This is a genomic window from Rathayibacter sp. VKM Ac-2754, assembly GCF_009807095.1.
In the GTDB taxonomy this organism is placed as follows: Bacteria; Actinomycetota; Actinomycetes; order Actinomycetales; family Microbacteriaceae; genus Rathayibacter.
The window spans coordinates 1-53974 of the sequence record NZ_WUCC01000001.1 but is presented as its reverse complement, the minus strand read 5'-3'; the positions used below and the strand labels follow the sequence as shown (position 1 = coordinate 53974).

Sequence of the window (53974 nt, the reverse complement as noted above, 5' to 3'; positions counted from 1 at the left end):
GAGGCGGGCCCGGGCAAGCGCGTCGCCGTCGTCGGACTCGGCGGGCTCGGCCACATGGCCGTCAAGTTCGCGCACGCCATGGGCGCCGAGGTCACCGTGCTCTCGCAGTCGCTGAGCAAGCAGGAGGACGGCCTCCGCCTCGGAGCCGACCACTACTACGCGACGAAGGACGAGGAGACGTTCACGACGCTCGCCAACACCTTCGACATCATCATCAACACAGTGAGCGCGGTGCTCGATCTCGACGCGTACCTCGGCCTGCTGCGTCGCAACGGCACGATGGTCAACGTCGGTGCCCCCGCCGAGGCCCTGCCGCTGCACGTGTTCACGCTGTTCGGCGCCCGCCGCTCCTTCGCGGGATCGGGCATCGGAGGCATCAAGGAGACCCAGGAGATGCTCGACTTCTGCGCCGAGAAGGGCATCGCGAGCGAGGTCGAGGTCGTCTCGGCGTCGCAGATCAACGAGGCCTACGAGCGCGTGCTCGCCTCGGACGTGCGCTACCGCTTCGTCATCGACGTCGCGACCCTCAAGGGCTGAGCCCCGCGCTAGCCTCGGCGGCATGAGCGTACGAAGCCACCCCGCCGTCGACCGCGTCCTCGCCGATCTCGCGGAGTCGGGCGTCCACCCGCCCGTCCGCTGGCTCGACGAGGCCGCGTCGACGGCGGCGCTCGCCGCGGCGGCGCTCGGGATCGAGGTCGGCCAGATCGCGAACTCGCTGGTGTTCCTGCTCGACGGTGAGCCGCTGCTCGTCCTCACGAGCGGCGGCCACCGTGTCGACACGGCCTGGCTCGGTCAGGAGCTGGGCGGAGTGATCACCCGCGCATCCGCCTCCCTCGTCAAGGAGGCGACTGGGCAGACCATCGGAGGCGTCGCGCCGGTCGGTCACCCGCAGCGCCTGCGCACGCTGGTCGACGACGAGCTCGCGCAGTACGAGACCGTCTGGGCGGCCGCTGGCCACGCGCACACCGTCTACCCGACGACGTTCGACGAGCTCGTCCGCGTCACCGGAGGCGCCCCCCGCGCGGTCGTGCCGCCCGCGGCCGGTCTGCCGGTCGAGTAGCCCGGCAGGCGAAGGCGCTCCGCGTCGCTGCGGCGGGGGGAGAGGTCGGCGCCGCCGCCCTCCCATGCTGGTCGAGTAGCCCCGCAGGGGCGTATCGAGACCCACCAGCGTCAGCAGATCGCGGCGCAGACCCCGCCTTCTGACGGATGTGGATCTCGATACGCCCGCTGCGCGGGCTACTCGATCAGCGAGCTGGCGCCGGACCGCGGTGCGGACTGCTCGATGAGCGAGCCGGCGCCGGACCGCCGCACGGGCTACTCGATCAGCGCGCTGGCGCCGGACCGTAGTGCGGGTGCTCGATCAACGGGCTGGCCCCGGACCGCACTGCGGCTGCCCGATCAGCGATCCACCGCCCGCCCGCAGCCCCCTTCAGCGCGCGCGTCCCGCGCCGTCCGCCGCGGTGACGAGGAAGAGTGCGGGCTCGCGGAAGCCCTTCTCGGCGAAGGCGGCGAGGACGGCCTCGCGGACCTCCGCCTCCTTCTCGATCGGCGTGAGCGCGATCGCCGAGCCGCCGAAGCCGCCGCCGGTCATGCGCGCGCCGATCGCTCCCGCGCCGCGGGAGGACTCGACGGCCGTGTCGAGCTCGGGGATCGAGATCTCGAAGTCGTCGCGGAGCGACAGGTGGCCCTCGTCGAGCAGCCCGCCGATCGCTCGCGGGCCCTCCTCGCGGAGGGTGCGCACCGTCGAGAGGACGCGGGCGTTCTCGGTGATGATGTGCCGCACGCGGCGGAACGTGACGTCGTCGAGCAGCTCCTCGGCCTGCGGCAGGTCGTCGACCGACAGCTCGCGCAGCGACTCCACTCCCATGACCGAGGCGCCGAGCTCGCAGGAGGCGCGACGCTCGGCGTAGCCGCCGGTGGCGTGCGCGTGCTCGACGCGGGTGTCGATCACGAGCAGGACGAGTCCCGCCTCCTCGAAGCCGAGCGGGATGACCTCGGTGTCGAGGCTCCGGCAGTCGAGGAACACGGCGGCGTCGCGCTTCCCGAAGAGCGACGCCGACTCGTCCATGATCCCGGTCGGCGCACCGACCGCGACGTTCTCGGCCCTGCGGCCGATCCGGGCGAGAGTCGCGCGGTCGAGGCCCAGCCCCCAGAGCTCGTCGAGGGCCACGGCCATCGCGCACATCAGGGCGGCGGAGCTCGAGAGCCCGGCGCCGACCGGCACGTCGGAGTCGACGAAGGCGTCGAAGCCCGAGCGGCCGTCGAGGTCGACTCCGTACTCCGAGAGCGCCCAGACGACGCCGAGCGGATACGCCGACCAGCCCGCGAGCGCGCCGGGGCCGAGGTCGTCGATCGTGGTCTCGACGACCTCGGGGGAGAAGGCGCTCGCGATGCGGATGACGCGGTCCTCCCGGGGAGCGACCGCCATCGCCGTGGCGCGATCGATGGCGAAGGGGAAGACGAAGCCCTCGTTGTAGTCGGTGTGCTCGCCGATCAGGTTCACCCGGCCGGGACCGGCCCACACGCCGGCGGGCTCGCGGTCGTAGGCGCGCTCGAAGTCTCGGACGGCACGCTCGGCGACGGAGTCGAGGGAGGCGCTGGTGTCGGTCATCGGTTCTCCTCGATGCTGCTGGAGTCGGAGACCGTGGCCTCGGGGTTGTCGGCGGCCTCGGCGGCCAGGGTCGCGGCGTCGGCGCGCTCGATGGCGGAGCGCAGAGCGGCGGCGCTCGTCTCGGGGGCGATGTCGCCGATCCAGGCTCCCATCGCGGCCTCGCTGCCCGCGAGGTACTTGAGCTTGCTCTCGGCGCGGCGGGGTGAGGTGATCTGGAGCATCAGCCGCACCTCGTCGCGGCGCTCGCGCACGGGCGCCTGGTGCCAGGCCGAGATGTAGGGGGTCGGCGAGTCGTAGAGCGCGTCGATGCCGCGGAGCAGGCGCTGGTAGACCGTCGCGAGCTCGTCGCGCTCCTCCGGGGTCGTCTCGCTGATGTCGGCGATGTGGCGGTGGGGCAGCAGGTGCACCTCGATGGGCCAGCGCGCCGCGAAGGGAACGAAGGCGGTGAAGTGCTCGCCGCGGATCAGCACGCGCTCGCCGGCCTGCTCGAACGCCAGGATGTCGGCGAAGAGCGTCGGACCGTAGGAGTCGAGCGAGGCGAGGAGGCGGGTCGTCCGGGGGGTCACGTAGGGGTACGAGTAGATCTGCCCGTGCGGGTGGTGCAGGGTGACGCCGATGGCCTCTCCGCGGTTCTCGAACGGGAAGACCTGCTGCACGCCGGGGAGCGCCGAGAGAGCGGCGACGCGGTCGGCCCAGGCCTCGACCACGGTGCGGGCGCGGGAGGCGCTGAGCGTCGCGAACGACCCCTCGTGCTCAGGGCTGAAGCAGACCACCTCGCAGCGGCCGACGCTGGTGAGGGTGCGGCCGAGGCCGAGGGTCCGGAGGTCGTCGAGGGAGGCGGGCGCGTCGGCGTCCTCGAGCAGCGGCCCGAACGATGGCGAGCGGTTCTCGAAGACGGCGACGTCGTAGCGGCTCGGCACCTCCGACGGATTGGTCGGTGAGGCCGGCGCGAGCGGGTCGAGCTCGGCCGGGGGCAGGAACACGCGGTTCTGCCGAGAGGCGGCGATCGACACCCACTCCCCGGTGAGCGGGTCCTGCCGCATGCGCGCGGTGGCGGGGCGCGGATCGAGGACGCGAGCGTCGGCGGCGCGCTCGGGCGGCAGCGTCGTCTCGGCATCGTCGAAGTAGAGGAGCTCGCGGCCGTCGGCGAGGGTGTGCGGGCGCTTGACGACGCCGCCGGTGAGTGTGATCGCTTCGTTCATGACACCGCACACGATAACTCCAGACCTTCGAAAAGGAAAGCCCGTTTTCTCTTTGACAACCGCTCCTCCGGAGGCGACGATGGGCGGATGGCAGAGCCCGAGGCCCAGTCCGCTCTCGAGCGGCGCGTGCGCATGCGCCTGCTCGCCGAGCAGCTCGGGTTCGTCTCGGTCGCCGACCTGTCCGACCGGCTCGGCGTCTCGGTCGTGACCGTGCGCTCCGATCTCGACCAGCTCGCCGGCGAGGGCTCGGTGCAGAGGGTCCGCGGCGGCGCCATCCCCGTCGCCGAGCGCGTCGGCGAGCGCTCGCTCGAGGAGGGCCTGGCCGCCGCCTCCGACGAGAAGGCCGCGATCGGGCGGGAGGCCGCCTCCTCCGTCTCCTCGGGTCAGAGCGTCATCCTCGACGTCGGCACCACCCCGCTCGCCATCGCCCGCGCCCTCGTCGCGCGCGATGATCTGCGAGACGTGACAGTCATCACCAACGGCCTGTCCACCGCTCTCGCCCTCGAGCCCGCGATCCCGCGCTTCACCGTCGTCGTCACCGGGGGCACCCTCCGCCCCCTGCAGCACTCGCTGGTCGAGCCGCTCGCCTCCGAGGTGCTCGAGCGACTGCGCGCCGACGTCGTCTTCATCGGCTGCACCGGCGTGCATCCCGACGCCGGCATCACCAACGTCAACCTCCCGGAGGCGACCCTCAAGCGGCGCATGCTGCACGCGGCGTCGCGCCGCGTCGTCGTCGCCGACTCCCGCAAGCTCGGCGTGGTCGACCTCGGCCGGGTGGCCGCCACCACCGAGTTCGACCGCCTGCTGACCGGGCAGGCGGCGCCCGACGAGATCGTGCGGAGCCTCGAGGGGGCCGGGCTCGCCGTCACCCGCTGCGGAGGGCCGCCTCCGAGGAGCAGTCCGTAGGATTCAGCCATGGCCGACTTCACCCCCGCCCCCGCAACCGGGCGCCAGTTCGCACTCGACCTCACCGCCGAGGGACGCACTCTGCACGCCGTCGTCACGGAGGTCGCCGCAGCGCTGCGCCACCTCTCCGTCGACGGAGTCGAGATCACCGCCTCCTACCCGGACAGCGTCGTTCCGCCGTTCGGCTCGGGAACCGTCCTGATGCCCTGGCCGAACCGCGTCAAGGACGGCAAGTGGCACCACGGCGGCCGCACCCTCCAGCTCGACATCACCGAGCCGAAGTACCACAACGCCCTGCACGGGCTGCTGACCAACACGTCGTACCGGCTCGTCGAGCAGGGCCCGTCCTTCGTCGAGCTGGCCGCCCCCGTCGTCCCGCAGCGCGGCTGGCCGTTCCACCTCGAGACGAGCGTCCGCTACGAGCTCCAGGCCGACGGCCTCAGGGTGGTGCACCGCGTCGTGAACGTCGGGGCCGAGGAGGCGCCGGTCGCGGTCGGCACGCACCCCTTCCTCGCCATCGGCGACGTCCCGACCGACGAGCTCGAGCTCACCGTCGACGCCGCCGTGCACATCGACGTCGACGAGCGGCTCAACCCCACCGGGCAGAGCCCTGTCGACGGCACCGACTGGGATCTCCGCGGCGGACGGCGCATCGGCGACCTCGAGCTCGACGACGCCTGGGCCGACGTCACCGTCGTCGACGGAGAGAGCGTGCACGGCGTGAGCGCGTCCGACGGCCGCCGCGTCCTGATGTGGGCCGACGCCTCGCACAACTACATCCAGGTCTTCATCACCCGCATCTTCCCCGAGGGCGACGATGTCAAGACCGCGATCGCCGTCGAGCCGATGACCGCGCCGGCCGACGCCCTCAACTCCGGTCAGGGACTGCGCTGGCTCGAGCCGGGCGAGGAGTGGGCCGTCGCCTGGGGGATCCGGCACGAGGGGTTCCCCGTCTCGTCATGACGCCGGCGACCACCGCCGCCGGCCGGGACGACGAGGCGAAGCGGGCCGCGCTCGTCCGGATGAAGCGCCTCGCCACCGGCCTGCTCGTGCTGATGGCGATCGTCTTCACCGTCTCCTTCGCCCTGCAGGACCGCTACCCGTGGCTGCAGTGGGTCCGCGCCGCCAGCGAGGGCGGCATGGTCGGTGCGCTCGCCGACTGGTTCGCGGTGACGGCTCTCTTCCGCCGACCGCTCGGCCTGCCCATCCCGCACACGGCGATCATCCCGACCAAGAAGGACGAGATCGGCGCGAGCCTCGCGCAGTTCGTCGAGGAGAACTTCCTCCGCGGCGCGATCGTGCGCGAGAAGCTCGACTCGTTCGGCATCGCGCGCCGGGCCGGCCAGTGGCTCGCGGAGCCGGCCAACGCCCAGCGGGTCGGCGGCGAGAGCGCAGCGGCCGTCCGGGCCGCGATCGCGCTGCTCGACGACTCCGACGTCCAGCGGGTCATCGAGGCGCTCGCGCGGCGCCATCTGCTCGATCCGCAGTGGGGGCCGCCGCTCGGCTCCCTCGTGGGCGGCATCGTCGAGTCGGGGCACCACCGGCGACTGGTCGACACGCTCGTCGAGCAGGCGGAGCAGTGGCTCGCCGCGAATCCGCAGAGCTTCACCCGCATGGTCAGCGGCCGCCTCCCCAGCTGGCTGCCCTCCGCGGTCAGCAGGGCGGTCGACGAGCGTCTCTACCACGAGGCCCTCGTCTTCGTGGGCGCTGTCCGCGACGACCAGGGCCACCCCCTCCGGATCGCGATCGACGGCTACCTCGCGACCCTCGCGCAGGATCTGGGGACCGACCCCGACCTCATCGCCCGCGTCGAGGAGATCAAGAACCGCGCCTTCGACAGCCCCCGGGTGCGCGATCTCGCCGGCGACGTGTGGGAGACCACGAAGGCGTCGCTGCTCGGGGCGATGGACGACCCCGAGAGCCCCCTCCGCGGCAGCATCGAGTCGATCGTCGTCGACCTCGGCCGCCGGCTCTCGTCCGACGACGCGCTCGCCTCGACCGTCGACACCTGGATCGGGACGGTCGCGGCCAATCTCGTGGACCGCTACCGCACCGACATCGCCAGCATCATCGGCGAGACGATCCAGCGCTGGGACCCTCGCGAGACCTCCGAGAAGCTCGAGCTCCAGGTCGGGAAGGACCTGCAGTTCATCCGGATCAACGGCACCGTCGTCGGGTCGCTCGCCGGCCTGGTCATCTTCACGGTGGCGCACGCCCTGCTCGGGTCGTGACCCGGAGAACGGCGCTGAAGGAGCTTCTCCGCAAGCCCTCGTCGGTGTCGGTGGTCGCGCGTAGCGTCGAGTGCATGAGCGATGACAACACCACCGATCCCGACGTCAAGACCGAGGGCGACGTCCTCGGCGCCCGAGCCGACGACAGCAGCGACACCAGCGCCAGCAAGGACCCGTCCGACTGGGTCACCGGCGACGAGCCGATGACCGGCCCGCAGCGCAGCTACCTCGACACCCTCGCCCGCGAGGCGGGCGAGACCCTGCCCGCCGATCTCACCAAGGCCCAGGCCTCGGAGCACATCGACCGCCTGCAGTCGGCCACAGGCCGCGGCGACGGCAGCTCGAGCTGACCCACCCCCGACCAGGGCGCGCGACGGCCGAGCAATGGTTCCGTCGCGCGGCCCCGGGCCGGGGTGAGGCACGGCTCCGGCGGTGTCCCTAGGGTTCGGGGATGGCGATCTCTCGCACCACGCGGACGGCACTCGACCTGATGGCCGCGGTGCGGGTGCCGGGAGACATCGATCGCCGTCTGGCCCGGCAGGTGACCGCCTCACTCCGCCTCCTGATCGAGGCCGGATCGTTCGGACCGAGTGATCGCGTCCTGCGCCGACGCTCCCGGAGGATGAGGGCGGGGATCTCCTCGCACGGCGCCGACCGTCGCCGTACCTTCGGGACCTCGCAGGGGGCAGACACCCGGCGCTCGGCGGTCTAGAGTTCGGGTCATCCGGTCCGCCGGACGCCTGCGGAGCGTCCGATCGGGAGACAATTCTGTCGCCCGTGCTCGCCGATGTCCCGCCGTCGCTCGATCGTGGAGCGCCCCGTCACTGCCGACGCACTGCGCCGACGCCGTCTCGATGAGGAGACCGTCCATGCCGTCCTTCCGTTCCTCCTTCCTCGCTCTCGCCGCCGCCGTCGCCCTCGTGGGCGCCGCCGCGACTCCCGCCCTCGCCGATCACAACGCCGGCGCCAACCTCGACGGCTACGCCTCCACGGACATCTCGTCGAGCGGCTCCTGCTATTACGGCGGCCTCCTGATCGGTGCACCGGACACGGGCCTCTTCACCACCGACTACCGCTTCGTCCGCAGTGGGGCGTCGCTGACGCTCGTCTGCCTGTACACGAGGATCCCCTCGTTCATCGCCGGCACCGACCAGGGCCTCGGCGACTGGTACGCCCCCACGAGGCCCACCCGCTACGTCGCGGAGGACAAGTGCCTCCCACCCGGCGTCGACTCGGCGGGCGAGCTCTACCCGGACGACCCGGACCGCCCGGTCGACATGGTCGATGCCAGGACCGTCTTCTACCGCTCCACGATGACGATGGTCTGCTTCTGGCCCGACGACCCGACCCGGTGACGCTCGCGGGACGGTCGGCGACCCCTTTCCGCCGGCCGTCCCGCCCCGCCGCGATCCCGGTCGAAGTGGCCAGCCCCGTCACGATCCCGGTCGAAGCGGCCAGCCTCAGCCCACGAAGACACGCCGCCCTTCGCATGCTGGTCGAGTAGCTGCCGCAGGCGGCGTATCGAGACCCACCAGCGTCAGACCCTCACCCCCGAGCCGCCGGCTCTCTCGACCGACCTGCACTTCACCCCTCGCCACTCCCGGAAAGGACGACGATGTCCCCTCGCGTCGGCACCCGCAGCGCCGTGACCGTCCGCCTCGTCCACTGGTACCGCACGGACGACGGCTGGGCCTCCGAGATCGTCCAGGGCCGCCTCCTCGAGCACCACGACGGCGTCTGGCGCCTCCTCGTCGGCACGGCCACCCTCGACTACCCCGACAGCGACTGGTCCCTCTGTCACGAGTGACCGCCGCCCGCACTGTCGGACCTCGGGCGTACCGTCGCCGCATGTTCCTTCCTGCCCCTCGTGGCCTTGCCGATCCGGCCGTGGTCGCCGACCGCAAGGCGCTCCTCGCCTCCTCTCCGACCGTTTAGCCCCTGGTCGACTGGAGCCGCGAGCTGGTCGATCGCCGAAGCGCCCTCTCACCCGAGCGAGGAGAGAACGATGTGCGGACGGTCGTGCCCCACTTCGATCCCGCTGAAGCCGGGATCGAGGCGCGGGTGCTGATCCTGATGGAGGCTCCCGGTCTCATGACGAACTCCTCGAACCGTCGGCCGGGCTCCGGCTTCATCTCCGCCGATAACGACGATCAGACCGCCGCCAACTGCTGGAACCTCCGCGACGAGGTCGGGCTGACCGATCACACCCTGCACTGGAACATCGTGCCGTGGTACCTGGGAGTGGCGAGCCGGAAACCCACGTCGCGCGAACTCGAGGACGGCGCCACCGAACTCCGTGGACTTCTACGCCTCCTGACCGAGGTGCGTGTCGTGGTCGCGGCCGGTCTTTACGCGCAGAAGGGCTGGAAGCGTCTTCCCCATGGCGCGGTCTCCTCCGACATGCGTGTGATCGACACGTGGCACCCCTCACCGCTCGCACTCAAGCAGCCCGGCAAGAGGGACGAGCTCCGGCGTGCATTCGCGGAGGCGGCGGACATCGCCGCGGAATGAGCGTGACGCCGCTGCAGCCGGCCCGGGGGAGTGCCTCGCGAGGGTGGGCCCCGTCGGGCTCGAACCGACGACCCGCGGATTAAAAGTCCGCTGCTCTGCCAACTGAGCTAGAGGCCCGCGGCATCCAGGGTAGCGCCCGGCGTGGTCGTCGAAGGCGCGGGGCATACCCCGGGCCGCCCGCGCGTTACCCTCCTCGGACCGATGAAAGCGATCGGCGACGCACCCCCACCGCGGAAGGCGGCTCCATGACAGACGGCTTCCACAAGCCGACCAAGTTCCCCTCCCACGTCTTCGAGGCGTTCCAGGGAGGAGAGGACCCGGCGCAGATCAGCCGCGTCGCGCACGAGACGGCCATCGCGCTGCTCAGCCGCGTGCGGAACGACCCCGACCCGGTGATCATCGATCGCCTCGTCGAGTACACCGACCACAACGGCATCGACGCGCTCGCCGAGCTGTGGGCACGCTCCAGCGCGGCCAGCCTGCCGGGCGCGCTCTGGCGCATCTACCTGCTCCGCCTCGTGATCCGCCAGGATCCCGAGAGCACGAGCTTCCTCTACCAGCGGGGCGTCGAGCTGTCGGCGACGATCGACCCGGTCGTGGCCGGAGCGGTCACTCCGACGGGGCCCGCCGAGATCACCGAGCTCGCCGACCGGATCCTCCGCGGCGTGTTCGACGGCGACTTCGCGGTGGCGCTCGACAGGGCGGCCGCGTTCTGCCGGGTGAGCGCCTCCGGTGCCGCCTCCGTCGCCGACGACGTCGAGTTCACCGACGAGGCGCGCGCCAGCGAGCTGACCACGCGTGCTCTCCGCCTCTCGACGACGGCCGCCGAGCTCGTCAGCTGCGCGCGGCTGTGGCGCAGCGACTCCCTCGAGTAGAGCCCTCCGCAACCCCGCCGCGCCTCCGCAACCCCGCCGCGCCTCCGCAACCCCGCCGCGCCCCGCGTTCTCCGACTGCGAACGCCCCTCGCGGGCACCCGGGGGGCAGCCGGTACACTGGCGGAGGCCGGATCGCAGTAACCCCGGGCTCCACTTATAGCCGCTTCGAGCGGCCTCGCGCCGAGAGGCGTTTCTGCGGTCCGGCCCCCTCATCTCCGCGTCGGAGCGGCCGGGCGAGGGCCCGCGGCGAGCGATCGTCCCGATCCCCGACAGGCAGGCGTGATCCGGAATGAAGAGTCCCAAGGCGCTCCGGATCGCTGCGCGGCTGGTGGCCGGCCTCGGCCTGGTCCTCGCCGCCGTCCTCTACTTCCTCGCCGCCCCCGGTGTCGACTCCGCGGACGGGGCGCTGCTCGGCGGCGGAGTGGTCGTGTCGCAGGGCGCGATCATGCGCACGCTCGCGATCCTCGACCTCGCCGCCGGCGTCTGGGTCCTCGTGCGCCCCCGCAGTTCTCCGGGGCTGACCGCCGCTCTCGTCGCGATCGTCTCGCTGTGGCTGTCCCCCCGACTGTCCGCTCCGGCTCTCGTCGATGCCGGCGCCCTGTCGCTCGATGTCCGTTTCGTGACTCACCCGCTCGAAGTGTCGGTCGTGATCGCGGGCCTGGCCGTGGCAGCCTTCTGGATGACCCGGAACCTCAAGAACCGGGCACGAGCGGGGCAGCACGGATGAGCGACGACACGACGGCGGATGCCGGAGCGCTCCTCGAGCGCATCACGAACGGCGATCAGCGGGCCTTCTCCGAGCTGTACGACCTCTTCGCGTCCCGGGTGCTGGGGCTCGTCATCCGCGTCCTCGTCGATCGTGCGCAGTCCGAGGAGGTCACCCAGGAGGTGTTCCTCGAGATCTGGCAAACCGCTGGACGATTCGCTCCGAATAAAGGGAGCGCGACGACCTGGATCCTCACGATGGCACACCGCAGGGCCATCGATCGAGTACGCGCGGCTCAAGCGGGCCGCGATAGGGACGTCCGCATCGGTATCCGAGATCTCGGTCGTGAGTACGACCAGGTCGCGGAGCAGGCGGAGGTGTCCCTCGAGCATGAGAAGGTCGCAGCCGCACTCGGCAGGCTCACCGAGCTCCAGCGCCAGGCGCTGCAGCTCGCGTACTACGGCGGATACTCGCACAGTGAGATCGCGGGGATCCTGAAGTGCCCCATAGGCACCGTCAAGACACGACTCCGCGACGGAATGATCAGACTTCGAGAAGAGATGGGGGTGGCCCTGTGAACGACACGCACGATTCCGATGGCCCCGCCGATCCGCGAGAGCTCGCTGCCGGCCATGCGCTCGGCATCCTGACGCCGGCGGAGGAGGCCCGGTTCACCCGGTACCTCCTCGAGCACCCGGAGGCGCGGGACGAGGTCGACGACTTCTCGGCCGTCGCCGAGGCTCTCGCCGCCAGTGCGCCCCCGGTCGCGCCGTCACCGGCGCTGAAGGCCGACCTGATGGCTCTCATCGCCACGACACCGCAGCTGCCCTCGTTGCCCGAGGACGACTCCCAGCAGGACGACGCCCGGCAGGACGGGTCCCCGCGTCTGCACGCCGTCGACCCGCTCGACGAGGCGCCCGCCCCCGCGCGTCACAGCGCGGAGGCTAGGAGCCGCAGCCGCTGGTTCGCGCGCCCTGCCGTCTACCTCTCGGCCGCCGCCGCAGCTGCGGTCATCATCGTCGGGGGAGTGACCCTCCCGCCGCTGCTGTCTCCTGACGCCGGTCAGACGCAGCAGCAGACCGCGCTCGAGCAGATCCGCAGCGCCCCCGACGTGCAGGAGACCGTGAGCGCGCTCGCCACCGGCGAGTCGGCGACGCTGGTCTGGTCGAGCTCGCTCGGCCGCTCGGCGCTCGTCGTCGACGACCTCGCGCCGCTGCCCGAGGACAAGACCTACGAGCTCTGGTACATCGGCACCTCGGGCGCCGTCCCCGCCGGCACCTTCGACGGAGGAGACGGCCGCACGGTCGCGCCTCTCGAGGGCACGCTCGCCGAAGGCGCCGTGGTCGCCGTCACGGTCGAGGACGCGGGCGGATCCGACGTCCCGACCACGGATCCGATCCTGGCGATCTCGACCGCCTGAGTCCTCGGCAGCAACGCAGAAGAGCCGCACTCCCGGAGGAGTGCGGCTCTTCTGCGTTCGCGACGGGAACGGATCAGCCGAAGCGGCCCGACACGTAGTCCTCGGTCGCCTGGACCGACGGGCGCGAGAAGATCGTCGCGGTGTCGTCGTACTCGATGAGCTTGCCCGGCTTGCCGGTACCCGCGATGTTGAAGAACGCGGTGCGGTCCGAGACGCGCGAGGCCTGCTGCATGTTGTGGGTCACGATCACGATCGTGTACTCGTTCTTGAGCTCCTCGATGAGGTCCTCGATGGCGAGAGTCGAGATCGGGTCGAGCGCCGAGCAGGGCTCGTCCATCAGCAGGACGTCGGGCGAGACCGCGATCGCGCGGGCGATGCACAGACGCTGCTGCTGTCCACCCGAGAGCCCGGATCCCGGCTTCTCGAGGCGGTCCTTGACCTCGTTCCAGAGGTTCGCACCCTGGAGCGACTTCTCGACGAGCGCGTCGGCGTCGGACTTCGAGATGCGGCGGTTGTTCAGCTTGACGCCCGCGAGGACGTTGTCGCGGATCGACATCGTGGGGAACGGGTTCGGACGCTGGAAGACCATGCCCACCTGACGGCGCACGAGCACCGGGTCGACGCCCTGGCCGTAGAGGTTGTTCCCGTCGATCAGCACCTCGCCGTCGACGTAGGCACCGGGGATGACCTCGTGCATGCGGTTGAGCGTGCGGAGGAAGGTGGACTTGCCGCAGCCCGACGGGCCGATGAAGGCGGTGACGGTGCGGGGCTCGATGGTGAGACCGACTCCCTCGACCGCGAGGAACTTGCTGTAGTAGACGTTGAGGTCGTTGACTTCGATGCGCTTGGACAACGGAGATCCTTAGGGTTAGCGGCCGAGCTTGGGGGCGAAGATGCGCGCGACCAGGCGTGCGAGGAGATTGAGGATCATGACGATCAGGATGAGGACCAGCGCGCCGGTCCAGGCCCGATCGAGGTAGGCGCTCGCGTCGGAGCCCTGATCGGCGTACTGGCGGAAGACGAACACCGGGAGGGTCATCATCCGGTCGTCGAACGGGTTGTAGTTCATCGACTGCGTGAAGCCGGCGACGATCAGGAGCGGCGCGGTCTCGCCGATGACACGGGCGATCGAGAGCATGACTCCCGTGACGATGCCGGCGATCGAGGTCGGGAGGACGATCTTGACGACGGTGAGCCACTTGGGCACGCCGAGGGCGAAGGACGCCTCGCGCAGCTCGTTCGGGACCAGCCGCAGCATCTCCTCCGTCGAGCGGACCACGACGGGGATCATCAGCACCGACAGCGCCAGTGCGCCGCCGAAGCCCATGCGGACGCCGTCGTCGAAGAAGAGGACGAGGAGGGCGTAGGCGAAGAGGCCGGCCACGATCGACGGGATGCCGGTCATGACGTCCACGAAGAAGGTGATTCCGCGAGCCAGCGATCCCCGGCCGTACTCGACCAGGTAGATGGCCGTCATCAGGCCGATCGGGATCGAGATCAGCGCGGCGATCGCGGTGATGATGACCGTTCCCATGATGGCGTGCAGCGCTCCGCCGCCCTCTCCGACGACGTTGCGCATCGAGGAGGTGAAGAAGAGCAGGTCGAACCGCGCGGCACCGGCGGTGATCGCGGTGTACATCAGTGAGATCAGCGGGATCAGCGCGATGACGAACGCGGCGGTCACGAGGGTCGTGACGACGCGGTCGGTCGCTCGGCGCGCGCCCTCGACGAGCCGCGCGATGACGAAGACGGCGATCGTGTAGAGCACCGCCGCGAAGAACACGGTGCCGACGATGTCGAAGCCATCGGTCGTGCCCGAGACGGCGAGGAGGCCGTAGACGAGCGCCATGATGGCCAGGCTGCCGCCCAGGAGGGCCGCCGGGGCCCACTTCGGGAGCTGGCCGTTCGTGAGCGTGTTGACCGGAGCGAGCGGCGCGTCCTCGACGCGGCGCTGCCTGGGCGGAGTGATCGTGACCATCAGTTCGCTCCCGAGAAGGCCTTGCGGCGGTTGATGATGTAGCGGGCGAGCATGTTGACCAGCAGCGTGATGACGAACAGCATCAGGCCCGACGCGACCAGCTCGTTGACCTTCAGGCCGTAGGCCTCGGGGAAGCTCAGCGCGATGTTCGCCGCGACGGTGTTCGAGTTCGTGGACTGCAGCAGCGCGAAGTTCACGACGAACGAGGGCGACAGGACGATCGCGACCGCCATCGTCTCGCCGAGTGCACGGCCGAGGCCGAGCATCGAGGCCGAGATGATGCCGGGGCGGCCGAAGGGCAGGACCGCGGTGCGGACCATCTCCCAGCGGGTCGCGCCGAGGGCGAGTGCCGCCTCCTCGTGCAGTGTCGGCGTCTGGAGGAACACCTCGCGGGAGATGGCGGTGATGATCGGCAGGATCATGACGGCCAGCACCAGTGCGACGGTGAGGATCGTGCGACCGGTGCCCGAGACGGGGCCGGCGAAGAGCGGGAACCAGCCGAACGCGTCCGTGAGGAACGTGTAGAACGGCTGGACGAACGGCGCCAGGACGGTGATGCCCCAGAGGCCGAAGACCACCGACGGCACGGCTGCCAGGAGGTCGATGATGTAGCCGAGCCCCTGTGCCAGGCGGCGGGGCGCGTAGTGCGAGATGAAGAGCGCGATGCCGATCGAGATCGGCACGGCCACGACCAGCGCGAGGGCCGCCGCGTAGACGGTGCCGAAGACCAGCGGACCGACGTACGCCCAGAAGCCTGCGCCACCCGAGATGTTGTCGGCGGGTGCGGTGAGAGCGGGGATCGACTGGACGACGAGGAAGAGGGCGACGGCCGCCAGGATGATGAGGATCAGTGTGCCCGAGGCGACTGCCGATCCGGCGAAGATCCGGTCGGCCGGTCGCTGCTTCGCCTTGATGGCGCCGACTGGCCGCTCAACGGTGCTCATGGTGATTCCCTGCGTTCGATGGAGAGAGGGGGTGCGAGCCGAGAGGCGGCCCCGAACCGAGTATGGTCGGGGCCGCCTCTCGAGGGGGGATTACTTGATCGACTCGATCGAGGTCGCGACCTGGGCCGAGAGCTCGGACGAGAGCGGCGCGGCGCCGGCGGAGGAGGCGGCCTCGGCCTGGCCCTCTTCGCTGGTCACGTAGCCGAGGTACGCCTTGACGAGCTCAGCCGTCGCGGGGTCCTGGTACTCCTGGCACGCGATGAGGTAGCTCACCAGGACGATCGGGTAGACACCCGACTCCTCGGTGGCGTAGTCGATCTCGTACGCGATGTCGTTCTCGGGACGGTCGGTCGCCTCGGGCGACGCGTCGACGATCGCGGCAGCGGCCTCGGGGGAGTACTCGACGAACTCCTCGCCGACCTGGATCTTCGCGGTGCCGAGCTCACCGGCGCGCGAGGCGTCGGCGTAGCCGATGGTGTTCTGGCCGTTGGTCACGGTGTCGATGACGCCCGAGGTGCCCTGGGCGGCCTCGCCGCCCTCGTAGGGCCAGACTCCGTCCGGCTCGGCGTCCCATACGTCGGGCGCGGTGGTGTTGAGGTACGCGGCGAAGTTCTCGGTGGTTCCCGAGTCGTCCGAGCGGTGGACCGCGGTGATGTTGGCGTCCGGGAGGGTCGCGTCGGGGTTCAGCGCAGCGATCTCGGGAGCGTTCCACTTGGTGATGGTGCCCTTGAAGATGCCCGCGGTCGTGGCGGCGTCGAGGTTCAGCTCGTCGAGGCCCTCCACGTTGAAGACGATCGCGATGGGCGAGATGTACGCGGGGACGTCGATGGCCGAGGTGCCCTCGGCGCACTTGCCGAAGGTGCCCTCGAGCTCCTCGAGCTTCAGCGCACGGTCGGAACCGGCGAAGTCGGCGCCGCCGGCGATGAACGCCTCGCGGCCCGCGCCGGAGCCGTCGGGGGAGTAGTTGACGGTGACGCCGGGGTTCGCACCCTGGAAGGCGGCGACCCAGGTCTCCTGAGCGGAGCCCTGCGACGACGCGCCGATTCCGTTGAGGGTTCCTTCGAGGCTGCTGGAGGACTCGGAGGATCCGCCGGTGGCGGTGTCACCTTCGTTGGCGGCGCAGGAGGTGAGAGCGAGGGCTGCGACGGCAGCGATGACGGCCGTCTGGCCGAGGCGCGAGAAACGCACGGATATCCCTTTCGGGTAGGAAAGCATGGAGACAGAACAGGGCTTGGTGCGGCCCGCAGGCGACAGTACGGAGCAGTCGTGTCCTGACCGCGACCGCTCGGTGAACGCGGGGTGAACGGCGGGGTGGCCCATTGCCCGATCCCGGTGCGCGGAGCAGGGTTCGCACTCGCCCCGGGAGCGTCAGGCCAGCGGCGTGTGCGTCTCGACCGCGACGATGCCCGAGCCGGGGTGCTCAGTCGAGAGGTGGACCACGGTGAAGCCGCCGGTGGGCAGGTCGGACGCCTCGTCGAGGTAGGCGCCGAGCGGAGTCGCCGTCGCCAGCGCGATCTCGCGCAGGATCTCGGGGATGACCGGGCCGTGGCTGCACAGTACGGCCGACTTGCGCGCTCGCACACGCTTGCCGACGACGGAGCGCACATCGGCGGACCCGCGCTCGAACGCCTCCTGGCTGATGTCCTCCGAGAGCCGGACGGGACGCTTCACCAGTGCGGAGAGGGGGGAGATCGTCGCGCGGCAGCGCTTCGCCGTGCTCGAGATCAGGCGGCGCGGGCGCCAGGCGGCGACGGCGCGGGCGGCCGCCGCAGCCTCCTCGGTGCCCCTGCGGTTGAGGCGGCGGGTCGAGTCGCGGCCGTCCCAGGAGGAGGGGGGCACGGCCTTGGCGTGCCGGAGCACCACGATCGCGAAGGTGTCGAGCGTGCCGCGGGCGACGATGCGGGCGAACTCGTCAACGATCGCCACGTCGTGCGGGTAGGTCAGGTAGCTGCGGGCCTTCTTGACGCTCACCCACTCGAGCGCCTCCACCTCGTCGTTGGGGACGAAATCGGAGGCGAGGACGGCCTTCTCGGTGACCTGCGCCGCCCAGTAGTAGACCGCCTTCGGCCGACCGTTCGGGAGGGAGTACTCGGTCGAGCCGAGCGGGACGCCGAGCGCCACGGCGAGCCCCGTCTCCTCGCGGATCTCGCGGACCGCCGTCTCGGCCAGCGACTCGCCGGGGTCGACCTTGCCCTTGGGCAGGCTGACGTCCCTCCGGTGCGGTCGGTGGATCACCAGGAGGTGCGGTCGGCCCTCGATGAGCCGCCAGCACACGGCTCCTGCGGCGAAGACGGTGCCCGTCACAGCGTCAGCGGTTCGACACGCGCGAGGCGGACCGGGACGCCGCGCGCTTGCGGTGCGAGATGTGCTGCATCAGCCGGTTCTGGAGGTCGGACAGCGGGGCGCCGTCCTCGTCGAGGTGGTGCCGTGTCCAGGTGCCGTCCGAGCCGAGCCACCACGAGGCGGTCCTCTCGTCCATCGCCCGCACGAACATGTCCTCGATCTCGGCGAGGTGCGCGGGTTCGACGATCCGCACCAGTGCTTCGACGCGACGATCGAGGTTGCGGTGCATCATGTCGGCGCTGCCGATGAACACGTCGGGCTCTCCGCCGTTGACGAAGCTGAAGATGCGCGAGTGCTCGAGGTAGCGGCCGAGGATCGAGCGGACGCGGATGTTCTCGGAGAGGCCCTCCTGCCCGGGCTTGAGGCCGCAGATGCCGCGGACCCAGACGTCGACCGGGACGCCGGCCTGGCTGGCGCGGTAGAGGGCGTCGATCACGGCCTCGTCGACGATCGAGTTGACCTTGATCCGGATGCCGGAGGGCAGCCCGTTGCGGGCGTTCTCGGTCTCGGCCTCGATGCGCTTGAGCAGGCCCTTGCGCAGGTGGCGCGGTGCGACGAGCAGGCGCTTGAACTTCTTCTCGATCGCGTAGCCCGACAGCTCGTTGAAGAGGCGCGTCAGGTCCTTGCCCACCTCGGCGTCGGCCGTCAGCAGCCCCAGATCCTCGTAGATGCGCGAGGTCTTCGGGTTGTAGTTGCCGGTGCCGATGTGGGAGTAGTGCCGGAGGACCCCGCCCTTCTCCTGGCGGATCACGAGCGCGAGCTTGCAGTGGGTCTTGAGCCCGACGAGTCCGTAGACCACGTGCACGCCGGCCTTCTCGAGCTTGCGCGCCCACGAGATGTTGGCCTGCTCGTCGAAGCGCGCCTTGATCTCGACCAGCGCCAGCACCTGCTTGCCCGATTCGGCCGCGTCGATCAGGGCCTCGACGATGGGGGAGTCGCCCGACGTGCGGTAGAGCGTCTGCTTGATCGCGAGCACGTCGGGGTCGGCCGCCGCCTGCTCGAGGAACGCCTGGACGCTCGTCGCGAAGGACTCGTAGGGGTGGTGCAGGAGCACGTCGCCGCGCGAGACCGCCTTGAAGATGTCCTGACGCTGGTTCGAGTCGCTCGGCGAGAGCTGGACGGCCGTCGTCGGCACGTGGTTCGGGTACTTCAGATCGGGCCGGTCGATCTTCTGCAGGCTGAAGAGCCCGCTGAGATCCAGCGGAGCCGGGAGCTTGTAGACCTCCTGCGTCGTGATGTCGAGCTCGCGGACGAGCAGCCCGAGGGTCTCGTCGTCCATGTCGTCGGTGACCTCGAGCCGGATGGGCGGGCCGAACCGGCGACGGAGCAGTTCTTTCTCGAGCGCCTTGATGAGGTTCTCTGTCTCGTCCTCGTCGACCTCGACGTCCTCGTTGCGGGTGATCCGGAAGACGTGGTGGTCGAGGATCTCCATGCCCGGGAAGAGGTCGTCGAGCTGGTTCGCGATGAGGTCTTCGAGCGAGATGAAGCGCATCGGCTCGCCGGGAGCGGCGACACCGGCGATGCGGACGAAGCGCGGCAGCATCTGCGGCACCTTGAGGCGCGCGAACTCGGTCTTCTGCGTCTTCGGGTTGCGCACGCGCACCGAGAGGTTGAGCGAGAGCCCCGAGATGTAGGGGAACGGGTGGGCCGGGTCGACCGCGAGCGGCATGAGCACCGGGAAGATCTGGGCCGAGAAGTAGTCGTCGAGCACCTCACGCTCGGCGTCGCTGAGCTCGCTCCACCGCACGATGTCGATGCCGGAGTCGCGCAGGGCCGGCTCGACCAGCTCCTTGAACGCCCGCGAGTGGCGCTGCTGCAGCAGGTGCGCCTTCTCGGAGATGTCGGTCAGCACGTCGACCGGGACGCGGCCGATGTTGGTCGGCAGCGCGAGACCCGTGAGGATGCGCCGCTTCAGGCCCGCCACCCGGACCATGAAGAACTCGTCGAGGTTCGACGAGAAGATCGCCAGGAAGTTCGCCCGCTCGAGCGCGGGCACCAGCGGATCCTCGGCGAGCTCGAGCACGCGCTGGTTGAACGCCAGCCAGCTCAGCTCGCGATCGAGGTAGCGGTTGTCGGGGAGCAGGGGGTCGGAGTGCTCCTCCTCGTCGTCGAAGTCGTCGTCGAGCTCGTCGCTCAGGCCGTCCTCGAGAATCAGGTTGTCGCCGTCCATGCGTCCATCCTGGCACCGCGTCCGTGTGCGTCGCGCCGCCGGTGGTGAATGCGGGGTGAACGCGGCCTGGGGAGGAGGCTCGAGGTCAGCGGACCGCGGGAGCCCGCTGCAGGTACTGCACGTCGACGGAGGCGTCGACGAATCCCAGCGAGCGGTAGAGCGCGACGGCCGAGCGGTTCTCGGCCTCGACGTAGAGATCGGCGGCGGTGCAGCCCCGCTCGACCATCCGCGCGAGGCCCGCTCCGAGCAGCGCCCGGCCGAGGCCGTGGCCCGCCGCCTCGGGGGCGATGCCGAGCACGTAGATCTCACCGGTCGTCGATCCGGGCTCGATCTTGAGCCAGTCGTAGCCCACGAGCGCGCCGCTCGCGTCGCGGAGCAGGAGGAAGTCGCCCTCGTCGAACCACGGCTCGGCGCGTCGGGCGGCGAGGTCGTCCTCGGTCAGCCGACCCTGCTCGGGGTGCGCGGCGAAGACGCGGGCGTTGAGGGCGACCCACTCCGCGGGGTCGAGATCGCGGGCGTCCGAGAGGGCGAAGCCGTCGGGGACGACGACCTCGGGTGCGCTGAGCGGATCGAGCGCCAGGTGCAGCAGCGTCCTGACGGGCGAGAAGCCGTGCGACGCCGCGAGGGCCCGCGCCGCGGGGTGATCGCCGTGCGCCCAGGCCAGCAGCCCCGTCCGGCCGCTCGCGAGGACCTGCTCGAGGGTCGCGCGACCGAAGCCGACGCCTCGCCACTCCGGATCGACCACGAACTCGAGCTCGCCCTGGCCGAGGACCGCCGCGGCGACGACGACATCGGCGCGGAGGCCGATCAGCAGCGTCCGCGAGCCGGCCCTCGCATCGACCAGCGTCTGATCGCTGAACGGGGGCTGCTCGTCGAACCAGGTGGCGCGACCGATGAGGTGCTCGAGCCCCGCGGACACCGCGGGGTCGGACAGGTTCTCAACCGAGAGATTGAGCGACTCGCTCATTGTCCTCTTCATAGACGTTGAAGCGGTATCCGACGTTGCGGACCGTGCCGATGAGCGACTCGAGGTCGCCGAGCTTCGCGCGCAGGCGCCGGACGTGCACGTCGACGGTGCGCGTGCCTCCGAAGTAGTCGTAGCCCCACACCTCGCTGAGCAGCTGCTCGCGGGTGAAGACCCGCGAGGGGTGCGTGGCGAAGAAGCGCAGGAGCTCGAACTCCTTGAAGGTGAGGTCGAGCGGGCGCCCGTGCACCTTGGCCGAGTAGCTCGCCTCGTCGATGACGACACCGGACGCCTGGATCCGCGACGCCGACTGCTCCTGTGCGAGGCGGCCGATGACGAGGCGGATGCGCGCGTCGACCTCGGCGGGGCCGGCGGAGTCGAGGATCACGTCGTTCACGCCCCAGTCGGCGCTCACCGCGGTGAGGCCCCCCTCGGTGAGGATGAGGATGAGGGGGACGTTGATCCCGGTGGTGGTGAGGATCTTGCAGAGCGACTTCGCGCTGGCGAGGTCCTGCCGGGCGTCGACGAAGATGAGGTCGCAGCTCGGTGCGTTCACGAGATGCGCGGGTTCGGCCGGGATCTGCCGGGTCTTGTGGCTGAGCAGCCCCAGAGCGGGCAGTACCTCGGTGCCCCCCGCAGAGGTCAGTATCAACAACTGCGCCACGGATCCTCCAGAACTGTCTGCGGCAATACTAGCGGCGGGCCGGGAGGGCCGATCGCCTGGGGCACAATTGACGGATGAGCGGGGACCGAGTGGGCGTGGGGATCGTCTGGGCGCTGGCTCTCGTCGGCTCGGTGGTCACTCTGGTCGTCGCTCCGGCCGGATCCGCGCAGCTCTGGCTCGCGCTGACCTTCGGCGGATGCGTGCTCGCCACCTTCGCGGTGCAGCTCGCCGTCGCCCGCGCCTCCGGCTACCTGCTCCGCACGATGACGAGCATGGTCGGGGCGATGGTCATCGTCGGCCTCGCCAGCGGCGTCGCCGCTCTCGCCTCCCGCTGAATCCCCTCCGGCCCGCGCCCGTGTCGGCGTCGCCGCATAGGATGGGGACCATGCTTCTCGCCCTCGAACTCTTCTATCTCGGACTGCTCGGGCTCGCCTCGCTCGCCATCGCGTGGGTCTCGGGCATCGTCGTCTTCAAGCTCTACCGCGGCCAGCGCTAGCCGCCGGGTCAGAGCCGGTTTGATCTCGCTGCCGTCGGGCCTCCCGCCCGAGCTCGTCCCCCTGTCCTGGCTGCTCGGCGTCTGGGAGGGCTCGGGCGTCGTCGACTACGTCGTCGGCGACGACTCCGTCCAGGCCGAGTTCGGCCACCGCATCAGCTTCAGCTACGACGGGCTGCCGTACCTCAACTACAGCTCCTACACCTGGCTGATCGAGGACGAGAACGACGAGGTCGGCCACCGCCCGCTCGTCAGCGAGACGGGGTACTGGCGCCTCAGCCGTCTGCTCACCGATGCGGACGCCGGCCCGGCGATGCTGCCCGGTCGCGGCGCTCCCGCGTTCCCCGACGCCGAGTCGGTCGAGACCCTCCGCAACGCCGCTGGCGGCTTCGAGCTCGAGGTCTCCCTCGTGCACCCCGACGGCGTCAGCGAGCTCTACCTCGGTCAGGTCAAGGGTCCGCGCATCGACCTCGCGACCGACGCCGTCATGCGCACCGCTGCGGCGAAGGACTACGCGGCGGCCACGCGCCTCTACGGCCTCGTCGACGACCACCTGCTCTGGGCGTGGGACATCGCCGCGCTCGGCCAGGGCCTCCGCACCCACGCCTCAGGGAGGCTCGCCCGTGTCGACTGACCCGATCTCACCGCTCCTCTCGGTCGCCGGAGCCGTCGCGACGGCGAGCATCGCCGAGCCGGGTGTCGCCGCGCACTACGGCGAGCCGTTCCGCGAGCAGCGCGCACTCGCCGCGGGCACGGCGCTCGTCGACCTCTCGGGTCGCGGAGTCGTCACCGTCACCGGCCCCGACCGGCTCACCTGGCTCGACTCCCTCACCAGCCAGTCCCTCGCACGGCTCGCACCGGGTGCCTCCGCCGAGACCCTGCTGCTCGACCCGTCCGGTCGCATCGAGCACGTCATCCGCGTGGTCGACGACGGAGAGACCGCGTGGCTGCTCCTCGACCGCGACGAGACCCCGGGCCTCGCGGCCTGGCTCGACCGGATGCGGTTCATGCTCCGGGTCGAGATCGCCGATCGCACCGACGAGTTCGCGACTCTCGCGACGCTGGGCGACTCCTCCGCCACCACCCTCGCGCTCTCGCTGGGCGGCGTCAGCTGGCTCGACCCGTGGTCGCAGGTGCAGCCCGGCGGCTGGCAGTACGCGGCCGTCGAGGAGCACCCTGCGGCGTCCTGGCTCTACCGCGAGACCCTCGTGCCGCGTGCCGTGCTCGTCGAGCTGGCCGCGAGGGCCGCGAGCGCCGGAGTCGCGCTGGCCGGCTCCGACGCACTCGAGGCCCTCCGCATCGCAGCGTGGCGCCCGCGTCACGCCACCGAGGTCGACGACCGCTCGATCCCGCACGAGCTCGACCTGCTCCGCTCCTCCGTGCACCTGGCCAAGGGGTGCTACCGGGGCCAGGAGACCGTCGCCAAGGTGCACAACCTCGGGCACCCACCGCGGCGCCTCGTGCTCCTGCAGCTCGACGGCTCCGACTCCGCCCTTCCCGGGCACGGTGACCCGGTCACCGCGCTGAAGGGCGGCGAACCGGTCGAGGTCGGCGCCGTCACCTCGAGCGCCTGGCACTACGAGGACGGACCGATCGCCCTCGCCGTCGTCAAGCGCTCCGTGCCCGTCGAGAACGAGCTCACCGTCCTCGCCGGCGACGTCCGCGTCGCCGCCTCGCAGGAGGTCGTCGTCCCGCCCGGAGCCGGTGCGGAGGCGGGGGTGCCCCGCCTGCCCCGACTCGGGGCGAAGACCAGGTAGGCCACGCCGTGGTGGCCGCAGGATCCGCGAGGCCGGATCGGGCGGCCGAGGGGCTCCGGCGGCTCGTCCGCGTCGACGCCATCCGCCCGGGCCGCGGTCTCGGGCGGGCGGTCACGTCGCTCCCCGCCGTGCTGCAGATCGTCCTCGCGGCGATCCTCGCGTACTCGGTGTCGCGGTTCGTCTTCGGGCACCCGGCCCCGGTGCTCTCCCTCACGGCGACGATCTCGAGCCTCGGCATCGCGCGCGACACCCGGCCGAAGCAGGTCGCCGAGACGGCGGTCGGCATGCTGATCGGGATCACGGCGAGCGAGGTCCTGCTGCTCTGGTGGGGTACGGGCGTCTGGCAGCTGGCCGTCGTGCTCGCGATCGTCTTCACCGTCGGGCGGGCGCTCTCGCCCTCGCCCGGCTTCGCGGTCGCCGCCGGCACGCAGGCGATGCTCGTCATGGTCCTGCCCGCCCCCGACGGAGGCGTGTTCACCCGGAGTCTCGACGGTCTCGTCGGCGGACTGGCGGCGCTGCTGTGCACCGCCATCGTGCCGCGCAGTCCGCTCCGGACCGCTCGCGCGGAGGCCCGGCGCCTCGTCTCCGCGCTGTCGGCCACGATCGAGGGGCTGTCCGAAGCGCTCCGCGACGGAGACGGCGACGCCTCCCGAGAAGCTCTGGAGCGTGTCCGCGGGACGCAGCCGACCATCGACGGCTGGTCTGCGGCCCTCGAGTCGGCGCTAGGGGTCGCCCGGATCTCGCCGTTCGTCCGCCGGCACCGAGGTGAGCTCGAGAGGCAGCACGCGATGCTGGCCGCCCTCGATCTCGCGACCCGCAACCTCCGCATCGTCGCTCGGCGCACCGACTTCCTCGTCGGCGACGGCGCCCGGCGCCCCGCCCTCGCCGCCGTCGTGGCGTCCTTCGGCTCGGGCGTCTCGCTGCTCGGGCGCGCCGTCGCGGATCCCTCCGTGCTCCCGCTCGCCCGTCAGGACCTTGTCCTGCTGGCGACGACGCTCGACCCGCAGGGTCTGATCCCCGAGGCGCGCCTCGCCGAGAAGACCCTCCTGGTCATCCTGCGACCGCTCGTCGTCGATCTGCTGACGGCCGCCGGCACCGATCCCGTCGAGGCGAGGGAGGCGCTGCCCGAGCTGCGCTGACGCGTCGGGCTGTCAGCGGAGTGACGGGGCCGGATCCGCGGGCGCGACGGCGTCCCACGCGACGGTCACCTCCCCGAGCCGCCACCGCCGCGGCCCGTCGAGGATCGGCCACTCGGCGCGGAGCGCACGGACGGACGCCTGCCAGCGCTGGGCCGGCCCGTACACCGCGAGGGGAGCGTTGAGGGTCCAGGCCCGCTCGAGCGCCTGGAGGAAGGCGTGCACGCGCTCGCCGGGCACATTGCGGTGGATCAGCGCCTTCGGGAGCCGCTCGGCCGCGATCATCGGCGAGGGCACGGCGCCCAGGCGCAGCGACAGAGTGAGCGACCGGGGGCCGTCCCCGTCGATGGCGATCCAGGTGCAGATCCGCCCGATCTCGTCGCAGGTGCCCTCGACCAGCACACCGCCGGGAGCGAGCCGCTCGGTCATCACCTGCCAGGCACTGGCGACGGCCGACTCGTCGTACTGGCGGAGCACGTTGAACGCGCGGAGGACGCTCGCGCTCCGACCGGGCGGGAGCGGGATCTCGAAGCCGCCGCGCTCGAAGCGGACGCGTGCGTCGCGGGGGAAAGGGGTGCCTCCGCGCCGGACACGGGCGAGCTGCTCGCGCGCCGTGCTCACCCGCGCGGGCTCGATCTCGAGGCCGACGACCTCGACTCCCGGGGCGACGCGGGCGAGGCGGCGGTGCAGCTCGAGGGTGGTGACCGCGCTCGCGCCGAAGCCGAGGTCGACCACGAGGGGGTCCGCGGTGTCCCGGAGGACGGGCAGCTCGGCGATCCAGCGATCGACCCGACGGAGCCGGTTGGTGCCCGTCGTTCCGCGGGTCACGGCTCCGATCGGCATGCCGCCCAGCGTATCCGCGCCCGAAAGGGGCCACCTCTACACTGGGCGCATGTCCGAGACCTACACCCTCATCCTCGTGCGCCACGGCAACAGCGAGTGGAACCAGAAGAACCTGTTCACCGGCTGGGTCGACGTGCGGCTCACCGAGCAGGGCGTCGCCGAGGCGACCCGTGCCGGCGAGCTGCTGAGCGAGGCGGGGCTTCACCCCGACGTCGTCTACACCTCCCGCCAGACCCGCGCGATCCAGACCGCGAACATCGCCCTCGAGACCGCCGACCGCCTCTGGATCGACGTCAAGCGCTCCTGGCGCCTGAACGAGCGCCACTACGGTGCGCTGCAGGGCAAGGACAAGGCGCAGACGCTCGCCGAGTACGGCCCCGAGCAGTTCCAGACCTGGCGCCGCTCGTTCGACGTGCCGCCGCCCCCGCTCGACGACGACGACCAGTACTCGCAGGCCCACGACGAGCGCTACGCCGACCTCGGCGACGCCCTCCCGCGCACGGAGTCGCTCAAGCTGGTCATCGAGCGGATGCTCCCGTACTGGGAGTCCGACATCAAGCCGGACCTCGCCTCGGGCAAGACCGTGATGATCACCGCGCACGGCAACTCGCTGCGTGCGCTGGTGAAGACGCTCGACGGCATCTCCGACTCCGACATCGCCGAGCTGAACATCCCGACCGGCATCCCGCTCGTCTACACGCTCGACGAGAACTTCGAGCCGACCGAGCCGGCCCGCTACCTCGACCCGGAGGCCGCCGCCGCCGGCGCCGCCGCCGTGGCCGCCCAGGGCGCCAAGAAGTAGCCCTCGCCCCGTCGGACGGCCCGCAGAACCCCGGTTCTCGCGGGCCGTCCGCGTCTGCGCGCACCCCTGAAGCACCTTCGGCTCGCAGAAACACCTCCGGCTCGCCGGATCACGTTCGGCGCGCCGAAACCCGCGATTCCCGCGAGCCGAATGACATTCTGCGAGCCGGACGTCCCGCGCGCCTGATCTCCGGCTCGCAGAAACACCTTCGGCTCGCAGGATCGGACGATTCCTGCGAGCCGAAGCACGTTTCACGAGCCGAAGCTCATCCGGTCGAGCACCTCACGCGAAGCGACCGCGTTGCCGGTACTCCCTGCAGAGGCGAATCTGCAGACCAGCCGCCCCTCCACGAGGCGAACGGGTGAATCGCGTCCCAGCGATTCGCTCTAGCCGAACGCACCACGCTCTGCATCACGCACCCACGCTGGACAGCCGACCGCGGTCTTCATCGCGCGAGCGCGATGAAGACGAGTCATCTCAGGCGTAATCGCCTGAGATCAGGTACTGCACCTTCTTGGCGATCGACACGGCGTGGTCGGCGAAGCGCTCGTGGTAGCGGCTGGCGAGCGTGGCGTCGACGGTGTCGGCGGCCTGGCCCTTCCACGCCTCGCTGAGGACCTTGTCGAACACGCTGACGTGCAGCTCGTCGATCTTGTCGTCCTCGTCGCGGATCTCCTCGGCGATGCGTCCGTCCTGCGAGCGGAGGAGCTCGGTGAGCTTGTGCGCGACGACGACGTCGAGGCGGCCCATCTCGACGAAGGTGGGGCGGAGGCTCTTCGGCACGACCTTGTCGGGGAAGCGGTAGCGCGAGAGCTGCGCGATGTGCTCGGCGATGTCGCCCATCCGCTCGAGGGACGCGCTGATGCGGAGGGCCGAGACGACGGTGCGCAGGTCGCGGGCGACCGGGCCCTGGCGGGCGAGGATGTCGATCGCCAGCTCGTCCAGGCTGATCGCGAGCTGATCGATGCGGTCGTCGTTCGCGATCACCTCTTCGGCGAGGGAGACGTCGGAGTGGTTGAACGCCTGGGTCGCCTTCTCGATCGCGATCTCGACGAGGCCGGAGATCTCGACGAGGCGATCCTGGACTTCGGCCAGCTCCTGCTGGAAAACTTCGCGCATCTTCTGATCGACCCTCTCTACGGCAGACACGGAGGCCGGTGCCGGGTTTGCATCGCGCACCACGCACGACACTGCGCCTGCACCGAGTCGGCGCAAGCGCAGCAATGATGACCACGGCAGGTTAACGGACGGTGCCGGGGGTTTGAACAGTACTCGACCCGCAGCCGGTGGACCGGCGTCCGGTAGGGAGACGGCCGGTGGATGGTTAGCCTGGGGTCCGTGGATACGGGCTTGTTCGTTGTTCTGGCGCTCGTCATCGGGCTGGCCATCGGCGCCGCCATGACCGTCGTCGTCACCGTCGCCGCTCAGCAGGGTCGGATCGCCGCCGATGTCGCCGACGTCGGGCTCCCCGAGGGGATCGGCGCCATCATCGACGCCATCGACGCTCCTGCCTTCGTGACCGACCCCTCCAACAACGTCCTGAAGGCGTCGACGCGGGCGGTCTCCCTGGGGCTCGTCTCGCAGGACACGCTGCTCCACCCCGACCTCGTCGCCATCGTCGACCGGGTGCGGCGCTTCGGCGACGACATCGAGCAGGACCTCGAGCTCTCGACGAGTCCGCTCTCGGAGGTGGCGGTCACCCTCGTGGTGCACGCCACGCGCCTCGGCTCCCGCTTCGTCCTCGTGCTCGCCGAGGACCACACCGAGGCCCGGCGGCTCGAGGCGGTCCGCCGCGACTTCGTCGCCAACATCTCCCACGAGCTGAAGACTCCGATCGGCGCGGTCGGCCTGCTCGCCGAGGCCCTCGACTCGGCCGCGGACGACCCGGCGCAGGTCCGCCGGTTCGCGCACCGCCTCACGCAGGAGTCGCACCGGCTCGCCAAGATCACCCGCGAGATCATCGAGCTCTCGCGCCTCCAGTCGACCGACGTCGCCGGAACCGCAGAGGTGGTCCGGGTCGACGACATCGTCGTCGCCGCACTCGAGACGACCCACGTGATGGCGGAGTCGCACGACGTCACCCTGGTCAAGGGCGGCATGAAGAAGGCGTACGTCGCCGGCCAGGAGAAGATGCTCGTCTCGGCGCTGCACAACCTGCTGTCCAACGCGATCCAGTACTCGCCCCCGGGCTCCCGCGTCGGAGTCGGCGTGCGCTCGACCGGGGGAGTGGTCGAGATCGCCGTCACCGACCAGGGCATCGGGATCCCCGAAGAGGACCTCGACCGGGTCTTCGAGCGGTTCTACCGCGTCGACCAGGCGCGATCGCGCCACACCGGCGGCACCGGACTCGGCCTCAGCATCGTCAAGCACGCGGTGCAGAACCACGGCGGCGACGTGCGCGTCTGGTCCAAGCCCGGACGCGGCTCCACCTTCACCATCCGACTTCCCGAAGTAGACCCGGCCCGGACGCCCTTCGCGTCGACGGCACCGATAGGAGACACCCCGTGACCAGCATCCTGCTCGTCGAGGACGAGAGCGCACTCAGCGAGCCCCTCAGCTACCTGCTCGAACGGGAGGGCTACGACGTCACCGTCGCCGAGGACGGCACCCGCGCCGTCGCCGCCTTCGACGAGGGCGACTACGATCTGATCCTCCTCGACCTGATGCTGCCCGGCATGCCCGGCACGGAGGTGTGCCGCGAGATCCGCACGCGCTCCTCCATCCCGATCATCATGGTCACCGCGAAGGACTCCGAGGTCGACATCGTCGTCGGACTCGAGCTCGGCGCCGACGACTACGTCACCAAGCCCTACTCGACCCGCGAGCTCCTCGCCCGCATCCGCGCCGTCCTCCGCCGCCGCACCGAGGACCCGGGCGAGGAGCGCATCGTCGTCGCCGGCCCCGTCAAGATGGACATCGAACGCCACACGGTCGAGGTCGACGGCATCGAGACGCCCATGCCCCTCAAGGAGTTCGAACTCCTCGAGATGCTCCTGCGCAACGCCGGCCGCGTCCTCACCCGCGGCCAGCTCATCGACCGCGTCTGGGGCAGCGACTACTTCGGCGACACCAAGACCCTCGACGTCCACGTCAAGCGCATCCGCTCCAAGATCGAGAAGACCCCGAAGGAGCCGACGCTCCTGGTTACTGTCCGCGGCCTCGGCTACCGCTTCGACGCGTGATCGCGGGCCCTGGTGGGGGCATCTGCGGCGTTGTCGTCGGTTGCGATACTTCCAGTATCGCGCCCTCCTCCGCCTTGCACCTGCCCCCACCAGGACCCGCGATCCCCTCCTGCAGACCGGCGGAGTGAGCCACCCTCCTGCGGAACGTCTGTCTTGAGGAGGGGCCGTCGCTACGCGACGAGCTGCTTGGGGGTGGGGCCGTCGCTGCGCGACGAGCTGCTTGGGGGTGGGGCCGTCGCTGCGCGGCGAGCGGCTTGGGGGAGTCGGGCCGTCGCTGCGCGGCGAGCGGCTTGGGGGAGTCGGGCCGTCGCTGCGCGACGAGCTGCTTGGGGGAGTCGGGCCGTCGCTGCGCGACGAGCTGCTTGGGGGAGGGGCCGTCGCTGCGCGGCGAACCGGGTGTGAGAGGGCCGTGGCTGCGCCGCGGGCTGCTTCTGAGGGGTCGCCGCTCTGCGGCGGGCGCTGCGGGAGGGCCGTCGCTGAGCGACGAGCGGGAAGGCGCGGGCGTTCAGGTCGCGCTTTCGCACAGGGGACTGCCACCCCCCCCCTCGCTGGTCGAGTAGCCCCGCAGGGGCGTATCGAGACCCACCAGCGTCAGCCGGGCGGGTCTGCAGGCCTCCTTCTCTGACCGGGTGCATCGGGTCGCCGCCCGTTCGCCCGGCTCACGAGACGCGCCTCACGCCCCGTGCAACGACGGAGGGCCGCTCGCAGAAGCGAGCGGCCCTCCGGGAGGAGTGCGGGGAGGGCTACTCGTTCGAGGGCTCGATTGAGTTGCCGGGCTCGGTGGTGGGGGTCGGCAGGGCGGTGTTCGCCGGGTCGGGCGTGGCCGTCTGGGTCGGGGTGGCCGACGGGGCGGGGGTGAGGGTCGCGTAGGACTCGAGAGCCGACGTCAGGACAGGCACGAGCACCTCCTTGCCCTCCTCGGAGCCGTACTGGAAGTAGACGGGGAGGAGGCTGCCCGGCACGGTGTCGAGATCGGACATCGTGACCGTGGCGTCCTTCTGAGGGCCGACCTCGGTGTTGCCGGGGACGGCGGACACCTCGGCGTCGACGCGGCCGGTCGAGGCCTCGTACTGCACCTCGAGGGTCTGCGTCTGGTCACCGGAGTTGACGACCGTCGTGACGAGCGTGCCCAGCTCGCCGTCGTCCGAGACGATGAACGCGTTGCGGACGGCGAGATCGCCGATCGTGGCTCCGACGCCGTCGCTCGGGTCGTAGAGGTTGCGGGTCGCCTGGGGGGCGACGAGATTGCAGCCGGCTGTTGCGAGGGCGACGCCGACCGCGAGAACGACGGATGCAGCGATTCGCGCCTTCACAGATACCTCCAGATCGTCGGCCCTGCTCGCCCCGGACAGGGCGGATCCACGGAGCTGGAGCCGGACACCAGATTAGCGTAGCGAGGCCGAGGCGGACGCCCGGCCGAGGGTGCCCCGGCGAGGAGCCCCGTGCTACTCTGACCGCCGCTGAGAGGACGTCACGCATGCAGGTCGAGCCCGGCGGGACGCCCCTGGCGCCGACCGCCGCCGTCGTCATCGTCGCCGCGGGCAGCGGCACCCGCCTCGGCCGCGAGCGACCGAAGGCCTACGTCGAGTGCGCCGGCGTCACCATCCTCGAGCGCAGCCTCCGCACCGTGCTGACCCTGCCGGAGCCCGTGCAGATCGTCGTCGTCGCTCCGGCGGAGCTCGTCGACGAGACCGCTCGGCTCTGCGCGGCTGCGGCCGGGCTCGCCTCCGACGCGGTCGCGGTCACAGCCGGAGGCGCGACCCGGCAGGAGTCGGTCGCCCGCGGCCTCGCGCTCCTCGCGCCCTCGATCGAGACCGTCCTCGTCCATGACGCAGCCCGGGCGCTGACGCCCGTCGACCAGTTCGAGCGCGTGATCACGGCGGTCCGGGCCACCGGCGGCGGGGTCATCCCCGGGCTCCCCGTCACCGACACCATCAAGCGGGTCGAGCCGGCAGGCACGATCCTCGACACCGTCGATCGGTCGGAGCTCGCCGCCGTGCAGACCCCTCAGGGCTTCCCGCGCAGCCTGCTCGACGACGCCTACGCGGCGGCCGAGCGCGAGTTCACCGACGACGCGGCGCTGCTCGCCGCCCACGGGCACCCGTCCGTCGTCGTCCCGGGCGACGCCCTCGCGTTCAAGATCACCACCCCGTGGGATCTCGCCCGCGCCGAGCAGCTGCTCGCGCCTCCTGCGGCGACGGCTGCGCCCCGGGTGGGCGTCGGGATCGACGTGCACGCCTTCGACGACTCGTCCCCGCTCTGGCTCGCCGGACTGCACTGGCCCGGCGAGCGCGGGCTCTCGGGTCACAGCGACGGCGACCCGGTCGCGCACGCGGTCTGCGACGCCCTTCTCTCGGCGGCGGGCCTCGGCGACATCGGCTCCCGCTTCGGCACCGCGGACCCGCGCTTCCAGGACGCCCACGGCGAGGTGTTCCTCCGCGCGACCCGCGATCTCGTCGAGGCCGCCGGATTCACGATCGGCAACGTGTCGGTCCAGCTGATCGGCAACCGGCCGAGGTTCTCGCCGCGGCGGGAGGAGGCGGAGTCGCTCCTCTCCGCTCTGCTCGCCGCGCCCGTCAGCGTCGCCGCGACGACGTCCGACGCACTGGGCTTCACGGGCAGGGGAGAGGGCGTCACCGCAGTGGCGACGGCACTCGTCCTCCCCAGCTCCTCGACCCGCGCCTGATCCCCAGGGCGGGCCTGCCCGCCGGGCCGCGAGCCGAGCGCCCGGTAAACTCCCCCCGTGACTCTGCGACTGCATGACTCGAAGGCCCAGGCCCTCGTCGATTTCGTCCCCCTCCGCGCGAACGAGGTCGGGATGTACGTCTGCGGACCCACCGTGCAGTCCTCGCCCCACATCGGGCACCTCCGCTCGGCGCTCGTCTACGACCAGCTGCGCCGCTGGCTGCACTACCGCGGCTTCCGGGTCACCCTGGTCCGCAACGTCACCGACATCGACGACAAGATCCTCGCGATCGCCGAGGAGGCGCGCCGGGCCGCACCCGCCGGCGCCGCGTCCGAGCAGTGGTGGGCGCTGGCGTATCGGGTCGAGCTCGAGTTCACGGCCGCGTACGCCGCGCTCGGCATCCTCGCCCCGACGTACGAACCGCGGGCGACGGCGAGCATCACCGAGATGATCGACCTGGTGCAGCGCCTCGTCGAGCTCGGCCACGCGTACCCCGCGCCCGACGATTCCGGCGACGTCTACTTCGACACCCGGTCGTGGCCCGACTACGGCTCGCTCACCCATCAGCGCCTCGAGAGCATGGAGGCGGCGACCGACGCCGACCCGCGCGGCAAGCGCGACCCGCACGATTTCGCCCTCTGGAAGGGGTTCAAGCCCGACGAGCCCGAGTCGGCCTCCTGGGCGTCCCCCTGGGGCCGCGGGCGCCCGGGCTGGCACATCGAGTGCTCGGCGATGTCGACCAAGTACCTCGGCACGCAGTTCGACATCCACGGAGGCGGCCTCGACCTGCGCTTCCCGCACCACGAGAACGAGCTGGCCCAGTCGAGTGCGGCCGGTCACGCCTTCGCGAGCTACTGGCTGCACAACGGCCTCGTCTCGGTGACGGGTCAGAAGATGAGCAAGTCGCTCGGCAACTCCGTGTTCGCCTCCGAGCTCCTCGACTCCGCACGCCCGCTCGTCGTGCGCTACTACCTCGGCTCCGCGCACTACCGCTCGACCCTCGAGTTCCACGACGGGGCGCTCGAGGAGGCGGAGGCGGCGCTCGAGCGCATCGAGGGCTTCCTCGACCGCTCGCGCCGCCGCCTCGACGGCACCCGATTCGCCACTCTCGGCGACCCGGTCGTCCCGGAGGCGTTCGCCGAGGCGATGGATGACGACCTCTCCGTCCCGCAGGCCGTCGGCGTCCTGCACGAGACGGTCAGGGCCGGCAACGCGGCCCTCGACGCCGAAGACCTCGGGACGGTGTCGTCGCTGCGCACGCAGGTGCTCGCGATGGCGTCCGTCCTCGGCATCGATCCGGAGGCGCCCGAGTGGGCGCGCTCCGACGACGAGCCGACCTACCGGGCGTTGAGCGTCCTGGTCGACCGGCTGGTCGCCGACCGTCAGACCGCGCGGGAGCAGCGCGACTGGGCGGCCGCCGACCGCATCCGAACCGATCTCGCCGCGGCGGGAATCACGATCGAAGACACCCAGACGGGTGCACATTGGAGTCTCGATGGCGAATAAGGACAACCGCCCCGGCGCGGTCAGGAAGAAGAGCAGAGGCAAGGCGGTCGGATCCGGTGGCCAGGGCCGCCAGGCGCTCGAGGGCAAGAAGCCGACCCCGAAGGCCGAGGACCGTCCGTACCACCCCGCCGGCAAGGCCAAGGCGGCGCGCGAGCGCTTCGTCGCGGCCGGTGGCAAGGGTCGCCCGGGCAGTGCTCTGTCGGCCGCCGCACGCGGTCAGGGCCGCGCACCCGGTCCTCGCAAGCCCAAGAGCGGCGACGAGTCCGAGATGGTGACGGGCCGCAACTCCGTCCTCGAGGCGCTGCGGGCGAAGATCCCCGCGACGACGCTCTACCTCGCCACCCGCATCGAGATGGACGACCGGGTCAAGGAGGCGATGAAGCTCGCCACCGCGCGCGGCCTCCCGGTGCTCGAGGTGATGCGCCCCGAGCTCGATCGTCTCGCCGGCCCCGACTCCGTCCACCAGGGTCTCGTGCTCAAGGTGCCGCCGTACGAGTACGCCCACCCGTCCGATCTGCTCGAGCGCAGTGTCTCCCGGGGGGATGTGCCGCTGTTCGTCGCACTCGACGGCATCACCGACCCCCGCAATCTCGGCGCGATCATCCGCTCGGTCGCCGCGTTCGGCGGCCAGGGCGTCATCGTGCCCCAGCGCCGCTCGGTCGGGCTCAACTCGGCCGCCTGGAAGACGTCGGCCGGTGCCGCGGCACGCGTCCCCGTGGCGATGGCCGCGAACCTCACCCAGATGATCAAGGACTACAAGCGCGAGGGCGTCTTCGTGATCGGCCTCGACGGCGGCGGCGACGTGATGCTGCCGGGGCTCGAGCTCGCCGACCGTCCGCTCCTCGTGGTCGTCGGCAGCGAGGGCAAGGGCCTCTCCCGTCTCGTCACCGAGCAGTGCGACGCGATCGTCTCCATCCCGATCAGCTCGGCAGCGGAGTCGCTGAACGCCGGCATCGCCGCGTCGGTCGCGCTCTACGAGATCTCCAAGCTCCGCTCCACCTCGGAGTAGCGAGGGGTCCGGCACGGCGATCCGCGGCGTTGTCGTCGATCGCGATACCTCCGGTACCGCTTCCTCCTCCGCCTTGCAGCTCACCGCGAGGCGCCCGGTACGGCGGTCTGCGGCGTTGTCGTCGGGCACGATACCTCCGGTATCGCTTCCTCCTCCGCCTTGCAGCTCACCGCACCGGACGCCTCGCGGAACGGGCAGGCTCGAGAAGAAGAAAGGGCTCGTACGGATCTCGGATCCGCACGAGCCCTTCGGCGTTGTGAGGGTCAGACGTTCTTCGTCCAGTCGACGTCGGCGTCCTCGGCGGTGAGCTCGGCGTCGCCCGCCTCGTCGATGACGAGGTTCGGCAGCGTGAGCGACTCGGTCGGAGGCGCGATGATCGTGGCCTCGTCGCGGCGGTGACGGAGGATGTCGTTCACATAGGCGGTGACCGCCTCCGCCAGCGGCACGTCGCGCGCCTGCTGCTGCGACATGAACCAGCGGTGCTCGAGCAGCTGGTGGAACATCTCCGCCGGCTCCAGGCGCCCCTTCAGGTCTCGCGGGATCGAGCGGATGACCGGCTCGAAGACCTGCGCGAGCCACTCGTGCGCCACCATCTCCTCGTCGAGACCCTGCTTGTCGTAGGTCGCCGTGTACGAGTCGAGGTCGTTGAGGAGCCGGCGCGCCTGGTTCTCCTGCGCGTCCAGCCCGGTCAGGCGGAGCAGACGGCGCTGGTGGTGACCGGCGTCGACGACCTTCGGCTGGATCCGCACCGTGGAGCCCGCCTCGTCGGTCTTGATCGCCAGCTCCTCGATGTCGAAGCCGAGGTCGTTGAGCCGGTTCACCCGGTCGTTGATGCGCCAGCGCTCCGAGGTCGCGAACGACTCGACTCCGGTCAGCTCCTTCCAGAGGCTGCGATACGCGGCGACGATGCCGTCCGACACGGTGATCGGATCGAGATCGTCGTCGACACGGCCGCCGGCCTCGAGGTCGAGCAGCTCGCCGGCGATGTTGACGCGGGCGATCTCGAGGTCGTTCTCGCGCTGGCCGTTCGAGAGGCCGCCCGTGTAGAGCTGACCCGTCTCGGCATCGACCAGGTAGGCCGCGAAGGCGCCGGCGTCGCGCCGGAACAGGGTGTTCGAGAGCGAGACGTCGCCCCAGAAGAAGCCGATGACGTGCAGTCGCACGAGCAGCAGCGCCAGTGCGTCGACCAGGCGGGTCGCGGTGTCGGGCCGCAGGGTCTGCGAGAACAGGGCGCGGTAGGGGAGCGAGAACTTGAGGTGCCGGGTGACGAGGACGGCGGGCAGCTCGCCTCCCTCGTCGTCGCTGCGGTTGGTGATGACCGCGCCGGGCACGACGCACGGGACATCGAGGCGCTGGAGGGTCTTGAGCATCTCGTACTCGCGCCGCGCCATCTCCGCGGTCGTCTCCTTCACGGCGACGACGTGTCCGGAGAGGTGGGCGAAGCGGACGGTGTGCCGCGAGATGCCCTTGGGCAGTGCGGCGATGTACTCGTCGGGCCAGTCGTTCAGGCGGAGAGCCCACGGCAGATCGAGGAGGGCCGGATCGACGGTGGCCGAGGTGATGTTCAGAGAGCCGGACATGCTGCGCCGTTCGTGTGGTGGTGCGGACGGTGGGGTGACCCAACGAACGCTGCCGCCGTCCCGGAGGAGACAGCGGCAGCGTTCGTGGAGCGACGCGAGGTCAGGAGAGGCGCAGGCCCGACTCGCCGTCGAAGATGTGCACGCGGTGGTTCGCGGTCACGTAGACGCGGTCGCCCGCGGTCGGGTGCACGCGGCCGTCGACGCGCGCGACGATGTCGGTGCGGCGACCCTCGACCTCGGTGTGGCCGTAGAGGTAGCCGTCCGAGCCGAGCTCCTCGATGAGGTCGACCTCGATCGGCAGGCCGCCGGGCTGGGTCGAGACGGTGACGTCCTCGGGGCGCACGCCGAGCGTGACGACCTTCTGGGTGGTCTTCGCGAGCGCCTCGCGGGCGATCGGGAGGACGGTGTCGCCGAACTTCACTCCGCCGTCGGTGACGTCGGCGTGGAACAGGTTCATCGCGGGCGAGCCGATGAAGCCGGCCACGAAGACGTTGTTCGGGTTCTCGTAGAGGTCGCGCGGGGTGCCGACCTGCTGGAGCAGTCCGTCCTTGAGGACCGCGATGCGGTCGCCCATGGTGAGCGCCTCGGTCTGGTCGTGGGTGACGTAGACCGTGGTGATGCCCAGACGACGCTGGAGGGTGCCGATCTGGGTGCGCGTCGAGACGCGGAGCTTGGCGTCGAGGTTCGACAGCGGCTCGTCCATCAGGAAGACCTGGGGCTTGCGGACGATGGCGCGGCCCATCGCGACGCGCTGACGCTGACCACCCGAGAGGGCCTTGGGCTTGCGGTTCAGGTAGGGCTCGAGGTCGAGCATCTTCGCGGCCTCGAGGACGCGGGAGGCGCGCTCGTCCTTGTTGACGCCGGCGATCTTGAGCGCGAAGCCCATGTTCTCGGCGACCGACATGTGCGGGTAGAGCGCGTAGTTCTGGAACACCATCGCGATGTCGCGGTCCTTCGGCGGAACGTCCGTGACGTTGCGGTCGCCGATGAGGATGCGGCCCTCGTTGACCTCTTCGAGGCCGGCGAGCATGCGCAGGGAGGTGGACTTGCCGCAGCCGGAGGGGCCGACGAGGACGAGGAACTCGCCGTCACCGACCTCGAGGTTGAGCTTGTCGACGGAGGCACGCGTGGCCCCGGGGTAGACGCGGGACGCGTGGTCGAAAGTTACGGACGCCATTGTTCTTGCTCCTTCACCGGCAGGTACGTGCCGGACGATCCGAGTGAATGGAAGATGGCCATCGCCGCCTGGACGACAGTGACCAACCGCCACACTATGCCATGGACCGGGGTCACGGCACCGCCGGGTCGAACCCGCCACCGCCTCGCCGGTCGGCCGGCATCGGCCGTATCCGTCGTTTGGAGGATTCCCAGGGCTCGCGCGTAGGATTCCGGCGTGTCGCTGCCCGAGCGACCGTCTTCCCCTCTCACTCGGAGTGTCCTTGTCATGACCAACGGCGGAGCGAACGACCGTCTCTCGAAGAACCAGCGTCGAGAGGCCGCCAGGGAGAAGGCCCGGCGACTCCGCGAGCAGCAGAAGCGCCGCGACCGCGTGAGCCGCATCGCCCTGCAGGGCGGCCTGGCCGTCGTGGTCATCGCGATCGTCGCCGTGGTGGTCTTCGCGGTCACCTCGAGCATCCGCCCCGCCGGCCCCGGCCCCGCCAACATGGCCAGTGACGGCATCGTGATCGGCGAGGGCATGACGGCGCAGACCACCGCCGCGATCCCCGCGGACGGCACCCCGAGCCCGAGCGCGCTCGACACGTCGAGCGGCACCGTCGACATCCGCGTCTACCTCGACTACCTCTGCCCCTACTGCGGCCAGTTCGAGACCACGAACGGCGAGCAGATCGAGGAGTGGGTCGAGAGCGGCGCCGCGACCGTCGAGATCCACCCGATCGCCATCCTGACCACCCGCTCCAACGGCACCAAGTACTCGGAGCGCTCCGCGAACGCCGCGGCCTGCGTCGCCGACACCGCGCCCGACTCGTTCTTCGACTTCAACGCCCTGCTCTTCGCCAACCAGCCCGAGGAGGGGACCGACGGCCTCTCGGACGACCAGCTCAAGGAGTACGTCGCCGAGGCGGGCGTCGAGGACACCGCCGCGATCGACAGCTGCATCGACGACCAGTCGTTCGTGAGCTGGGTGCGCGCCGCCACCGAGCGTGCGACCGCCGGACCGCTGCCCGGCACCGAGGTCGAGGCCGTCTCGGGCACGCCGACCGTGCTCGTGAACGGCGAGGCCTACTCCGGCTCGCTGACCGACCCCGACGCTTTCAGCTCGTTCGTCCTCTCGGCCGCCGCCGACTCGTACTCGTCGGCCACGCCGACCCCCACCCCCAGCAGCTGACCGCCGCCAGGTGAGACGCGAACGGCCCGCTCGTGGTGAGCGGGCCGTTCGCGTGTGGGCGTATTGAGACCCACCGGCGTCAGTAGATGGGGCTTCTGCCCTGTCCTTCTGACGGAGGTGGATCTCGATACGCCCGCTGCGCGGGCTACTCGATCAGCGAGGGAGGGGCCGAACCGTCTCCTGGGAGAAACGCTGACTCAGGAGGGATCGCGCAAGCCCGCCGGTCGAGTAGCCGCCGACGGCGGCGTATCGAGACCCGTCGCCCTGCGAGGACCGATCCCTTCCTCACCCTGCGCTGGCGTCGAAGGCGCCCGTGCGGCGCTGGAGCCGACGACGGGACTTGAACCCGTAACCGCCCGATTACAAGTCGGGTGCGCTACCAATTGCGCCACGTCGGCAGGTGCGTCGCCGCGCCTCCGATCACCTTATCGCGGGCGTCGGAGCCCGATCGGCTCCGGCCCGCGGGGCGGGTCAGGGCTCGAGGATGCTGAGGTGCCGCGACGCCGGAGAGGGCCGCTTGGGCCCGCCGATCTTGCCGTCGGGCCGCCCCACGTAGAGCCAGCCGAGCAGCTCCTCGCCCTTCTCGAGCCGGTGCGCCTTGCGGACCTGCTTGGCGCGCGTGTACGACCCGGTGCGCCAGAAGACGCCCCAGCCCGCCTCGTCGAGCAGCAGGCTCAGGATGTGCGCGACACCGGAGGCGACCGCCTCCTGCTCCCATGCGGGCACCGACGACTTCTTGACGCTGACCACGACGGCGAGCAGGAGGGAGGCGCGGTGCGTCTTCTCGATGTACTTGCGCGGGTCCTTCTTCGACCCGGAGGCGGCCGCGAAGCTGCGGCCGATCCGATCGCGCGCGGCACCGCGGATCTCGATGACGCGCCACGGGCGGAGCGAGCTGTGATCGGCCAGGCGGGAGGCCGCCGAGACGAACGCGGCGATCTCCTCGTGCCCTGGCGCCTCGGCCGTGACCTTCGAGCGCGAGCGGCGCGCGAGGACGGCCTCGAGAACGGGTGCCGACGCCATCGTCACTCGCTCTCGGCCTGGAAGTCCAGCGCGAGCGAGTTCATGCAGTAGCGGTCACCGGTCGGCGTGCCGAAGCCGTCGGGGAAGACGTGCCCCAGGTGCGATCCGCAGCTGGCGCAGCGGACCTCGGTGCGGACCATGCCGAGAGTGCTGTCCTCGATGAGCTGGACCGCCTCGGGGTTCACGGACTCGTAGAAGCTCGGCCAGCCGCAGCCGGAGTCGAACTTGGTGCCGCTCTTGAACAGCTCGGCGTGACAGGCGGCACAGGTGTAGAGGCCGGAGCGGTGCTCGTCGAGCAGCTCGCCGGTCCACGGACGCTCGGTGGCGGCTTCGCGCAGGACGGCGTACTTCTCGCGGTCGAGCTCCTCGCGCCACTCGGCATCGGTCTTGTTCACGGAATACGACATGGGTCTCCCTAGGATTCCTCGTCAGTTTACGGGGGGAGGGTGCTCCCCTTCCTCTCTCGTAAACTCCGACCCGTGCAGGCGAATTCCGTGATCTCGAAGGCGTGGAGCGAACTCTCGACCGAGGAGGTCTACGCCGTGGCGCGCCTGCGGACGGACGTCTTCCTCCGGGAGCAGCGGGTCGACGACGACGAGCTCGACGGGCGCGATCTCGAGCCGACCGCACGGCACTGGTGGATCGCCGACCGGCTCGGCACCGCCGCCTACCTGCGGACGCTCCACGACGAGGAGGCGGAGCACGCCGACGCCCACCGCGTCATCGGGCGGGTGGTCACCCGCGCCGACCGACGGGGGGAGGGACTGGCGCACAGCCTGGTGCAGGCGGCTGTGGCCCGGTACGGCGGCGAGGCGATGCTGCTGCACGCGCAGGTCCAGGTCAGAGGGCTGTACGAGCGCTCCGGGTTCGTCGCTTTCGGGCCCGAGTACGACGAGGCGGGCATCGCCCACGTCAGCATGTACCGGAGCGCCTCCCGGCCTCCCCGCTGAGGTCTGCCTACCCTGGACCGGTGAGCGGGACGACGGGTACGGACAGCAGGCAGGGCGCGGCCCTGCCGGACCGCGATCGTCGCGTGCTCGAGTTCGAGCGCGAGTGGACCGCCCGCACGGGCGGCAAGGACGACGCGATCCGCTCGCAGTTCGGTCTTTCGGTCGCCCGCTACTATCAGGTGCTCGGCGCGGTCCTCGCCTCTCCGGCGGCCCTCGCCCACGACCCGATGCTCGTCACGCGGCTGCAGCGCATCCGCGAGGGACGCGCCGGTGCCCGCGCGGCGCGACGACTCGGGAGAACCGAGTAGACCCGCTGCTCGCGACCATTGCAACGGAAGGCCGGCCGTCACACCGATGTCGAACACGCACCAGAAGGACCGCTTCGACGAGATCCCGGCCACCGAGGGTCGCGTGGGCGCGCACCGCTGCCCGCCTGCGCCGCACGCCAGGGCGATCGCCGTGGCCTGGGCGGCTCTGGCCACCGGAGTCATCGTGCTGCTGGGCTTCATCGGACTCCTCGTCATCGACAACCGCGTCGAGTTCGACGACGTGTTCACGGCGCCCACCGGGATCGCCGAGTCGACCGCGACCCCGACCGTCGAGCCGACGGTCGATCCCGCTCTGACCGTCGCCGTGCTGAACGGCACTCCGACCGCCGGCCTCGCCGCGAGCGCGGGCCAGGTGCTGACCGCCGCGGGCTGGAACGTCCCGACGGTCACCAACGCGAGCACCGAGGACGAGGCCGCGACGACCATCTACTACGCGGATCCGGCCCAGGAGGGTGCGGCGCTCGGCCTCGCGGCCTCCCTCGGCTCCGGGACGATCGTCCAGACGCAGGACTTCGTCGAGACGGCGAACCTGGTCGTCGTGCTCGGGGCCGACTACATCGCCGAGTGACACGGCCGCCGGGGCCCGGAGGCACCGTTCTCGCGCGCCGGAATCGGTCTTCTGTTTCCGTCACGTTTAATCCATGTTGAATCCCGGACAACTCTTTCCGAGACGCCCGTATCGCCCCTTTCGGGCCTGAATCGCTCCATTAGTATTCCCAACTAGGCACCTGCGCATCGCACGTGTCGCGGGCAGCACAGCACTGGGGAGTGGAAATGGCGAACGGAACCGTCAAGTGGTTCAACGCTGAGAAGGGCTACGGCTTCATCACGGTCGACGGCGGCGGGCAGGACGTCTTCGTCCACTACTCCGCGATCGACATGTCCGGGTACAAGGTCCTCGAAGAGGGTCAGCACGTGGCGTTCGAGGTCGGCAGCGGATCCAAGGGTCCGCAGGCGGAATCGGTGCGCGTGGTCTGAGCCGCTCGTCGTTCAAGCAGCCGTCGTCCGCTCTGCGGACGACGGCTGCTGTCGTTGCGACCGGTGTCGGGAGCCGTCGTCCGCCTCGCGCGGACGGCGGCTCCTGTCGTTGCGCCGGGCGTCGGGGTCACTTGCACTCGTCACCCGCGAGTGCCAGAATCGCTCTTGGCACTCGCTCCGGTTGAGTGCCAATCACGAATTTTCCTGACGTCCGGGAGGGACGAGAAACACACATGGCCAAGATCATTGCTTTTGACGAAGAAGCCCGCCGCGGCCTCGAGCGTGGACTCAACACTCTGGCCGACGCGGTCAAGGTGACCCTCGGCCCGCGTGGCCGCAACGTCGTGCTCGAGAAGAAGTGGGGCGCCCCCACCATCACGAACGACGGCGTCTCGATCGCCAAGGAGATCGAGCTCGACGAGCCGTACGAGAAGATCGGCGCCGAGCTCGTCAAGGAGGTCGCCAAGAAGACCGACGACGTCGCCGGCGACGGAACCACCACCGCCACCGTCCTCGCTCAGGCGCTCGTCCGCGAGGGCCTGCGCAACGTCGCGGCCGGTGCCGACCCGATCAGCCTCAAGAAGGGCATCGAGAAGGCCGTCAAGGCCGTCACCGCCGAGCTCGTCGCGGGCGCCAAGGCGATCGAGACCAAGGAGGAGATCGCGGCCACGGCCTCCATCTCCGCCGCGGACCCCGAGATCGGCGCGATCATCGCCGAGGCCATCGACAAGGTCGGCAAGGAGGGTGTCGTCACCGTCGAGGAGTCGAACACCTTCGGCACCGAGCTCGAGCTCACCGAGGGCATGCGCTTCGACAAGGGCTACCTGTCGCAGTACTTCGTGACCGACCCCGACCGCCAGGAGGCGGTGTTCGAGGACCCCTACATCCTCATCGTCAACTCCAAGGTCTCGAACATCAAGGACCTCCTCCCCGTCGTCGACAAGGTGATCCAGGCGGGCAAGCAGCTGCTGATCATCGCCGAGGACGTCGACGGCGAGGCGCTGGCGACCCTGGTCGTCAACAAGATCCGCGGCATCTTCAAGTCGGTCGCCGTCAAGGCCCCGGGCTTCGGCGACCGTCGCAAGGCCCAGCTCCAGGACATCGCGATCCTGACCGGCGGCCAGGTCATCTCCGAGGAGGTCGGCCTCAAGCTCGAGAACGTCACCCTCGACCTGCTCGGCTCGGCCCGCAAGGTCGTCATCACCAAGGACGAGACCACGATCGTCGAGGGTGCCGGCGACGCCGAGGCCATCGCCGGTCGCGTCGCGCAGATCCGCGGCGAGATCGAGAACACCGACAGCGACTACGACCGCGAGAAGCTCCAGGAGCGCCTCGCGAAGCTCGCCGGTGGTGTCGCGGTCATCAAGGCCGGAGCCGCGACCGAGGTCGAGCTCAAGGAGCGCAAGCACCGCATCGAGGACGCCGTTCGCAACGCGAAGGCCGCCGTCGAGGAGGGCATCGTCGCCGGTGGTGGCGTCGCCCTCATCCAGGCCGGCAAGATCGCCTTCGAGAAGCTCGAGCTGGTCGGAGACGAGGCGACCGGAGCGAACATCGTCAAGGTCGCCATCGACGCCCCGCTCAAGCAGATCGCTCTGAACGCGGGCCTCGAGCCGGGCGTCGTCGCCGCCAAGGTCCGCGAGCTGCCCACCGGACACGGCCTCAACGCCGCGACCGGCGAGTACGTCGACCTCATCGCCGCCGGCATCATCGACCCGGTCAAGGTCACGCGCTCCGCTCTGCAGAACGCCGCCTCGATCGCCGGTCTGTTCCTCACCACCGAGGCCGTCGTCGCCGACAAGCCGGAGAAGAACCAGCCCGTCGGTGGCGGAGACCCCACGGGTGGCATGGACTTCTAGTCCGACCCGTTCCACGCAGAAGGCGGTTCCCCTCCGGGGGAGCCGCCTTCGGCGTTTCCAAGGGCTGTGCCTCCGGAGCCCGGCACCCCGACGAGCGCGGCTCCCGATTCGAGTTCCCGCGCCTTTCCCGAGGGTCGCAGGAGGAGGCGCCGGCGAGCGGCGCTCCTCCTGCGAGGGCTGATCAGTAGGCGAAGAGGCGTGCGTTCGCCTGCTCGGTGTCGGCGTACTGCTGCCCGGCCGTGCCGAGCGCCACGGTGATCGAGGCGAGCCCCTCGTTCACCTGGCTCTGCGTGGTCCGCCAGATGCCGACGATCCCCTGGAACGCTGTCGCGGCCTGGCCGGTCCACGACGACTCGAGGCTCATCAGGTGACCGAGGAGGCCGTCGACCTCGGCCTGGATGCGCTCGCTGTAGCCGTGGGCGGTGCCGGTCATGGACGTGATCGCGTCGGCGTCGGCCTGGTAGTGGGTCATCGGAGGGTCCTCTCGCTGTGCTCTGCTGCGCGCCGGTCGGCGCGTGCGAGAAACCTAGAGCGGACGGTGCCTGCTCTGCGGCCGCTCAGACCGAAGCTGGGGAGGACTCGCCGTTCGGGCCGATGGTGAGGAGAGGCAGCGCGACACGGAAGGTGGCTCCGCCGCCGGGCGTCTCGACGACATCGACGCGGCCCTTGTGGGCGCTGACGATCGAGGCGACGATCGCGAGGCCCAGGCCGCTGCCTCCGGTCTCGCGGGTGCGCGAGGTGTCGGCGCGCCAGAAGCGCTGGAAGATCTTCTCGCGGATCTGCGGGGGGATGCCCTCGCCGTGGTCGATGACCTCGAGCAGGGCCAACCGGCGCGAGCGGTCGACCGCGACGCCGATCTCGATCGGGGTGTCCTCGGGGGTGTAGCGGACCGCGTTCCCGATGAGGTTGGTGAGGACCTGGCGGATCTTGTTCTCCTCGGCCATGACCATCGCGGGCACGCCCGGCTCCTCAGGAGCGGCGGCGGCGGCGCCCGCGGCGATGTCCTCTGCTGCGAGGCGGCGCGGACGTCGGCGGAAGCGGGCCAGCCGGGCGCCGGCCGCGGCGATCGGGCCGGTCAGGCCGGGGGAGGCGATCTCCATCGTCTGCGTCGAGGAGGCGTCGATCTCCTCCGTCTCGAGAGCGGGGGTCTCGAGCGGCGTGTCGTCGCGGGTCTCGACGCCGAAGTCGCGGTCGGGCCAGGAGGCCATCGCGTCCATCGCGGCGTCGCGTGCCAGCGGCATCAGGTCGACCGGAGCGAGGGCCAGCGGCTTGGTCTCGTCGAGCCGCGCCAGCTCGAGGAGGTCCTCGACCAGGCCGCCCATGCGGATGGCCTCCTTCTCGATCCGCTCCATGGCCTGGCCGACGGCCTCGGGCGTCTGGAGTGCGCCCATCCGGTACAGCTCGGCGTAGCCGCGGACAGAGACCAGGGGAGTGCGCAGCTCGTGGCTGGCGTCGCCGACGAAGCGGCGCATCTGGTCGATGGTGCGCGCCCGGTCGCGGAAAGCGGTGTCGATGCGGGTGAGCATCGCGTTGAGGGAGCGGTTCAGCCGGCCGACCTCGGTGTTGGGCGTCGTGCCGTCGAGTCGCTGGCTGAAGTCGCCGTCGGCGATGGCGGCGGCGGTCCGCTCGACCTCGCGCAACGGAGCGAAGGTGGTCGTGACGAGCAGACGGGTGAGCATCGCGCCGATGACGACGATCGCGACTCCGAAGCCGAGGAAGATCGTCAGGTACAGCGTCATGATGACGTCGACGCTGCGGGTCGAGGTGGCCAGGAGCAGGGTCGCGACCTGGTTCCCCTTCGAGAACGTCGTGGCGACGACGAGGTACTCGGCGCGCCCGTTCACGCTCTCGAGCGGATGCGCGTCCTCCTTCTCGGCCCACGCGAGCGCCTGCTCGATGGTGAACGTCTGGGGGAAGTCGGGGGAGCTCGTGGAGCCGGCGGTCGTGTTGCTGAGCCGGCCGGACGCGTCGTACACCGCTCCCTCGTACGCGGCGTCCGAGTCGTTGATCTGGGCCTCCCCGTCGGTGCTCAGGGTCGTCGCGATCTCCTGGGCCTTCTGCTCGAGGGAGTCGTTGAGCTGAGCGATCAGCTGGGGCTTGAGCATCGTCATCGTGCCGATGCCGGAGACGAGCAGGCCCAGCGTCAGCAGCAGGACCGTGACGGCGGTGATCTTCGTGCGCAACGAGATGGAGTTCCACCGCTCGGCCAGACCCTGGTGCATGGCGGTGGAACTCCCTCGAGATCAAGCGGGCGGCGGCTCCTCCGCGGAGGGCGCCACCGCGCCGGAGGTCAGACCTTCGCGACCTTCAGCATGTATCCGAATCCTCGCTTGGTCTGGATGAGCGATTCCTCCGAATGCGTGTCGAGCTTACGTCGGAGGTAGGAGATGTAGGACTCGACGATGCCCGCATCGCCGTTGAAGTCGTACTCCCAGACGTGGTCGAGGATCTGCGCCTTGCTGAGCACCCGGTTGGGGTTGAGCATCAGGTAGCGCAGCAGCTTGAACTCGGTCGGGCTGAGCTCGACCGGGTCGTCGCCGACGAGGACCTCGTGGGTGTCCTGGTCCATGGTGAGCTCGCCCGCGCGGATGACCGCGTCCTCCTCGGCGTGCATCGTGCGGCGGAGGATCGCCTTGATGCGCGCGACGATCTCGTCGAGGCTGAAGGGCTTGGTGACGTAGTCGTCGCCGCCCACGGTGAGACCGGTGATCTTGTCCTCGGTGTCGTCCTTCGCCGTGAGGAAGAGGATCGGAGAGGTGTAGCCCGCGGAGCGCAGGCGCTTCGTGACGCCGAAGCCGTTCATGTCGGGCAGCATCACGTCGAGGATGATGAGGTCCGGCTCCTCCTCGAGGACTGCGGAGATCGCCTGAGCACCGTTGCCGACCGCTCGCACGGCGAAGCCGGCGAAGCGGAGGCTCGTGGTGAGCAGGTCGCGGATGTTGGGCTCGTCGTCGACGATGAGAATGCGGGGTCCGTCCATGGACGACAGTATCTGCGCGTCAGCTGTACGGAGTCTGGGAGTCTTTCGTCCGGCGTCTCGGTGCCGGCCCTGACCCTCCCGTGAGGCGGCGGGTCAGGAGGCGCGCCGCCGACGGACGCCGGCGATCAGCATCCCGATCATCATCAGGAAGGCGATCGGGAGGCCGACCAGAGGCAGGGCGAAGACGAACTGCCAGAGCGGACCGCTGTACTCGCGGACGCCGAGAACCGGCGCGATCAGGATGGCGAGGAACGCGAGGACGGTCACGACGATGATCGCGATGAACATGTAGGCGAGGGTGCGTTCGACGCGTCCGATGCCCGCGGGCTCCTGTGGCTTCACCCGTCAAGGATAGGGCGGCGCGCAGTCGTCTAAACTGATGGCTGCTTCATTTCAGGAGGGGTTCTGCATGCCTACCGGCAAGGTCAAGTTCTACGACGAGGAGAAGGGCTTCGGCTTCATCAGCACTGATGACGGCCAGGAGGTCTTCCTGCACGCTTCCGCGCTGCCCTCGGGGACCGCGGTCAAGGCCGGCACCCGCCTCGAGTTCGGCATCGCCGATGGCAAGCGCGGCGCGCAGGCGCTCTCGGCGCGCGTCCTCGACGCGCCGCCCAGCATGGTCAAGCTCAATCGCAAGTCGGCCGACGACATGTCGGTGATCGTCGAGGACACGGTCAAGCTCCTCGACGGGATCGGCACGGGCCTCAAGCGTGGCCGGTACCCCGACAAGGCGCACGGCAAGACGATCGCGGCGCTGCTGCGCCGAGTGGCGGACGAGCTGGATGCCTGACGCCGACGAGACGACCGACGAGTCCGTCGCGTGGTCGGACGACCAGACGCTGACGTTCTCGGGCGACGGGCAGGGCGCCGTGCGCGGCTCCGCCCCGGCCGAGACGCCGGACGCCTCGACCGCCCCCGACGCGGAGCCCGCTCTCGCTGATGACGCGGCCGAGCAGGTCGCGTCCGCGCCCGCGGAGCCCGAGCGGGTCTACGAGGCCGACCCGGTGCTCGCGGCCTCGGAGGAGCGTGCCAGGGCCGCTCTCGCCGAGATCACGCCGCCCGAGACGATCGGCGCGCTCGTCGCGACGCTCGCGCAGGGCGAGCACGTCATCTCCCTCCAGTTCGCGAACCTCATGCGCGGGTACCCGGGCTGGCTGTGGACCGCGACGCTCTCGCGGATCGACGAGAGCGAGGACGTGAACGTCCTCGAGGTCGAGCTGCTCCCGGGGGAGGGCGCGGTGCTCGCTCCCGACTGGGTGCCGTGGTCGGTCCGCCTGGCCGACTACCACGCCGCTCAGGACTCGGTGGAGGGCGACGACGCCTTCGACGGGTCGGACGACGACGACGAGATGGACGACGAGGAGTCGGACGAGTCCGACGACGGCGACGAGCTCGTCGATGACGAGTTCGACGAGACCGCCGTGCTCGATGCAGACGCGGAGCAGGACGACTCCGACGACGACGACTCCGACGACGATGACGACGAGGACGACGACGACGACGACGAGGACGACCTCGACCGTCTCTGACGGTCCGTCGCGACGTCCGGGAGCCTCTCGATGATCGACTCCGACACCCTCGTCACCTACCCCGACCGGGCGACGAGCGGGACGAGTGCGGTCGTGCACGTCGAGGAGCTGGGCGACGGGCGCTGGGGCGTCGTCCTCGCCGAGACCCCTGCGCATCCCGTCGACCCCACCTGGCCCGATCAGGGTCCCGATCGCGGGGTGCTCGTGGTCGACGGAGTCCGGCACGAGATCCTCGACTGCCGCATCGGCGCGTGGCAGGACGGGACGCTCCACGCGGGTGATCGCCTGCCGGCGCGCCTCGGCACCCCGGGCTGGAGCTTCGTCGTCGTCCACGTGCTCCGCGATCCGGTGGCGGTCGGTGCCCGGGTCGCCGTCGAGGTCGACGTCGTGCACCGCGAGGAGCTCTCGCGGGGTCACACCGCCTGCCACCTCGCCTCGCTCGCGCTGAACGCGGCCGTGGCCGGCCTGTGGAGCAAGGACACCCGACCCGACTCCCTCGGGAACCCCGACTTCGATCAGGCGGCGATCCAGAGCTCGGTCATCCGCTCCTCCGGGTCGACCGACGTCTACCGGCTCGGCAGATCTCTCCGGCGCAGCGGCTTCGACGCCGCGCGCCTGCGCGACGAGCTCCCCGCCGTCACCGAGCGGATCGACGCGCAGCTCGGTGAGTGGATCCGCGCCGATGCCGAGGTGCGCATCGATCGCGACGACTCCCGGCTGAGCACGCGCCGGAGCTGGCGCTGCCACCTGACGCCCGACGGGGACGCCGCCGTCTCCTGCGGCGGCACGCACGTGTCCCGGCTCCGGGACCTCGGGCGGGTGAGCGTCGCCCTCACGCTCGAGGACGACGGGACCGCCCTGCGGATGGAGACCGACGTCTCCCTCTGATCAGCGGCGGTTGCGGCTGTAGAACAGGCCGATCGTGCCGAGCACGAATCCGATCACGGTCGTCGAGAGCACGATCGGCGGCACGGCGGTGCCGACCGCGACCGCGATCAGCACGCCGACGAGTGCGAGCACCCACGCGATGCAGCCGACCAGCAGCGCCGTCGCGTCGTCGCTCGGGTAGGGCGGCGGGCTCGGACGGCGCTCCTCCGGTCGCAGCCACAGGCGCATGCGCTCGACGCCTCAGTCGGCCAGGCGCTCGACGACGTAGTCGATGCAGGCGAGGAGCGAGCGGACGTCGTCGGGCTCGATCGCGACGAAGGTCGCCACCCGGAGCTGGTTGCGGCCGAGCTTGCGGTACGGCTCGGTGTCGACGATGCCGTTGGCCCGCAGGATCTTCGCGATCAGCGCCGCGTCGATGGAGGCGTCGAAGTCGACGGTCGCCACGACCTGCGAGCGGTGCTCGGCGACCTCGACGAACGGAGTCGCGATCGACGAGGCCTCGGCCCAGTCGTAGATCGCGCCGGAGGACTCCGCCGTGCGCGCCGACGCCCACGGCAGCCCGCCGTTCGCGTTCATCCACTCGAGCTGCGACTCCATCAGGAGGAGAGTGGAGAGGGCGGGAGTGTTCAGCGTCTGGTTAAGGCGCGAGTTGTCGACGGCGTTCTTGAGGCTCAGGAACTCGGGGATGTAGCGGCCGCTCGCCGCGATCCGCTCCACGCGCTCGATGGCGGCCGGAGAGAAGAGGCCGAACCAGAGCCCGCCGTCCGAGGCGAAGTTCTTCTGCGGCGCGAAGTAGTAGACATCGGTCTCGGCGGCGTCGAAGGCGATTCCGCCGGCGGCGCTGGTCGCGTCGATCACGGTGAGCGCTCCGTCGTCACCGTGGACGCGGCGGACCGGGGCCATGACGCCGGTGGACGTCTCGTTGTGCGGCCAGGCGTAGACGTCGACTCCCTCGACGATCTCGATCTCGCTGCGCGAGCCTCCAGCGGCTGAGACGACGTGCGGCGGCTCGAGGAAGGGGGCGGCGGCGGCCTTGGCGAACTTCTGGCCGAACTCGCCGAACGTGAGGTTCTCGGCGCGGCGCTCGATGAGCGAGAAGGCGGCGGCATCCCAGAACGCCGTCGACCCTCCGTTGCCGAGGAGCACCTCGTAGCCGTCGGGCAGGCTGAACAGCGCCGCCAGGTTCTCGCGGACACGGCCCACGAGGTCCTTCACCGGGGCCTGCCGGTGAGAGGTCCCGAGCAGGTGCGCGCCCTGGGTCGCGAGGTGCGCGAGCTGGTCGTGCCGCACCTTGGACGGGCCGCAGCCGAATCGTCCGTCGTGGGGGAGGAGCTCGCGAGGAATGGTGACGTCCGGCATGCGTTAATACTAGGGTTCCCGGCTCGCCCCGCCTTCGAGTCACGAAGGCCGGAGCGCTGTGCCCCCTCGCGGATGAGGTGTCACGGCGCCCACTAAGGTTGAGCGCGCCGAGACGGGAAGGCTGTCATGACGGATCTGATCGACACGACCGAGATGTACCTCCGCACCATCCTCGAGCTGGAGGAGGAGAACATCATCCCCCTCCGCGCGAGGATCTCCGAGCGCCTCAGCCACTCCGGCCCCACCGTCTCGCAGACCGTCGGCCGCATGGAGCGCGACGGCCTCGTCGTCGTCTCGGGCGACCGCCACCTCGAGCTCACGACCGACGGACGCCGCAAGGCGATCCACGTGATGCGCAAGCACCGCCTGGCCGAGCGGCTCCTCCACGACGTGATCAAGCTCGACTGGGAGTTCGTCCACGAGGAGGCATGCCGCTGGGAGCATGTGATGAGCGAGCAGGTCGAGCGCCGCCTCCTCGAGATGCTCGACCACCCGACGGAGTCGCCCTACGGCAACCCGATCCCCGGGCTCGACGAGCTCGGCGACTCGCCCGCGTCGCGCTTCGCCGACGGCGTCATCAGCCTGCCGCGCTTCGTCGCGGGATCGGCCGAGCCGAAGCGGGGCATCGTGCGCCGACTCGGCGAGCCGGCCCAGGTCGACCCGGAGCTTCTCCTGCAGCTCAAGCAGGCGGGCGTCGTGCCCGGCGCGGAGGGCGAGTTCTCGGCGCTGAGCGGCTACGTGCTGGTGCGCATCGACGACGCGGAGGCGGGCATCGAGCTGCCGAACGAGGTCGCGGCGCACATCTTCGTCGTGGTCTGAGCGAAGGGTTGGCCGCTCCTGGCCCGCTGGTCGAGCAGGTCGCGTAGCGGCCGTATCGAGATCCGACAGCGTCAGAGGGCGCGGTCTGAAGACCAGTCTCTTGAAGCTGGTGGGTCTCGATACGCCCCTGCGGGGCTCCTCGACCAGCATGAGAGTGCACCGGGCGTGACCTAGCAGCAGGGGATGGCGCCGGGCGCGGTTCGCGAAGCTGCGGGCTCGACCGGCAGGGGATGGTGTCGGGCACGATTCCCAGGGCCGAGGGCGCGACCAGCAGGGGATGCGCGGGACGCGCATACGGTGCTGGGTGAACACCGCTGCTACCGCACGGGCGGGGTGGCGCGCATCATCCGGACGGAGATCGTCGGTATCGAATGGTGACAAATCGGTAACGGTCGCTTACGCTCTGGGGAGCCCACCGGCCGGACCTCGGTCGACGGGCGCGATGTCCGACGCCCCCTCGCCCGTCTCGGACCTCGTGAACTTCGATGCTTCGCGCATAAGACGGGACAGCTGCCTGGGCTGACGGGACGTCGGAGGTCCTTCCCCTTGCCCCAGAACACCTCACCCGGTTCGCCCGACCGGTTCCGCTCCACCCACCCGAACCGCAACGCCGCCTCGTTCGAGAACCAGCCGCCCGTCGTCCGGGCCCGGATCCACGAGGAGGCGCCCGTCGCCCGGCGTGCGGTCCCCGCGGCCCCCTCCCGCCAGGCCGACGTCACCGACTTCGTCCCCTCTCCGCTCGGCACCCCGCGCAAGCGTCGCGGCCGGAAGCTCGGCAAGATCGCGATCGTCGGCTTCGCCGGCGCGCTCGTGGCGACGATGGCGCTGCCCGCGTACGCCTTCTCGCCCGGAACCGAGGACGACGGGCTGTTCGCCGCCTCGAAGGCCGACCTTCTGCGACAGGGTGACGCCCAGAGCGTCGACGTCGCCGGCAGCGTCGTGCTGGCCGCGATCGCGCGCGACGGCTTCTCGGCCGAGGCCGCGCCTCCGCCCCCCGAGCCGGAGCCCGTGGTCGAGCCGGTCGCCGACACGACCGACGTCGCCGAGGCCCGCGCCGAGACGGCCGAGGAGTTCAACTCATACGACGGCGACTCCGCCGCCGAGATCGCGGAGTCGGCGCCGACCACCGGCTACAGCCTCTCGGCGGTCTTCAACACCGCCCTGCAGTACCAGGGCGTCCCGTACGTCTTCGGCGGAGCCGACCCGAGCGGTTTCGACTGCTCGGGGTTCGTGATGTACGTCTTCGCGCAGTACGGCATCTCGATGCCGCACTCGTCGACCGCCCAGGGCGCCATGGGCACCCCGGTCTCGCTCGCCGACGCGCAGCCCGGCGACCTCGTCATCATGGACGGTCACGACGGCTTCTACGCGGGCAACGGCAACATCCTGCACGCGCCCTACGAGGGGGCGAGCGTGCGGGTGCAGCCCATCTGGACGTCGGACTACAGCATCGTCCGCATCCCCGGCTGATCCTCCGCCGCCGCTCCTCGAGCCCGTCCCGCACGCCGGGGCGGGCTCGACGCGTCTCCGGGGCCGCCTCCCGGTGTGAACTGCGGGTAACGAATCCTCGGAAACCTCTGGCGTTCGCGGCGTGAAGGGTTAATGTGAACCACAGTCCGCTCGTGGCGAGCGGACCGGTTCGTCGAGGGACGGAGTGCCGGATGGCCGAGCGGAGCGAGCACCACTGCGTGGGGCTGCACAGCGTGGATTCGCGTGGGCGCGTGCGGCGGACCGACTCGATCCGGGCGGGGATCCTCTCCGCCGCGGTCCACTCGGCCGACACGCGGATACGACACCACGACGTCACGCGCCTGCGCGCTGTGGACTCGAAGGGCGCTGTCATGACGACGGCGCCCTTTTTCGCGTCCGCGGCGGGGGAGCGCGGCCGAGTGCGACAGCCCGGAGGTCAGTGATGCGCACTTTGGTTCTCAACGCCGGATACGAGCCGCTCGCGGTCGTGTCGTTCAAGCGGGCGCTCGTCCTGCTGATGACCGAGAAGGCGACGATCATCGCGGCCGACGACGAGAATCCGGTGCACGGGGCGACCGGCGACTACGTGCGACCCTCCGTGATCCTGCTGACGCGCTACGTGCGGATCCCGAACTCGCGGACGGTGCCGGTCTCGCGGCGCGGGGTGCTGCGCCGCGACAACCACCGCTGCGGGTACTGCGGATCGCACGCGAACACGATCGACCACATCCAGCCGAAGTCGCGCGGCGGCCGGGACACCTGGGAGAACCTGGTCGCCTGCTGCCACCGCTGCAACAACGTCAAGAGCAACCGCACCCCGCTCGAGATGGGCTGGCGTCTGCGCACGGTGCCGCGGGTGCCGCGCGCCGGCTCCTGGCTCGTGCGCGGCGCGGAGCGCACGCAGCCCGAGTGGGACGACTACCTCGT

At 70.6% G+C, this 53974-nt stretch carries 58 protein-coding genes and 2 tRNA genes (1 of these 60 cut by a window edge); 35 read left to right on the top strand and 25 right to left on the bottom strand.

Annotation, left to right across the window (positions count from 1 at the left end):
* Both GRS92_RS00300 and GRS92_RS00295 read left to right on the top strand, forming a co-directional pair.
* Positions 1–537, top strand: the 3' portion of a protein-coding gene (locus tag GRS92_RS00300; RefSeq protein WP_159852245.1) for an NAD(P)-dependent alcohol dehydrogenase. It extends 510 nt beyond the left edge of the window; 537 of the gene's 1047 nt are visible here — the last part of the coding sequence; its start codon lies off the left edge, out of view; its stop codon occupies positions 535–537.
* Positions 538–559: 22 nt separating this feature from the next.
* The gene (locus GRS92_RS00295) at positions 560–1060 is read left to right on the top strand and encodes a YbaK/EbsC family protein (protein WP_159852243.1); all 501 of its coding nucleotides are present in this window, start codon (positions 560–562) and stop codon (positions 1058–1060) included.
* A gap of 369 nt (positions 1061–1429) precedes the next feature.
* Here GRS92_RS00295 and galK read toward each other — a convergent pair whose 3' ends face one another.
* Positions 1430–2611: a galactokinase gene (gene galK / locus GRS92_RS00290; RefSeq protein WP_159852241.1), complete on the bottom strand. Its 1182-nt coding sequence runs from the start codon at positions 2609–2611 to the stop codon at positions 1430–1432.
* Complete coding sequence (gene galT, locus GRS92_RS00285; RefSeq protein ID WP_159852239.1) at positions 2608–3813, bottom strand: galactose-1-phosphate uridylyltransferase; 1206 nt, start codon at positions 3811–3813, stop codon at positions 2608–2610. Before galT ends, galK begins: the two co-directional genes overlap by 4 nt.
* Before the next feature lie 87 nt (positions 3814–3900).
* On the opposite strand from galT, the gene GRS92_RS00280 reads away from it, so the two are divergent.
* The 7 genes from GRS92_RS00280 to GRS92_RS00250 all read left to right on the top strand — a co-directional run bounded on the left by GRS92_RS00280 (position 3901) and on the right by GRS92_RS00250 (position 9461).
* Entirely contained in the window at positions 3901–4719 is an 819-nt protein-coding gene (locus tag GRS92_RS00280; protein WP_159852237.1) for a DeoR/GlpR family DNA-binding transcription regulator, read from the top strand.
* 9 nt (positions 4720–4728) lie between these two features.
* On the top strand, positions 4729–5682 hold the full coding sequence (locus tag GRS92_RS00275; protein WP_159852235.1) for an aldose 1-epimerase family protein: 954 nt from the start codon (positions 4729–4731) through the stop codon (positions 5680–5682).
* Positions 5679–6950 carry a DUF445 domain-containing protein gene (locus GRS92_RS00270; RefSeq protein ID WP_159852233.1) on the top strand — a complete coding sequence of 424 codons (1272 nt, stop codon included), beginning with the start codon at positions 5679–5681 and terminating at the stop codon, positions 6948–6950. The genes GRS92_RS00275 and GRS92_RS00270 overlap by 4 nt, the downstream gene beginning before the upstream one ends.
* Before the next feature lie 74 nt (positions 6951–7024).
* Positions 7025–7300 carry a DUF3072 domain-containing protein gene (locus GRS92_RS00265; RefSeq protein ID WP_159852232.1) on the top strand — a complete coding sequence of 92 codons (276 nt, stop codon included), beginning with the start codon at positions 7025–7027 and terminating at the stop codon, positions 7298–7300.
* Positions 7301–7819: 519 nt separating this feature from the next.
* Positions 7820–8305 (top strand): hypothetical protein, encoded by a 486-nt coding sequence (locus GRS92_RS00260; RefSeq protein ID WP_159852231.1) that lies wholly within the window; start codon positions 7820–7822, stop codon positions 8303–8305.
* Positions 8306–8565: 260 nt separating this feature from the next.
* Entirely contained in the window at positions 8566–8757 is a 192-nt protein-coding gene (locus GRS92_RS00255; RefSeq protein ID WP_159852230.1) for a hypothetical protein, read from the top strand.
* 212 nt (positions 8758–8969) lie between these two features.
* A complete protein-coding gene (locus tag GRS92_RS00250; protein WP_235021729.1) occupies positions 8970–9461 on the top strand; it encodes a uracil-DNA glycosylase in 492 nt (163 codons plus the stop codon).
* 44 nt (positions 9462–9505) lie between these two features.
* Here GRS92_RS00250 and GRS92_RS00245 read toward each other — a convergent pair.
* Positions 9506–9578: transfer RNA gene (locus tag GRS92_RS00245), tRNA-Lys, on the bottom strand.
* 128 nt (positions 9579–9706) lie between these two features.
* On the opposite strand from GRS92_RS00245, the gene GRS92_RS00240 reads away from it, so the two are divergent.
* From GRS92_RS00240 to GRS92_RS00225, 4 genes are all read left to right on the top strand, one after another.
* Positions 9707–10336 carry a DNA-directed RNA polymerase subunit beta gene (locus GRS92_RS00240; RefSeq protein ID WP_159852229.1) on the top strand — a complete coding sequence of 210 codons (630 nt, stop codon included), beginning with the start codon at positions 9707–9709 and terminating at the stop codon, positions 10334–10336.
* 289 nt (positions 10337–10625) lie between these two features.
* A complete protein-coding gene (locus GRS92_RS00235) occupies positions 10626–11063 on the top strand; it encodes a hypothetical protein (RefSeq protein WP_159852228.1) in 438 nt (145 codons plus the stop codon).
* Positions 11060–11620, top strand: coding sequence for an ECF RNA polymerase sigma factor SigK (sigK, locus tag GRS92_RS00230; protein WP_159852227.1), 561 nt, complete (start codon positions 11060–11062; stop codon positions 11618–11620). Before GRS92_RS00235 ends, sigK begins: the two co-directional genes overlap by 4 nt.
* Positions 11617–12462, top strand: coding sequence for an anti-sigma factor (locus GRS92_RS00225; protein WP_159852226.1), 846 nt, complete (start codon positions 11617–11619; stop codon positions 12460–12462). The genes sigK and GRS92_RS00225 overlap by 4 nt, the downstream gene beginning before the upstream one ends.
* 73 nt (positions 12463–12535) lie before the next feature.
* On the opposite strand, the gene pstB is transcribed toward GRS92_RS00225, so the two are convergent.
* The 8 genes from pstB to GRS92_RS00185 all read right to left on the bottom strand — a co-directional run bounded on the left by pstB (position 12536) and on the right by GRS92_RS00185 (position 21525).
* Positions 12536–13315, bottom strand: a complete 780-nt coding sequence (gene pstB / locus GRS92_RS00220; RefSeq protein ID WP_159852225.1) for a phosphate ABC transporter ATP-binding protein PstB — start codon at positions 13313–13315, stop codon at positions 12536–12538.
* Between the two features lie 15 nt (positions 13316–13330).
* Positions 13331–14440, bottom strand: coding sequence for a phosphate ABC transporter permease PstA (pstA, locus tag GRS92_RS00215; protein ID WP_159852223.1), 1110 nt, complete (start codon positions 14438–14440; stop codon positions 13331–13333).
* A complete protein-coding gene (gene pstC, locus GRS92_RS00210) occupies positions 14440–15384 on the bottom strand; it encodes a phosphate ABC transporter permease subunit PstC (RefSeq protein WP_159852221.1) in 945 nt (314 codons plus the stop codon). Before pstC ends, pstA begins: the two co-directional genes overlap by 1 nt.
* Before the next feature lie 90 nt (positions 15385–15474).
* Complete coding sequence (locus GRS92_RS00205) at positions 15475–16572, bottom strand: phosphate ABC transporter substrate-binding protein PstS (protein ID WP_159852219.1); 1098 nt, start codon at positions 16570–16572, stop codon at positions 15475–15477.
* 180 nt (positions 16573–16752) lie between these two features.
* Positions 16753–17688, bottom strand: a complete 936-nt coding sequence (locus tag GRS92_RS00200; RefSeq protein ID WP_159852217.1) for an NUDIX hydrolase — start codon at positions 17686–17688, stop codon at positions 16753–16755.
* Positions 17689–17692: 4 nt separating this feature from the next.
* Positions 17693–19897 (bottom strand): RNA degradosome polyphosphate kinase, encoded by a 2205-nt coding sequence (locus GRS92_RS00195; RefSeq protein ID WP_159852215.1) that lies wholly within the window; start codon positions 19895–19897, stop codon positions 17693–17695.
* An 85-nt stretch (positions 19898–19982) separates the two neighbouring features.
* Positions 19983–20864 carry a mycothiol synthase gene (gene mshD, locus GRS92_RS00190; RefSeq protein ID WP_159852213.1) on the bottom strand — a complete coding sequence of 294 codons (882 nt, stop codon included), beginning with the start codon at positions 20862–20864 and terminating at the stop codon, positions 19983–19985.
* A complete protein-coding gene (locus GRS92_RS00185; RefSeq protein ID WP_056037016.1) occupies positions 20836–21525 on the bottom strand; it encodes a winged helix-turn-helix domain-containing protein in 690 nt (229 codons plus the stop codon). The genes mshD and GRS92_RS00185 overlap by 29 nt, the downstream gene beginning before the upstream one ends.
* Before the next feature lie 74 nt (positions 21526–21599).
* Here GRS92_RS00185 and GRS92_RS00180 point away from each other — a divergent pair, with 74 nt between their 5' ends.
* The 4 genes from GRS92_RS00180 to GRS92_RS00165 all read left to right on the top strand — a co-directional run bounded on the left by GRS92_RS00180 (position 21600) and on the right by GRS92_RS00165 (position 24914).
* Positions 21600–21860 carry a hypothetical protein gene (locus GRS92_RS00180; protein WP_159852211.1) on the top strand — a complete coding sequence of 87 codons (261 nt, stop codon included), beginning with the start codon at positions 21600–21602 and terminating at the stop codon, positions 21858–21860.
* A 180-nt stretch (positions 21861–22040) separates the two neighbouring features.
* Complete coding sequence (locus GRS92_RS00175; RefSeq protein WP_159852209.1) at positions 22041–22652, top strand: FABP family protein; 612 nt, start codon at positions 22041–22043, stop codon at positions 22650–22652.
* Positions 22642–23775 carry a CAF17-like 4Fe-4S cluster assembly/insertion protein YgfZ gene (ygfZ, locus tag GRS92_RS00170; RefSeq protein ID WP_159852207.1) on the top strand — a complete coding sequence of 378 codons (1134 nt, stop codon included), beginning with the start codon at positions 22642–22644 and terminating at the stop codon, positions 23773–23775. Before GRS92_RS00175 ends, ygfZ begins: the two co-directional genes overlap by 11 nt.
* A gap of 8 nt (positions 23776–23783) precedes the next feature.
* The gene (locus tag GRS92_RS00165; protein ID WP_159852205.1) at positions 23784–24914 is read left to right on the top strand and encodes an FUSC family protein; all 1131 of its coding nucleotides are present in this window, start codon (positions 23784–23786) and stop codon (positions 24912–24914) included.
* Between the two features lie 12 nt (positions 24915–24926).
* Here the strand turns inward: GRS92_RS00165 and GRS92_RS00160 are convergent, their stop codons facing one another.
* Positions 24927–25754 (bottom strand): class I SAM-dependent methyltransferase, encoded by an 828-nt coding sequence (locus tag GRS92_RS00160; RefSeq protein WP_159852203.1) that lies wholly within the window; start codon positions 25752–25754, stop codon positions 24927–24929.
* Positions 25755–25803: 49 nt separating this feature from the next.
* Between GRS92_RS00160 and GRS92_RS00155 the strand changes: the two genes are divergently transcribed.
* The gene (locus GRS92_RS00155) at positions 25804–26556 is read left to right on the top strand and encodes a phosphoglyceromutase (protein ID WP_159852201.1); all 753 of its coding nucleotides are present in this window, start codon (positions 25804–25806) and stop codon (positions 26554–26556) included.
* Positions 26557–27033: 477 nt separating this feature from the next.
* Here GRS92_RS00155 and phoU read toward each other — a convergent pair whose 3' ends face one another.
* A complete protein-coding gene (gene phoU / locus GRS92_RS00150) occupies positions 27034–27675 on the bottom strand; it encodes a phosphate signaling complex protein PhoU (protein WP_159852199.1) in 642 nt (213 codons plus the stop codon).
* 231 nt (positions 27676–27906) lie between these two features.
* Here phoU and GRS92_RS00145 point away from each other — a divergent pair, with 231 nt between their 5' ends.
* Together GRS92_RS00145 and GRS92_RS00140 are read left to right on the top strand one after the other, a co-directional pair.
* Positions 27907–29064 carry a sensor histidine kinase gene (locus GRS92_RS00145; RefSeq protein WP_327437415.1) on the top strand — a complete coding sequence of 386 codons (1158 nt, stop codon included), beginning with the start codon at positions 27907–27909 and terminating at the stop codon, positions 29062–29064.
* Positions 29061–29738 (top strand): response regulator transcription factor, encoded by a 678-nt coding sequence (locus GRS92_RS00140; protein WP_159852195.1) that lies wholly within the window; start codon positions 29061–29063, stop codon positions 29736–29738. The genes GRS92_RS00145 and GRS92_RS00140 overlap by 4 nt, the downstream gene beginning before the upstream one ends.
* 743 nt (positions 29739–30481) lie before the next feature.
* Here GRS92_RS00140 and GRS92_RS00135 read toward each other — a convergent pair.
* Positions 30482–31051 carry a hypothetical protein gene (locus GRS92_RS00135; protein ID WP_159852193.1) on the bottom strand — a complete coding sequence of 190 codons (570 nt, stop codon included), beginning with the start codon at positions 31049–31051 and terminating at the stop codon, positions 30482–30484.
* A gap of 164 nt (positions 31052–31215) precedes the next feature.
* On the opposite strand from GRS92_RS00135, the gene ispD reads away from it, so the two are divergent.
* From ispD to rlmB, 3 genes are read left to right on the top strand one after another with little or no spacing between them, the layout of a single operon-like run.
* Positions 31216–32424 carry a 2-C-methyl-D-erythritol 4-phosphate cytidylyltransferase gene (gene ispD, locus GRS92_RS00130; RefSeq protein ID WP_159852191.1) on the top strand — a complete coding sequence of 403 codons (1209 nt, stop codon included), beginning with the start codon at positions 31216–31218 and terminating at the stop codon, positions 32422–32424.
* 57 nt (positions 32425–32481) lie between these two features.
* Positions 32482–33930, top strand: a complete 1449-nt coding sequence (cysS, locus tag GRS92_RS00125; protein ID WP_159852189.1) for a cysteine--tRNA ligase — start codon at positions 32482–32484, stop codon at positions 33928–33930.
* Positions 33920–34939, top strand: a complete 1020-nt coding sequence (gene rlmB, locus GRS92_RS00120; protein WP_159852187.1) for a 23S rRNA (guanosine(2251)-2'-O)-methyltransferase RlmB — start codon at positions 33920–33922, stop codon at positions 34937–34939. The genes cysS and rlmB overlap by 11 nt, the downstream gene beginning before the upstream one ends.
* Positions 34940–35202: 263 nt before the next feature.
* Here rlmB and GRS92_RS00115 read toward each other — a convergent pair whose 3' ends face one another.
* On the bottom strand, positions 35203–36519 hold the full coding sequence (locus GRS92_RS00115) for a DUF4032 domain-containing protein (protein ID WP_159852185.1): 1317 nt from the start codon (positions 36517–36519) through the stop codon (positions 35203–35205).
* 100 nt (positions 36520–36619) lie between these two features.
* Entirely contained in the window at positions 36620–37696 is a 1077-nt protein-coding gene (locus GRS92_RS00110) for an ABC transporter ATP-binding protein (RefSeq protein WP_159852183.1), read from the bottom strand.
* Between the two features lie 267 nt (positions 37697–37963).
* On the opposite strand from GRS92_RS00110, the gene GRS92_RS00105 reads away from it, so the two are divergent.
* Entirely contained in the window at positions 37964–38866 is a 903-nt protein-coding gene (locus GRS92_RS00105) for a DsbA family protein (RefSeq protein WP_159852181.1), read from the top strand.
* A gap of 322 nt (positions 38867–39188) precedes the next feature.
* Here the strand turns inward: GRS92_RS00105 and GRS92_RS00100 are convergent.
* From GRS92_RS00100 to msrB, 3 genes are all read right to left on the bottom strand, one after another.
* Positions 39189–39264 (bottom strand) — tRNA-Thr (locus GRS92_RS00100).
* A gap of 73 nt (positions 39265–39337) precedes the next feature.
* Positions 39338–39889 (bottom strand): nitroreductase family protein, encoded by a 552-nt coding sequence (locus GRS92_RS00095; protein WP_159852179.1) that lies wholly within the window; start codon positions 39887–39889, stop codon positions 39338–39340.
* A 2-nt stretch (positions 39890–39891) separates the two neighbouring features.
* Entirely contained in the window at positions 39892–40296 is a 405-nt protein-coding gene (msrB, locus tag GRS92_RS00090) for a peptide-methionine (R)-S-oxide reductase MsrB (RefSeq protein WP_056036949.1), read from the bottom strand.
* A 72-nt stretch (positions 40297–40368) separates the two neighbouring features.
* On the opposite strand from msrB, the gene GRS92_RS00085 reads away from it, so the two are divergent.
* From GRS92_RS00085 to groL, 5 genes are all read left to right on the top strand, one after another.
* Complete coding sequence (locus tag GRS92_RS00085; RefSeq protein ID WP_235021727.1) at positions 40369–40839, top strand: GNAT family N-acetyltransferase; 471 nt, start codon at positions 40369–40371, stop codon at positions 40837–40839.
* Positions 40840–40859: 20 nt separating this feature from the next.
* A complete protein-coding gene (locus tag GRS92_RS00080) occupies positions 40860–41147 on the top strand; it encodes a DUF3263 domain-containing protein (RefSeq protein WP_235021726.1) in 288 nt (95 codons plus the stop codon).
* Positions 41148–41193: 46 nt separating this feature from the next.
* The gene (locus tag GRS92_RS00075) at positions 41194–41736 is read left to right on the top strand and encodes a LytR C-terminal domain-containing protein (RefSeq protein ID WP_159852177.1); all 543 of its coding nucleotides are present in this window, start codon (positions 41194–41196) and stop codon (positions 41734–41736) included.
* Between the two features lie 206 nt (positions 41737–41942).
* Positions 41943–42146: a cold-shock protein gene (locus GRS92_RS00070; protein ID WP_056036943.1), complete on the top strand. Its 204-nt coding sequence runs from the start codon at positions 41943–41945 to the stop codon at positions 42144–42146.
* A 233-nt stretch (positions 42147–42379) separates the two neighbouring features.
* On the top strand, positions 42380–44002 hold the full coding sequence (gene groL / locus GRS92_RS00065; protein WP_159852175.1) for a chaperonin GroEL: 1623 nt from the start codon (positions 42380–42382) through the stop codon (positions 44000–44002).
* 181 nt (positions 44003–44183) lie between these two features.
* On the opposite strand, the gene GRS92_RS00060 is transcribed toward groL, so the two are convergent.
* From GRS92_RS00060 to GRS92_RS00045, 4 genes are all read right to left on the bottom strand, one after another.
* Positions 44184–44474: a WXG100 family type VII secretion target gene (locus GRS92_RS00060; RefSeq protein WP_159852174.1), complete on the bottom strand. Its 291-nt coding sequence runs from the start codon at positions 44472–44474 to the stop codon at positions 44184–44186.
* A gap of 85 nt (positions 44475–44559) precedes the next feature.
* Positions 44560–46224 (bottom strand): sensor histidine kinase, encoded by a 1665-nt coding sequence (locus GRS92_RS00055; protein ID WP_159852173.1) that lies wholly within the window; start codon positions 46222–46224, stop codon positions 44560–44562.
* A gap of 68 nt (positions 46225–46292) precedes the next feature.
* Positions 46293–46982 carry a response regulator transcription factor gene (locus GRS92_RS00050; protein ID WP_056036932.1) on the bottom strand — a complete coding sequence of 230 codons (690 nt, stop codon included), beginning with the start codon at positions 46980–46982 and terminating at the stop codon, positions 46293–46295.
* A 93-nt stretch (positions 46983–47075) separates the two neighbouring features.
* Positions 47076–47324, bottom strand: coding sequence for a hypothetical protein (locus tag GRS92_RS00045; protein WP_235021725.1), 249 nt, complete (start codon positions 47322–47324; stop codon positions 47076–47078).
* Positions 47325–47391: 67 nt separating this feature from the next.
* On the opposite strand from GRS92_RS00045, the gene GRS92_RS00040 reads away from it, so the two are divergent.
* Genes GRS92_RS00040 through GRS92_RS00030 form a run of 3 tightly spaced genes read left to right on the top strand, consistent with a single transcriptional unit; the run spans position 47392 to position 49399 of the window.
* Positions 47392–47772 carry a cold-shock protein gene (locus tag GRS92_RS00040; RefSeq protein ID WP_056036929.1) on the top strand — a complete coding sequence of 127 codons (381 nt, stop codon included), beginning with the start codon at positions 47392–47394 and terminating at the stop codon, positions 47770–47772.
* Positions 47765–48511 (top strand): DUF3027 domain-containing protein, encoded by a 747-nt coding sequence (locus GRS92_RS00035; protein WP_159852172.1) that lies wholly within the window; start codon positions 47765–47767, stop codon positions 48509–48511. The genes GRS92_RS00040 and GRS92_RS00035 overlap by 8 nt, the downstream gene beginning before the upstream one ends.
* Positions 48512–48541: 30 nt before the next feature.
* Positions 48542–49399, top strand: a complete 858-nt coding sequence (locus GRS92_RS00030; protein ID WP_159852171.1) for a metal-dependent hydrolase — start codon at positions 48542–48544, stop codon at positions 49397–49399.
* On the opposite strand, the gene GRS92_RS00025 is transcribed toward GRS92_RS00030, so the two are convergent.
* Together GRS92_RS00025 and serC are read right to left on the bottom strand one after the other, a co-directional pair.
* Positions 49400–49627 carry a DUF2530 domain-containing protein gene (locus GRS92_RS00025; protein ID WP_159852170.1) on the bottom strand — a complete coding sequence of 76 codons (228 nt, stop codon included), beginning with the start codon at positions 49625–49627 and terminating at the stop codon, positions 49400–49402.
* Positions 49628–49639: 12 nt separating this feature from the next.
* Entirely contained in the window at positions 49640–50758 is a 1119-nt protein-coding gene (gene serC / locus GRS92_RS00020; protein ID WP_159852169.1) for a phosphoserine transaminase, read from the bottom strand.
* 126 nt (positions 50759–50884) lie between these two features.
* On the opposite strand from serC, the gene GRS92_RS00015 reads away from it, so the two are divergent.
* From GRS92_RS00015 to GRS92_RS00005, 3 genes are all read left to right on the top strand, one after another.
* Positions 50885–51577, top strand: a complete 693-nt coding sequence (locus GRS92_RS00015; RefSeq protein ID WP_159852168.1) for a metal-dependent transcriptional regulator — start codon at positions 50885–50887, stop codon at positions 51575–51577.
* Positions 51578–52123: 546 nt separating this feature from the next.
* Positions 52124–53047 (top strand): C40 family peptidase, encoded by a 924-nt coding sequence (locus tag GRS92_RS00010; RefSeq protein ID WP_235021724.1) that lies wholly within the window; start codon positions 52124–52126, stop codon positions 53045–53047.
* Between the two features lie 442 nt (positions 53048–53489).
* Positions 53490–53974 (top strand): HNH endonuclease (locus GRS92_RS00005; RefSeq protein WP_159852167.1); only part of this gene is annotated, 485 nt, incomplete at its 3' end.

What these genes read in the sequence shown, in the direction of transcription:
- GRS92_RS00295 (WP_159852243.1), top strand. Translation starts at nt 560, where the DNA reads ATGAGCGTACGAAGCCACCCCGCCGTCGACCGCGTCCTCGCCGATCTC.
- galK (WP_159852241.1), bottom strand. Translation starts at nt 2,611, where the DNA reads ATGACCGACACCAGCGCCTCCCTCGACTCCGTCGCCGAGCGTGCCGTC.
- galT (WP_159852239.1), bottom strand. Translation starts at nt 3,813, where the DNA reads ATGAACGAAGCGATCACACTCACCGGCGGCGTCGTCAAGCGCCCGCAC.
- GRS92_RS00280 (WP_159852237.1), top strand. Translation starts at nt 3,901, where the DNA reads ATGGCAGAGCCCGAGGCCCAGTCCGCTCTCGAGCGGCGCGTGCGCATG.
- GRS92_RS00275 (WP_159852235.1), top strand. Translation starts at nt 4,729, where the DNA reads ATGGCCGACTTCACCCCCGCCCCCGCAACCGGGCGCCAGTTCGCACTC.
- GRS92_RS00270 (WP_159852233.1), top strand. Translation starts at nt 5,679, where the DNA reads ATGACGCCGGCGACCACCGCCGCCGGCCGGGACGACGAGGCGAAGCGG.
- GRS92_RS00265 (WP_159852232.1), top strand. Translation starts at nt 7,025, where the DNA reads ATGAGCGATGACAACACCACCGATCCCGACGTCAAGACCGAGGGCGAC.
- GRS92_RS00260 (WP_159852231.1), top strand. Translation starts at nt 7,820, where the DNA reads ATGCCGTCCTTCCGTTCCTCCTTCCTCGCTCTCGCCGCCGCCGTCGCC.
- GRS92_RS00255 (WP_159852230.1), top strand. Translation starts at nt 8,566, where the DNA reads ATGTCCCCTCGCGTCGGCACCCGCAGCGCCGTGACCGTCCGCCTCGTC.
- GRS92_RS00240 (WP_159852229.1), top strand. Translation starts at nt 9,707, where the DNA reads ATGACAGACGGCTTCCACAAGCCGACCAAGTTCCCCTCCCACGTCTTC.
- GRS92_RS00235 (WP_159852228.1), top strand. Translation starts at nt 10,626, where the DNA reads ATGAAGAGTCCCAAGGCGCTCCGGATCGCTGCGCGGCTGGTGGCCGGC.
- sigK (WP_159852227.1), top strand. Translation starts at nt 11,060, where the DNA reads ATGAGCGACGACACGACGGCGGATGCCGGAGCGCTCCTCGAGCGCATC.
- pstA (WP_159852223.1), bottom strand. Translation starts at nt 14,440, where the DNA reads ATGGTCACGATCACTCCGCCCAGGCAGCGCCGCGTCGAGGACGCGCCG.
- pstC (WP_159852221.1), bottom strand. Translation starts at nt 15,384, where the DNA reads ATGAGCACCGTTGAGCGGCCAGTCGGCGCCATCAAGGCGAAGCAGCGA.
- GRS92_RS00195 (WP_159852215.1), bottom strand. Translation starts at nt 19,897, where the DNA reads ATGGACGGCGACAACCTGATTCTCGAGGACGGCCTGAGCGACGAGCTC.
- mshD (WP_159852213.1), bottom strand. Translation starts at nt 20,864, where the DNA reads ATGAGCGAGTCGCTCAATCTCTCGGTTGAGAACCTGTCCGACCCCGCG.
- GRS92_RS00180 (WP_159852211.1), top strand. Translation starts at nt 21,600, where the DNA reads ATGAGCGGGGACCGAGTGGGCGTGGGGATCGTCTGGGCGCTGGCTCTC.
- GRS92_RS00160 (WP_159852203.1), bottom strand. Translation starts at nt 25,754, where the DNA reads ATGCCGATCGGAGCCGTGACCCGCGGAACGACGGGCACCAACCGGCTC.
- GRS92_RS00155 (WP_159852201.1), top strand. Translation starts at nt 25,804, where the DNA reads ATGTCCGAGACCTACACCCTCATCCTCGTGCGCCACGGCAACAGCGAG.
- phoU (WP_159852199.1), bottom strand. Translation starts at nt 27,675, where the DNA reads ATGCGCGAAGTTTTCCAGCAGGAGCTGGCCGAAGTCCAGGATCGCCTC.
- ispD (WP_159852191.1), top strand. Translation starts at nt 31,216, where the DNA reads ATGCAGGTCGAGCCCGGCGGGACGCCCCTGGCGCCGACCGCCGCCGTC.
- rlmB (WP_159852187.1), top strand. Translation starts at nt 33,920, where the DNA reads ATGGCGAATAAGGACAACCGCCCCGGCGCGGTCAGGAAGAAGAGCAGA.
- GRS92_RS00115 (WP_159852185.1), bottom strand. Translation starts at nt 36,519, where the DNA reads ATGTCCGGCTCTCTGAACATCACCTCGGCCACCGTCGATCCGGCCCTC.
- GRS92_RS00110 (WP_159852183.1), bottom strand. Translation starts at nt 37,696, where the DNA reads ATGGCGTCCGTAACTTTCGACCACGCGTCCCGCGTCTACCCCGGGGCC.
- GRS92_RS00105 (WP_159852181.1), top strand. Translation starts at nt 37,964, where the DNA reads ATGACCAACGGCGGAGCGAACGACCGTCTCTCGAAGAACCAGCGTCGA.
- GRS92_RS00095 (WP_159852179.1), bottom strand. Translation starts at nt 39,889, where the DNA reads ATGGCGTCGGCACCCGTTCTCGAGGCCGTCCTCGCGCGCCGCTCGCGC.
- msrB (WP_056036949.1), bottom strand. Translation starts at nt 40,296, where the DNA reads ATGTCGTATTCCGTGAACAAGACCGATGCCGAGTGGCGCGAGGAGCTC.
- GRS92_RS00075 (WP_159852177.1), top strand. Translation starts at nt 41,194, where the DNA reads ATGTCGAACACGCACCAGAAGGACCGCTTCGACGAGATCCCGGCCACC.
- GRS92_RS00070 (WP_056036943.1), top strand. Translation starts at nt 41,943, where the DNA reads ATGGCGAACGGAACCGTCAAGTGGTTCAACGCTGAGAAGGGCTACGGC.
- groL (WP_159852175.1), top strand. Translation starts at nt 42,380, where the DNA reads ATGGCCAAGATCATTGCTTTTGACGAAGAAGCCCGCCGCGGCCTCGAG.
- GRS92_RS00060 (WP_159852174.1), bottom strand. Translation starts at nt 44,474, where the DNA reads ATGACCCACTACCAGGCCGACGCCGACGCGATCACGTCCATGACCGGC.
- GRS92_RS00055 (WP_159852173.1), bottom strand. Translation starts at nt 46,224, where the DNA reads ATGCACCAGGGTCTGGCCGAGCGGTGGAACTCCATCTCGTTGCGCACG.
- GRS92_RS00050 (WP_056036932.1), bottom strand. Translation starts at nt 46,982, where the DNA reads ATGGACGGACCCCGCATTCTCATCGTCGACGACGAGCCCAACATCCGC.
- GRS92_RS00040 (WP_056036929.1), top strand. Translation starts at nt 47,392, where the DNA reads ATGCCTACCGGCAAGGTCAAGTTCTACGACGAGGAGAAGGGCTTCGGC.
- GRS92_RS00035 (WP_159852172.1), top strand. Translation starts at nt 47,765, where the DNA reads ATGCCTGACGCCGACGAGACGACCGACGAGTCCGTCGCGTGGTCGGAC.
- GRS92_RS00030 (WP_159852171.1), top strand. Translation starts at nt 48,542, where the DNA reads ATGATCGACTCCGACACCCTCGTCACCTACCCCGACCGGGCGACGAGC.
- GRS92_RS00025 (WP_159852170.1), bottom strand. Translation starts at nt 49,627, where the DNA reads ATGCGCCTGTGGCTGCGACCGGAGGAGCGCCGTCCGAGCCCGCCGCCC.
- serC (WP_159852169.1), bottom strand. Translation starts at nt 50,758, where the DNA reads ATGCCGGACGTCACCATTCCTCGCGAGCTCCTCCCCCACGACGGACGA.
- GRS92_RS00015 (WP_159852168.1), top strand. Translation starts at nt 50,885, where the DNA reads ATGACGGATCTGATCGACACGACCGAGATGTACCTCCGCACCATCCTC.